The organism is Methylotenera sp., from assembly GCF_029946165.1.
Classification (GTDB): Bacteria; Pseudomonadota; Gammaproteobacteria; order Burkholderiales; family Methylophilaceae; genus Methylotenera.
Genome location: NZ_JAQSDZ010000001.1, coordinates 346,027 through 403,697, shown reverse-complemented (window position 1 = coordinate 403,697; position 57,671 = coordinate 346,027). Strand labels below are relative to the sequence as shown.

General features: G+C 41.8%; 57 protein-coding genes (2 of these 57 only partly in view). 39 read left to right on the top strand and 18 right to left on the bottom strand.

The genetic code is table 11. The annotated features are described in order from the left end of the window. The 7 genes from PSV17_RS01775 to cheZ all read left to right on the top strand — a co-directional run. Positions 1-723 carry the 3' portion of an argininosuccinate synthase gene (locus tag PSV17_RS01775; protein WP_300478991.1) on the top strand. The gene continues 498 nt to the left of window position 1, outside the view, so 723 of the gene's 1,221 nt are visible here — the last part of the coding sequence; the start codon falls outside the window, past its left edge; it ends in the stop codon at positions 721-723. A 423-nt stretch (positions 724-1,146) separates the two neighbouring features. Continuing rightward, the gene (fae, locus tag PSV17_RS01770) at positions 1,147-1,836 is read left to right on the top strand and encodes a formaldehyde-activating enzyme (RefSeq protein WP_300478989.1); all 690 of its coding nucleotides are present in this window, start codon (positions 1,147-1,149) and stop codon (positions 1,834-1,836) included. Positions 1,837-1,940: 104 nt separating this feature from the next. Beyond that, positions 1,941-2,834, top strand: coding sequence for a CheR family methyltransferase (locus PSV17_RS01765; RefSeq protein WP_300478987.1), 894 nt, complete (start codon positions 1,941-1,943; stop codon positions 2,832-2,834). Next, the gene (gene cheD / locus PSV17_RS01760) at positions 2,831-3,439 is read left to right on the top strand and encodes a chemoreceptor glutamine deamidase CheD (RefSeq protein WP_300478984.1); all 609 of its coding nucleotides are present in this window, start codon (positions 2,831-2,833) and stop codon (positions 3,437-3,439) included. Before PSV17_RS01765 ends, cheD begins: the two co-directional genes overlap by 4 nt. A 43-nt stretch (positions 3,440-3,482) precedes the next feature. Beyond that, positions 3,483-4,553 (top strand): chemotaxis response regulator protein-glutamate methylesterase, encoded by a 1,071-nt coding sequence (locus PSV17_RS01755; protein ID WP_300478981.1) that lies wholly within the window; start codon positions 3,483-3,485, stop codon positions 4,551-4,553. A 182-nt stretch (positions 4,554-4,735) separates the two neighbouring features. Further along, entirely contained in the window at positions 4,736-5,134 is a 399-nt protein-coding gene (gene cheY, locus PSV17_RS01750; RefSeq protein WP_013147600.1) for a chemotaxis response regulator CheY, read from the top strand. A gap of 2 nt (positions 5,135-5,136) precedes the next feature. Further along, positions 5,137-5,805 (top strand): protein phosphatase CheZ, encoded by a 669-nt coding sequence (cheZ, locus tag PSV17_RS01745; protein WP_300478978.1) that lies wholly within the window; start codon positions 5,137-5,139, stop codon positions 5,803-5,805. A 57-nt stretch (positions 5,806-5,862) separates the two neighbouring features. Here cheZ and PSV17_RS01740 read toward each other — a convergent pair whose 3' ends face one another. From PSV17_RS01740 to PSV17_RS01730, 3 genes are all read right to left on the bottom strand, one after another. After that, positions 5,863-6,285 carry a DUF779 domain-containing protein gene (locus PSV17_RS01740; RefSeq protein WP_300478976.1) on the bottom strand — a complete coding sequence of 141 codons (423 nt, stop codon included), beginning with the start codon at positions 6,283-6,285 and terminating at the stop codon, positions 5,863-5,865. Between the two features lie 133 nt (positions 6,286-6,418). Then, positions 6,419-7,939, bottom strand: coding sequence for an aldehyde dehydrogenase family protein (locus PSV17_RS01735; RefSeq protein WP_300478974.1), 1,521 nt, complete (start codon positions 7,937-7,939; stop codon positions 6,419-6,421). A gap of 245 nt (positions 7,940-8,184) precedes the next feature. Continuing rightward, complete coding sequence (locus PSV17_RS01730; protein ID WP_300478972.1) at positions 8,185-8,787, bottom strand: cysteine hydrolase family protein; 603 nt, start codon at positions 8,785-8,787, stop codon at positions 8,185-8,187. Positions 8,788-9,043: 256 nt separating this feature from the next. Between PSV17_RS01730 and PSV17_RS01725 the strand changes: the two genes are divergently transcribed. Next, complete coding sequence (locus PSV17_RS01725; RefSeq protein WP_300478969.1) at positions 9,044-10,294, top strand: adenylate/guanylate cyclase domain-containing protein; 1,251 nt, start codon at positions 9,044-9,046, stop codon at positions 10,292-10,294. 17 nt (positions 10,295-10,311) lie between these two features. On the opposite strand, the gene PSV17_RS01720 is transcribed toward PSV17_RS01725, so the two are convergent. From PSV17_RS01720 to PSV17_RS01690, 7 genes are all read right to left on the bottom strand, one after another. Next, complete coding sequence (locus tag PSV17_RS01720) at positions 10,312-10,980, bottom strand: hypothetical protein (protein ID WP_300478967.1); 669 nt, start codon at positions 10,978-10,980, stop codon at positions 10,312-10,314. Positions 10,981-10,983: 3 nt separating this feature from the next. Further along, positions 10,984-11,919: a rhodanese-related sulfurtransferase gene (locus PSV17_RS01715; RefSeq protein WP_300478965.1), complete on the bottom strand. Its 936-nt coding sequence runs from the start codon at positions 11,917-11,919 to the stop codon at positions 10,984-10,986. A 67-nt stretch (positions 11,920-11,986) separates the two neighbouring features. Then, positions 11,987-12,790: a formylmethanofuran dehydrogenase subunit C gene (locus tag PSV17_RS01710; protein WP_300478963.1), complete on the bottom strand. Its 804-nt coding sequence runs from the start codon at positions 12,788-12,790 to the stop codon at positions 11,987-11,989. Beyond that, the gene (fhcD, locus tag PSV17_RS01705; RefSeq protein ID WP_300478960.1) at positions 12,787-13,695 is read right to left on the bottom strand and encodes a formylmethanofuran--tetrahydromethanopterin N-formyltransferase; all 909 of its coding nucleotides are present in this window, start codon (positions 13,693-13,695) and stop codon (positions 12,787-12,789) included. The genes PSV17_RS01710 and fhcD overlap by 4 nt, the downstream gene beginning before the upstream one ends. A gap of 34 nt (positions 13,696-13,729) precedes the next feature. Further along, the gene (locus PSV17_RS01700) at positions 13,730-14,389 is read right to left on the bottom strand and encodes a pyridoxamine 5'-phosphate oxidase family protein (RefSeq protein WP_300478958.1); all 660 of its coding nucleotides are present in this window, start codon (positions 14,387-14,389) and stop codon (positions 13,730-13,732) included. A gap of 20 nt (positions 14,390-14,409) precedes the next feature. Continuing rightward, a complete protein-coding gene (locus tag PSV17_RS01695) occupies positions 14,410-16,086 on the bottom strand; it encodes a formylmethanofuran dehydrogenase subunit A (protein WP_300478955.1) in 1,677 nt (558 codons plus the stop codon). Continuing rightward, positions 16,083-17,306: a formylmethanofuran dehydrogenase gene (locus PSV17_RS01690; protein WP_300478952.1), complete on the bottom strand. Its 1,224-nt coding sequence runs from the start codon at positions 17,304-17,306 to the stop codon at positions 16,083-16,085. The genes PSV17_RS01695 and PSV17_RS01690 overlap by 4 nt, the downstream gene beginning before the upstream one ends. A gap of 236 nt (positions 17,307-17,542) precedes the next feature. Between PSV17_RS01690 and ndk the strand changes: the two genes are divergently transcribed. The 12 genes from ndk to PSV17_RS01630 all read left to right on the top strand — a co-directional run bounded on the left by ndk (position 17,543) and on the right by PSV17_RS01630 (position 29,793). After that, a complete protein-coding gene (gene ndk, locus PSV17_RS01685; RefSeq protein WP_300478950.1) occupies positions 17,543-17,950 on the top strand; it encodes a nucleoside-diphosphate kinase in 408 nt (135 codons plus the stop codon). Positions 17,951-18,087: 137 nt separating this feature from the next. Beyond that, positions 18,088-19,191, top strand: coding sequence for a 23S rRNA (adenine(2503)-C(2))-methyltransferase RlmN (gene rlmN, locus PSV17_RS01680; protein WP_300478948.1), 1,104 nt, complete (start codon positions 18,088-18,090; stop codon positions 19,189-19,191). A gap of 8 nt (positions 19,192-19,199) precedes the next feature. Next, a complete protein-coding gene (gene pilW / locus PSV17_RS01675; RefSeq protein WP_300478946.1) occupies positions 19,200-19,961 on the top strand; it encodes a type IV pilus biogenesis/stability protein PilW in 762 nt (253 codons plus the stop codon). 1 nt (position 19,962) lies between these two features. Further along, positions 19,963-21,075, top strand: a complete 1,113-nt coding sequence (locus PSV17_RS01670; RefSeq protein WP_300478944.1) for a RodZ domain-containing protein — start codon at positions 19,963-19,965, stop codon at positions 21,073-21,075. Positions 21,076-21,078: 3 nt separating this feature from the next. Next, positions 21,079-22,395: a flavodoxin-dependent (E)-4-hydroxy-3-methylbut-2-enyl-diphosphate synthase gene (ispG, locus tag PSV17_RS01665; RefSeq protein ID WP_300478942.1), complete on the top strand. Its 1,317-nt coding sequence runs from the start codon at positions 21,079-21,081 to the stop codon at positions 22,393-22,395. Between the two features lie 60 nt (positions 22,396-22,455). Further along, positions 22,456-23,742 (top strand): histidine--tRNA ligase, encoded by a 1,287-nt coding sequence (gene hisS / locus PSV17_RS01660; RefSeq protein ID WP_300478939.1) that lies wholly within the window; start codon positions 22,456-22,458, stop codon positions 23,740-23,742. A 70-nt stretch (positions 23,743-23,812) separates the two neighbouring features. Next, positions 23,813-24,697, top strand: coding sequence for an ABC transporter ATP-binding protein (locus PSV17_RS01655; protein WP_300478937.1), 885 nt, complete (start codon positions 23,813-23,815; stop codon positions 24,695-24,697). Next, positions 24,694-25,497, top strand: a complete 804-nt coding sequence (locus tag PSV17_RS01650) for an ATP-binding cassette domain-containing protein (RefSeq protein ID WP_300478935.1) — start codon at positions 24,694-24,696, stop codon at positions 25,495-25,497. Before PSV17_RS01655 ends, PSV17_RS01650 begins: the two co-directional genes overlap by 4 nt. A gap of 44 nt (positions 25,498-25,541) precedes the next feature. After that, complete coding sequence (locus PSV17_RS01645; protein WP_300478933.1) at positions 25,542-26,165, top strand: tetratricopeptide repeat protein; 624 nt, start codon at positions 25,542-25,544, stop codon at positions 26,163-26,165. Positions 26,166-26,255: 90 nt separating this feature from the next. Continuing rightward, complete coding sequence (gene bamB / locus PSV17_RS01640; protein WP_300478931.1) at positions 26,256-27,446, top strand: outer membrane protein assembly factor BamB; 1,191 nt, start codon at positions 26,256-26,258, stop codon at positions 27,444-27,446. An 86-nt stretch (positions 27,447-27,532) separates the two neighbouring features. After that, entirely contained in the window at positions 27,533-28,987 is a 1,455-nt protein-coding gene (gene der, locus PSV17_RS01635) for a ribosome biogenesis GTPase Der (RefSeq protein WP_300478929.1), read from the top strand. Between the two features lie 344 nt (positions 28,988-29,331). Further along, complete coding sequence (locus tag PSV17_RS01630) at positions 29,332-29,793, top strand: ferritin-like domain-containing protein (protein ID WP_300478927.1); 462 nt, start codon at positions 29,332-29,334, stop codon at positions 29,791-29,793. A gap of 11 nt (positions 29,794-29,804) precedes the next feature. On the opposite strand, the gene PSV17_RS01625 is transcribed toward PSV17_RS01630, so the two are convergent. Beyond that, on the bottom strand, positions 29,805-30,137 hold the full coding sequence (locus tag PSV17_RS01625; RefSeq protein ID WP_300478925.1) for a hypothetical protein: 333 nt from the start codon (positions 30,135-30,137) through the stop codon (positions 29,805-29,807). Between the two features lie 42 nt (positions 30,138-30,179). Further along, positions 30,180-30,989, bottom strand: a complete 810-nt coding sequence (locus PSV17_RS01620) for an outer membrane protein assembly factor BamD (RefSeq protein WP_300478924.1) — start codon at positions 30,987-30,989, stop codon at positions 30,180-30,182. 40 nt (positions 30,990-31,029) lie between these two features. Between PSV17_RS01620 and rluD the strand changes: the two genes are divergently transcribed. Together rluD and pgeF are read left to right on the top strand one after the other, a co-directional pair. Further along, positions 31,030-32,121, top strand: coding sequence for a 23S rRNA pseudouridine(1911/1915/1917) synthase RluD (gene rluD, locus PSV17_RS01615; RefSeq protein WP_300478923.1), 1,092 nt, complete (start codon positions 31,030-31,032; stop codon positions 32,119-32,121). Positions 32,122-32,126: 5 nt separating this feature from the next. Continuing rightward, the gene (gene pgeF / locus PSV17_RS01610) at positions 32,127-32,900 is read left to right on the top strand and encodes a peptidoglycan editing factor PgeF (RefSeq protein ID WP_300478920.1); all 774 of its coding nucleotides are present in this window, start codon (positions 32,127-32,129) and stop codon (positions 32,898-32,900) included. On the opposite strand, the gene ygiD is transcribed toward pgeF, so the two are convergent. Beyond that, positions 32,897-33,688 (bottom strand): 4,5-DOPA dioxygenase extradiol, encoded by a 792-nt coding sequence (ygiD, locus tag PSV17_RS01605; protein ID WP_300478918.1) that lies wholly within the window; start codon positions 33,686-33,688, stop codon positions 32,897-32,899. The genes pgeF and ygiD overlap by 4 nt on opposite strands. Before the next feature lie 163 nt (positions 33,689-33,851). On the opposite strand from ygiD, the gene PSV17_RS01600 reads away from it, so the two are divergent. Then, entirely contained in the window at positions 33,852-34,757 is a 906-nt protein-coding gene (locus tag PSV17_RS01600) for a ZIP family metal transporter (RefSeq protein ID WP_300478916.1), read from the top strand. On the opposite strand, the gene PSV17_RS01595 is transcribed toward PSV17_RS01600, so the two are convergent. Further along, the gene (locus PSV17_RS01595; protein WP_300478914.1) at positions 34,701-34,943 is read right to left on the bottom strand and encodes a hypothetical protein; all 243 of its coding nucleotides are present in this window, start codon (positions 34,941-34,943) and stop codon (positions 34,701-34,703) included. The genes PSV17_RS01600 and PSV17_RS01595 overlap by 57 nt on opposite strands. 93 nt (positions 34,944-35,036) lie before the next feature. On the opposite strand from PSV17_RS01595, the gene rimO reads away from it, so the two are divergent. Both rimO and PSV17_RS01585 read left to right on the top strand, forming a co-directional pair. After that, positions 35,037-36,374 (top strand): 30S ribosomal protein S12 methylthiotransferase RimO, encoded by a 1,338-nt coding sequence (gene rimO / locus PSV17_RS01590; protein WP_300478912.1) that lies wholly within the window; start codon positions 35,037-35,039, stop codon positions 36,372-36,374. A 49-nt stretch (positions 36,375-36,423) separates the two neighbouring features. Then, complete coding sequence (locus tag PSV17_RS01585; protein ID WP_300478911.1) at positions 36,424-36,945, top strand: hypothetical protein; 522 nt, start codon at positions 36,424-36,426, stop codon at positions 36,943-36,945. 376 nt (positions 36,946-37,321) lie between these two features. Here PSV17_RS01585 and PSV17_RS01580 read toward each other — a convergent pair whose 3' ends face one another. Then, on the bottom strand, positions 37,322-37,714 hold the full coding sequence (locus PSV17_RS01580; RefSeq protein ID WP_300478908.1) for a helix-turn-helix domain-containing protein: 393 nt from the start codon (positions 37,712-37,714) through the stop codon (positions 37,322-37,324). A 223-nt stretch (positions 37,715-37,937) separates the two neighbouring features. Here PSV17_RS01580 and PSV17_RS01575 point away from each other — a divergent pair, with 223 nt between their 5' ends. Further along, positions 37,938-38,486, top strand: a complete 549-nt coding sequence (locus tag PSV17_RS01575; RefSeq protein ID WP_300478907.1) for a flavodoxin family protein — start codon at positions 37,938-37,940, stop codon at positions 38,484-38,486. Between the two features lie 9 nt (positions 38,487-38,495). Here the strand turns inward: PSV17_RS01575 and PSV17_RS01570 are convergent, their stop codons facing one another. Beyond that, positions 38,496-38,837, bottom strand: a complete 342-nt coding sequence (locus tag PSV17_RS01570; protein ID WP_300478906.1) for a hypothetical protein — start codon at positions 38,835-38,837, stop codon at positions 38,496-38,498. Between the two features lie 104 nt (positions 38,838-38,941). Beyond that, on the bottom strand, positions 38,942-39,562 hold the full coding sequence (locus PSV17_RS01565; protein WP_300478904.1) for a TetR family transcriptional regulator: 621 nt from the start codon (positions 39,560-39,562) through the stop codon (positions 38,942-38,944). Positions 39,563-39,875: 313 nt separating this feature from the next. On the opposite strand from PSV17_RS01565, the gene PSV17_RS01560 reads away from it, so the two are divergent. From PSV17_RS01560 to PSV17_RS01550, 3 genes are all read left to right on the top strand, one after another. Continuing rightward, positions 39,876-41,096, top strand: coding sequence for an efflux RND transporter periplasmic adaptor subunit (locus PSV17_RS01560; protein ID WP_300478902.1), 1,221 nt, complete (start codon positions 39,876-39,878; stop codon positions 41,094-41,096). A 126-nt stretch (positions 41,097-41,222) separates the two neighbouring features. Then, the gene (locus PSV17_RS01555; protein ID WP_300478900.1) at positions 41,223-44,348 is read left to right on the top strand and encodes a multidrug efflux RND transporter permease subunit; all 3,126 of its coding nucleotides are present in this window, start codon (positions 41,223-41,225) and stop codon (positions 44,346-44,348) included. After that, positions 44,348-45,787: an efflux transporter outer membrane subunit gene (locus PSV17_RS01550; RefSeq protein WP_300478898.1), complete on the top strand. Its 1,440-nt coding sequence runs from the start codon at positions 44,348-44,350 to the stop codon at positions 45,785-45,787. Before PSV17_RS01555 ends, PSV17_RS01550 begins: the two co-directional genes overlap by 1 nt. A gap of 52 nt (positions 45,788-45,839) precedes the next feature. On the opposite strand, the gene PSV17_RS01545 is transcribed toward PSV17_RS01550, so the two are convergent. Further along, on the bottom strand, positions 45,840-47,558 hold the full coding sequence (locus PSV17_RS01545; RefSeq protein ID WP_300478896.1) for a hypothetical protein: 1,719 nt from the start codon (positions 47,556-47,558) through the stop codon (positions 45,840-45,842). A gap of 220 nt (positions 47,559-47,778) precedes the next feature. Between PSV17_RS01545 and gltX the strand changes: the two genes are divergently transcribed. The 10 genes from gltX to PSV17_RS01495 form a co-directional block, all read left to right on the top strand. Then, positions 47,779-49,188: a glutamate--tRNA ligase gene (gene gltX, locus PSV17_RS01540; protein WP_300478894.1), complete on the top strand. Its 1,410-nt coding sequence runs from the start codon at positions 47,779-47,781 to the stop codon at positions 49,186-49,188. Positions 49,189-49,391: 203 nt separating this feature from the next. After that, complete coding sequence (hfq, locus tag PSV17_RS01535) at positions 49,392-49,628, top strand: RNA chaperone Hfq (protein ID WP_300478893.1); 237 nt, start codon at positions 49,392-49,394, stop codon at positions 49,626-49,628. A 30-nt stretch (positions 49,629-49,658) separates the two neighbouring features. Beyond that, the gene (gene hflX / locus PSV17_RS01530; RefSeq protein WP_300479050.1) at positions 49,659-50,786 is read left to right on the top strand and encodes a GTPase HflX; all 1,128 of its coding nucleotides are present in this window, start codon (positions 49,659-49,661) and stop codon (positions 50,784-50,786) included. A 102-nt stretch (positions 50,787-50,888) separates the two neighbouring features. Next, positions 50,889-52,061 (top strand): FtsH protease activity modulator HflK, encoded by a 1,173-nt coding sequence (gene hflK, locus PSV17_RS01525; RefSeq protein WP_300478891.1) that lies wholly within the window; start codon positions 50,889-50,891, stop codon positions 52,059-52,061. Between the two features lie 9 nt (positions 52,062-52,070). Further along, positions 52,071-52,943 (top strand): protease modulator HflC, encoded by an 873-nt coding sequence (hflC, locus tag PSV17_RS01520; protein ID WP_300478888.1) that lies wholly within the window; start codon positions 52,071-52,073, stop codon positions 52,941-52,943. 11 nt (positions 52,944-52,954) lie between these two features. Then, positions 52,955-53,140 carry a DUF2065 domain-containing protein gene (locus tag PSV17_RS01515; RefSeq protein ID WP_300478885.1) on the top strand — a complete coding sequence of 62 codons (186 nt, stop codon included), beginning with the start codon at positions 52,955-52,957 and terminating at the stop codon, positions 53,138-53,140. Between the two features lie 76 nt (positions 53,141-53,216). Continuing rightward, positions 53,217-54,380 carry an ATP phosphoribosyltransferase regulatory subunit gene (locus tag PSV17_RS01510; RefSeq protein ID WP_300478884.1) on the top strand — a complete coding sequence of 388 codons (1,164 nt, stop codon included), beginning with the start codon at positions 53,217-53,219 and terminating at the stop codon, positions 54,378-54,380. Positions 54,381-54,463: 83 nt separating this feature from the next. Continuing rightward, complete coding sequence (locus tag PSV17_RS01505; RefSeq protein ID WP_300478882.1) at positions 54,464-55,810, top strand: adenylosuccinate synthase; 1,347 nt, start codon at positions 54,464-54,466, stop codon at positions 55,808-55,810. 18 nt (positions 55,811-55,828) lie between these two features. Further along, on the top strand, positions 55,829-56,380 hold the full coding sequence (locus PSV17_RS01500) for a flavoprotein (RefSeq protein ID WP_300478879.1): 552 nt from the start codon (positions 55,829-55,831) through the stop codon (positions 56,378-56,380). Further along, positions 56,364-57,671 carry the 5' portion of a DUF6513 domain-containing protein gene (locus tag PSV17_RS01495; RefSeq protein ID WP_300478876.1) on the top strand. Its footprint extends 135 nt past the window's final position, so 1,308 of the gene's 1,443 nt are visible here — the first part of the coding sequence; the start codon lies at positions 56,364-56,366; its stop codon lies beyond the right edge, outside the window. Before PSV17_RS01500 ends, PSV17_RS01495 begins: the two co-directional genes overlap by 17 nt.

Sequence of the window (57,671 nt, the reverse complement as noted above, 5' to 3'; positions counted from 1 at the left end):
CCAGTCGATATGAAACATAAACAAGGTGGCAGCCCATATTCTATGGATGCTAACTTGCTACATATTTCATACGAAGGTCGTCATTTAGAAAATCCTGCGGCAGAAGCTGAAGAGTCAATGTGGCGTTGGAGTGTTAGCCCTGAAAAAGCGCCAGATGCTGCGGAATACCTAGATATTGAATATGTGAATGGCGACCCTGTTAGCTTGAATGGTCAAGCAATGAAGGCGCACGAGCTTTTGGCGCATCTTAATACCATTGGCGGCAAACACGGTATCGGTCGTTTAGATTTAGTGGAAAATCGCTACGTGGGCATGAAATCACGTGGTTGTTATGAAACGCCAGGCGGCACCATCATGCTTAAAGCGCACCGTGCGATTGAAAGCATTACCTTAGACCGTGAAGTTGCGCACTTAAAAGATGATTTAATGCCGCGCTACGCCAGCATGATTTACAACGGCTATTGGTGGAGTCCAGAGCGCGTTGCACTGCAAACCTTAATTGATCACACACAAAGTACCGTGAATGGTTGGGTACGCATTAAACTTTACAAAGGCAATGTGATTGTCGTTGGACGTGATAGTAAAACTAACTCATTGTTTGATTCTACAATTGCTACCTTTGAGGATGACAAAGGCGCATATGACCAAAAAGATGCGGGCGGCTTTATTAAGCTGAATGCACTAAGGTTACGGATAGCAGCTAATCTTAAAAATAGACAGTAGTTGAAAGGGGCAGAATATGCCCTTTTTTAATACCATCACGCTAAAGTTTAAACCTATTTTAGATGGCTAACTTTACAAATATTGTCACCAATGAGCTAGATAAAAATCAGGCTTTCGATGAGATGGTTTGCCATTCTTAGATATGGTTAGTTTTTCATTATTTGGTTTAGTTGAACTTACTTAAAGTGTTCTTATGAGAGGCATTAGATTTAAACGGTTTTTACCTGTTTATTCCAAAGATACGATTCATTAACATATCGTCATAATGGAGGATGTAATCATCTCAATTTATTTGATTAACTAGATATAACGAATTTGGGCATATTGCAATAATGCAGTAGCTTAATTTAGAGAAGTAATTGGCAACGCCTTTCTGCGATGCCGTATTTGAGCAGTAATAATTTTATATTCAGGAGAATAAAAATGGCTGTAATTGATCGTGTTTTAATTGGTGAAGCGTTAGTGATTGAAGATCGTCCAGATGGTAGTGGTTTAGATCTTAAAAATGTAGCACATATTGATTTGATTATTGGCCCACGTGGTAGCCCAGCAGAAGATGCTTTCTGTCGCACATTAACCGACCAAAAAGAAGGCGTAAACGGCTTATTAGCTATTGTTGCGCCAAATCTTATGGTGAAACCAAACACTGTTATGTTTAACAAAGTTACATTAAGAAACACTAAACAATCTTTACAAATGTTTGGCCCAGCTCAACGTGGCATTTCAATGGCGGTGATGGATTGCGTAGCTGATGGCACGATTCCAGTAGAAGAAGCTGATGATGTGTTTATCTGTATTGGTGTATTTATTGACCAATCTGCTGACATGGACGATCGCATTCAGGATTGGAATTATGAAGCGACCAAAATGGCGATTAAGAATGCCGTAAACCGTGAACCAAAAGCCGCTGAATTATTAAAAATTTATCAAGACACATCTCATCCATTTGCTGCAAAAAGTAAAGAAGAGCGCAATAGACGTGCGGCTGATGCTTTAAGCACAAAAGCAATTGAGCAAATGAAAAATCGTAATCCAAATATTGCCAAAGAACCTGAAGTTGATATCGCTGATGTTGCGCTAAATGAGATGCGTGACCGTAAGTCATCTACTTAAGTAGTTGTAAGTTAGCCATTAACAACCCCTGCTCAATGTATAGCAAGTGATTGTCACTTGCTATACAGCGGTTAGGTTTGCTCCAACTTTAACGAAAGTCTTTGATGTTTAAAGAGAAATCGACTACAGACGTGCAGAATGATCGAGAATTTGACTTTACTAATAATGATTTTAGTCGAGTTCGCAAACTCATTTATCAGCATGCAGGCATCTCACTTTCAGAAGCTAAGTCAGACATGGTTTATAGCCGTATAGGTCGTAGATTGCGCACAGTTGGTTTTGATTCATTTAAAACATATCTTGATAATCTTGAAAATGAAAACAACCCAGAAGAATGGGAAGCTTTCACTAATGCACTCACAACAAACCTCACTTCATTTTTTCGTGAAGAACATCACTTCCCCATACTGGCTGAACATTTAGTTAGCCTTAAAAAGCCAATCCGAATCTGGTGCTCTGCTGCTTCTACAGGCGAAGAACCTTATACCATTGCAATGACAGCATGCGAAGCATTTGGCACTATGAAGCCGCCTGTAGAGATTATTGCAACGGATATTGATACTAATGTGCTTGCTACTGCTTCACGTGGCGTTTATCCATACGAGCGAGTAAGCAAACTGTCGGACGAACGTCGCAAACAGTTTTTTCAAAAAGGTACAGGCGCGCAAGAGGGTTCAGTGCGCGTGCGCAATGAACTACGTAGTTTGATTACTTTCGAGCAATTGAATTTGCTAGATGAACAATGGACTTTAGGTGAGCCATTTGATGCCATTTTTTGCAGAAATGTGATGATTTATTTTGATAAACCTACACAAACCAAAATTTTGAGTCATTTCGTACCATTGATGAAGCCACACGCAATCTTGTTTGCAGGGCATTCAGAGAACTTTCTTTACGTATCTAACGATTTCCATCTGCGTGGAAAGACTGTGTATGAATTAAGCGATGCGAAAACAATTAAACGTACTCCAAATCAGGCAAAAGAAAGAATTGTATGAGTATGCTTCAAGAGGAGGTTTCTACCACACTCTATTTCGATCGTACTTTTGACTGTAACGCCGCGAAAATATCTCCCGGTGAGTATTACTATACTGACCAAGACATGGTGATTGTCACAGTATTGGGATCGTGTGTCTCAGCCTGCATAAGAGACAGCGTCACTGGTATTGGCGGCATGAATCACTTTATGCTGCCTGATAGCGCTGCAGCCGATAAAGACAGCCCCGTGTCAGAGTCTATGCGCTATGGCACCTACGCTATGGAGGTGTTGATTAATCAATTGTTGCGTAATGGCGCGCGTAGAGAGAACTTAGAAGCGAAGATTTTTGGCGGAGGAAATGTTCTAAAAAGCTTCACCACTATGAATGTGGGTGACCGCAACGCAATCTTCGTGCGTAAATTTTTAAAAGAAGAACGTATTCGAGTGATTAGCGAAGACTTATTAGATATTTATCCAAGAAAAGTTTATTACTTTCCAAAAACTGGCAGAGTGCTAGTCAAAAAGCTTAAAAATATGCATAACGATACTTTAGTCCAACGTGAAGAGGCTTACGCAAGCAAGCTGAAAGTGGCTGATGTAGGCGGTGAAATTGATTTATTTTGATAATTCAATTAAATAAAAACTCTCAGAAAAAAGAGAAAAAAATATGAAAATTAGAGTTCTTGTTATTGATGACTCAGCATTAATTCGTAGTCTATTAACTGAGATTATCAATAGTCAGCGGGACATGATAGTCGTGGGCGCCGCACCTGATCCAATAATTGCGCGTGAAATGATTAAACAGTTAAATCCCGATGTCCTTACTTTGGATGTAGAAATGCCAAAGATGGATGGCTTAGACTTTTTAGAGAAATTAATGCGTCTGCGTCCAATGCCCGTAGTTATGGTGTCTACATTAACTGAACGTGGTTCAGAAATCACCATGCGCGCACTTGAGCTTGGCGCAATAGATTTCGTGACTAAGCCTAAAATGTCAATTACTGAAGGCATGCTCGAATATACCGAAATTATTGCGGACAAGATTCGTGCGGCATCTCAAGCAAGGGTCGCGACTTTGCAACGACATGCCACAAGTCAAACTAGTGGAACCGCGCCTGCGCCCTTGCGTAATCCATTAATCAGTAGCGAGAAGCTTTTGATTATAGGCGCCTCTACAGGTGGAACCGAGGCTATTAAATCATTCCTTTTGCAAATGCCATCAGACTGCCCTGGCATTCTAATTACACAGCATATGCCTGCTGGCTTTACTAAATCATTCGCAAATCGCCTAGATTCACTATGCCAGATTTCGGTTCAAGAAGCGGCAGGCGGTGAGCGTATTTTGCCGGGTCACGCCTATATTGCACCTGGTGATAAACACTTGTTATTGGCTAGAAGTGGCGCCAATTATGTCACGCAGCTAAGTGATGAAGCGCCAGTCAACCGACATAAGCCTTCAGTCGATGTCTTATTCGACTCAGCAGCAGAATTTGCAGGTAAGAACGTGATTGGCGTGATCTTAACTGGCATGGGGAAAGATGGTGCGGCGGGTATGGCAAAAATGAAAGCAGCTGGCGCCTACAACTATGCTCAAAATGAAGAAAGCTGTGTAGTATATGGCATGCCTAAAGAAGCAGTTGCGTATGGCGGTGTAGATGAAGTAGCACATTTGAATGATTTACCCAAATTAGTGCTCAATTATCTTATTGCTAATAGCTCACGCGCGTTACGTGTGTAATGTGAAAAAATGAGCTGATGTAATAAGTTATGAGGATAAAGGTCAGTTTAATGCCGCTATTCTTGAATAAAACTTAAGTTAAAGTAAGTAATAATGAATGAAAAATAGAATCAGAATAAGTCATTTATGAATTTGAGGCTGATTTCGAATTCTATGAACGACTATTTTTAATGGAGTAATGCATGGCCAACCTAAATACAAAGTTTCTTGTGGTGGATGATTTTTCAACCATGCGCAGGATCGTTAGAAATTTATTGAAAGAACTTGGTTATACCAATGTAGATGAAGCTGAAGACGGAGCTGTCGGGCTTAGTAAGCTTAAAGGTGGTGGATTCGAGTTTGTGGTATCGGATTGGAATATGCCAAACATGGATGGCTTGACCATGTTGCAACAGATTAGAGCAGACCCTGAATTGAAACATTTGCCAGTGTTAATGGTGACTGCAGAAGCTAAAAAAGAAAACATTATTGCGGCCGCACAGGCGGGTGCCAATGGCTATGTGGTTAAACCCTTTACAGCAGCAACATTGGATGAGAAGTTATCTAAAATATTTGAGAAGCTTGAAAAAGCAGGGGCTTAGTGATGAACAGCGAGTCTTTACAGCAGCAAGCAACGCATGTTGAATCCATGCCAGTTGCTAACCAAAGTGACGAGATGCTTAATCGAATTGGCCATGTGACTAGATTGTTGCATGACAGTTTGCAAGGTTTGGGTCTAGAGAAAATTCTTGAGCAAGTCGCACAAGACATTCCAGATGCTCGTGACCGCTTAGCTTATGTATCTCGCATGACTGAACAAGCCGCAGAGCGTGTTTTAAATGCCACTGATTTAGCTACGCCGCTACAAGCTGAATTAGCAAGCGGGGCATTAACGTTAGAGCAACACTTGAAAGCCTTATTAGCAAAGCCTTCATTAAAAAGCGAATATAATGAAATCGCGGATGAAACCCTCGAATTTCTGACGTTGACAGCTAAAAATACCGCTGAAACTAAAGCTTTGTTGATGGATATTATGATGGCTCAGGATTTTCAAGATTTGACAGGCCAAGTCATCAAGAAAATCACAGGGCTAGCTCAAGATTTAGAAAAACAGTTAGTCCAAGTGCTCATAGATTTTTCACCAACGACGGCTAAAAAAGAGGTCGATGACAAAGCAACATTATTGAATGGTCCGCAGATTGATCCTACCGCAGTAGATGTTGTGGCAAGCCAAGAGCAGGTCGACGATTTATTAGATAGCTTAGGATTTTAATTGAGTGATTAATAAGGAGTCTGTTTAGCCTTACTTATCAAGGCTAAAGATTCTTTATTAAAGCCCAACTCTTTTGACGGGCGGCAAACTAGCTAGTTCCTCTTCAGAATACAATCGACCACTGGTAATAAAGGCGAAACCTGTGCCGCAGTCTAGTGAAAATGATCCACTAGAATTAGGCGTCGCATCCAAAATCGTATGCATATTTTCCGCAAAAGTAAAATGACTATTGCCCATATAAAATGTTGCGTCTTGCCATTCCCCCAAAATAACATCTGATGCACTAGGGTTAAACTCGTTAACTGGCATACAAATTGGACCACTTCCTTCGCAACATCCGCCCGATTGTAGAAATGCGATTGGGCCAAACTCAGCTGTGAGTCTATGAATCAGTGCTAACGCACTTGGTGTGGCTGAAACGCGACTGTTTTTCTCGGCTTCATTCACAGTTGCTGGACGTTCCGCAGTTTGTGTATCCATATTTTAAAGCTCCAAATCTTAATTGACCATTTCCTCAGTTAGCAAAAAATAAAGGGCGAGTAAACTCGCCCTTTATTGTACTGAAATTACTAGCGATTAAACTAGTAGACTATTAGTCTGTTTGAATAGTTTACTAAAAGAATCCTAATTTATTAGGATTGTAGCTCACTAATAAGCACTTAGTTTGTTGGTAATGGTCCAGCATCATTTTATGGTTTTCACGACCAATACCAGACTCTTTGTAACCGCCAAATGCTGCATGTGCAGGGTAGGCGTGGTAGCAATTTGTCCAGACACGACCAGCTTTAATACCACGGCCCATTCTATAAGCAACAGTACCATTGCGAGTCCACACACCAGCACCCAGACCGAAGATTGTATCGTTAGCAATCGCTAACGCTTCTGCTTCATCTTTAAAGGTAGTAACTGCTAACACTGGGCCAAAAATTTCCTCTTGGAACACGCGCATTTTGTTGTGACCTTTAAGTAAAGTTGGCTCAATGTAATAGCCACCTTCTAAATCACCTTTTAATACATTGCGGTTACCACCAATGAGTACTTCAGCACCTTCTTGTTTGCCAATATCAATGTAATTCATGATTTTGTTCATTTGGTCTTCTGATGCTTGTGCGCCAAGCATAGTACTTGAATCTAATGGACTACCTTGTTTAATGGCTTTTACACGTTCAAGCACGCGTGCAATAAATTTATCGTAAATGGATTCTTGAATGATTGCGCGTGAAGGGCATGTACAAACTTCACCTTGGTTAAAGGCGAACAATACCAAACCTTCAATGGCTTTATCAAAGAACGCATCATCTTCATCCATAATATCGGCAAAGAAGATATTAGGTGATTTGCCACCTAACTCTAATGTTGCAGGGATTAAGTTACTCGCTGCAGCGGTTGCAATTGCACGGCCTGTAGCGGTAGAGCCAGTAAAGCCAATCTTGGCAATACGTTTGCTATTGGCTAATGGCGCACCAACTTCACGACCATAACCATTCACAATGTTTACAGTGCCTGGAGGTAATAAATCGCCAATCACTTCCATCAAGATTAAAATACTGACGGGTGTAAATTCCGCTGGTTTTAATATAATACAATTACCTGCAGCTAAAGCTGGAGCCAGCTTCCAGGCCGCCATTAGAATCGGGAAATTCCATGGAATAATTTGACCTACAACGCCTAATGGTTCATGAAAGTGATAAGCAACCGTGTCGTTGTCCACTTCACTAATGCCACCCTCTTGCGCACGAATTGCACCAGCAAAATAGCGGAAATGATCAGCAGTTAATGGAATGTCAGCATTCATTGTTTCGCGAATTGGTTTGCCATTGTCAATAGTTTCAGCAGTGGCAATTAATTCAAGATTGGCTTCTATGCGATCAGCAATTTTGAGTAAAATGTTTGAGCGTTCAGTCGTCGATTTTGTACCCCATGCGTCTGCTGCTGCGTGTGCAGCATCTAAAGCCAGCTCAATATCTTCAGCGCTAGAGCGTGCAACTTGTGTGTAGTTTTTCCCAGTAATAGGCGTAATGACGTCAAAATATTGACCTTTTACAGGTGCTACCCATTTGCCGCCAATGTAATTATCGTACTTTGCTTTATAAGGGATTGTAACGCCCATACCTTTTAATAAATCTAAACTCATGCCGACTCCTCTAGTTTTGCTGTAGTTAATATAGTATTTCTATCTGAAAAACCGCATTGCTTGGTTGCTATTTTTATTATGTCTAAAAGTTAACTTAATCCACGAAGAACCCTTGTAAATAAAGGGTTTGAAAGATCAGTGCGAACTAAACAATAAACCTTAGAGGCTAGCAAATCAAGCTAAATGTTACTAATTGGTAAACATTTTTATATGTCTTATATATTATATAAATTATATTAATGAAGTTATTTTCTTAATCCATTAATATCATCTACTACCACAGCATATAAGTCTCGTGATGAGGCAAGTGCGCCAAGATGTACTTCTTCAGCAGTTAATACTTTGCCATTTGTACTAACTAGTGGTCGGGTTGCAGTCGCACTGGCAACAATTGTTGATGCGTAACCTAAATTAAATGCACCGTGCGCAGTTGAGTTCACACACATATGTGTCATGAAACCAGCCAATACGATATTTTTAATGCCAAGAGATTTAAGCTCGGCATCTAAAGTGGTGTGGATAAATGCATTAGGGTAGTTTTTAACAATCACTTTTTCCCCAGCTATTGGTGCAACTTCAGAAGCTATTGCCCCAATATCAGCGGAAATGTCGTAAGGGGAACCTACCCCAGCATCATGTTGAATATGTATGACTGGTATTTTAAGCTCGCGTGCGATTTTTAATAATTTTTGTGCTTCAAGAATAGCGGGCTCTACATTTGTAAGTTGCATTAACCCACGTCGATAGGTGTTTTGAATGTCAATTAAAATCAGAGCTGAAACTTTTAGGTCGGCCGGTTGATTTTCCATGTTATTAATATCGCGTAAAGTTTGTGACGCTGTGACCATAATAGACTCCATTAGGAAAGTAGATTCATTGGTTAAATGACTTGCAGAAATGCTAAAAGTGCCCAATTGTGCATAATTCTATGTGCGGTTATGAAGGCCACCATAATTTAACTTGGAATTTGGTGTTGACCGCTAAGCTACGGAAATCTCGCAGTATTGATACGCTAGTCTAGAAAAAGACTTCATCTTAAGCTATAGTACTTGAGCTGCAGTATATTGGTATACTCTAGTTAAAAATAGAAAAACACCTCCAAATATGACGGATATTTTAGTTGCTGCCCCATCTGTATTAACGCGAGAGTTTTGGCGCAGATTTTCCACGCCTACGCCTGAATCACTGGGCCGATCGATTATGTCGTTATTGGTGATTGCAGAGAGTATTGTTTGTATTTTCTGGATATTTACCTTATCAAGCCTAGGTGAAGGTTACGCTATTATTGCAGCAGTGCCGTATTTTTACCTTGTTATCTCATACGTTAGCCTGTTCTTATTCTATCGACTCAAGCGCTTCGAATACTTTACGTTTACACAATTGGTCATGCTGTTAGTTATGCCTTTTGTCATGCAATGGGCAATTGGTGGCTTTGCTGCTTCCAGTGGTGTGGCAATATGGGCGATATTGTCACCAGTAGGCGCTTTAATGATTTTGGGTACGCGCCAATCCACCCCTTGGTTTTTATTATTTATAGGGTTAGCTTTTATTTCGTGGAAGCTAAATCATTATTTCGCGGGCAACGCTATGCCAATTCCGACCACGTTAAAAGATGCATTTTTTCTGATGAATATTACTGGTACGGCTTCAATCTTGTATGGGGTTCTGCGTTATTTTCAGGCTCAAAAAGAGCGCGCTATGATTTCATTAGAGTTAGAGCAAGCACGGTCAGAAAAACTACTGCTCAATATTCTTCCGGTTGCTATTGCTGAGCGTCTAAAAGCTAATGATATGCGCATTGCTGACCATTATGAATCTGTGACCGTCATGTTCGCTGATTTAGTTAACTTCACGCAGATTTCAGAAAAAATGCCGGCTTTGCAATTAATTGACTTGTTATCACAAGTATTTCTAAAATTTGACCAGTTGGCAGAAAAATATCAAGTCGAAAAAATTAAGACGATCGGCGATGCATATATGGTTATTTCTGGCGCGCCTATCATGCATACAGATCATGTGAATCGGATTGCAGAAATGGCATTTGACATGAAGGTTGCGCTACAGGAAGTAGCAGTTAAAACAGGCATCGATTTGAATATGCGCATTGGAGTTCATACTGGCCCAGTGGTTGCAGGGGTGATTGGCAGCACGAAATTTAGTTATGATTTATGGGGTGATACCGTCAATTTGGCCAGCAGAATGGAAAGTACTTGTAAAACTAACTGCATACAAGTAACGCGTGAAACACAAGCGTTGTTAAAAGACGCTTATGAATTTTCAGAACAGATGACTGTAGATGTGAAAGGCAAGGGATTGGTAGAAACTTATGTACTACTTGCGCGAAAGTCCAATTAATCTTTGCTTAAGCAGCGTTAATTATACGTAGACTCATCATTCAGTAACATGTTGGCTGCATTTGGGTTGCCAGTCCAAAAATTATAAAACTCCCTTACTACCAATAAAAACAATTGTTTAGCTTCTACCATCTTAAAAAGCGGTAAAGTTAAATCAGCCGCGGTACGATAAGATTTATGGTTCTTTATTGGCGCATCACGTAAGCGAATTACCATCACTTTAGCAAGTTTGATACGTGTATCTACCAGTGATTTATCTGCACCCTGATCGCGCATGGCTTGCGTATAAGCTTTTAACGGCCAACTTTCAGCAGTATCAAAACTTTCTGAGTTCAAACTATCGATCAATATTTTTAATGAGGTTGTGAGTGGTTTCCATTGAATTCCGGAAACATCAAAACCATAGTTTAAATTAAAGGCAGCAATCGCCTTAATGTCATTCATCCAAAATGGATAAAATTCACGAGCGGTATTAAGATTGGTATGCCAATCTTCTTCAGGCGTTGCTTTCAACACGTTATCCACCACCTTGCTGTAGATTACCGATTCAAGAGATTTACCAGCAAGCGATTCAGCCAGTTGGTCTAAAAATAAAGAGTGCTTATACAGCACATTGGTAGTTGCACCCTTAGCCTGTAAAAGCTTTAAATATGCGCGGATGGCTTCTTTCTCATGAGATTTGTTCATTTCTTAGTTATTTTTCTGCTTTTCACCTATATGCATTTGGCCTCGTTGTTTGGCGAGAATCACTTGTTTTTGTCGCTCAGTTAAACTTGCTTTTTTTTCTTCAGTTAACTTGTCGTAACAATAAGGGCAAGAGATGCCAGCCGTGTATTGAGTACTTTGCATTTCGGCAGGTGATAGTGGATGGCGGCAAGCGTAACATTGGTCAAACTCACCGACTTCCAAATTGTGCTTAACGGCTACACGTTGGTCAAAAACAAAGCATTCGCCTTCCCACATACTTTCAGCTTCTGGCACGGTTTCTAGGTATTTTAGAATGCCACCTTGCAGGTGAAAAACCTCTTCAAAACCTTGATCTATCATATATGAAGAGGCTTTTTCGCAACGAATACCGCCTGTACAAAACATAGCGACTTTTTTATGTTTGGTTTTGTCAAAATGTTCAGTAACGTATTCTGGGAATTCACGGAAAGTCGTGGTTTTAGGGTCAATTGCACCTTTGAACGTACCGATATCAACCTCGTAATCGTTGCGTGTATCAATCAGAATCACATCTGGGTCGGAAATCAGCGCATTCCAATCTTCAGGTTTAACGTAAGTGCCAACTTTCTTCGTTGGACTAACGCCAGGCACACCAAGCGTAACAATTTCCTTTTTGAGTTTAACCTTCATACGGTAAAACGGATGTTCGCTAGCAAATGATTCTTTGTGCTCTAAATCGGCAAAGCGATTGTCAAATATTGCATCTGAACGCAAAAAATCCAGCAAGTTGTGTATGTCTTGTGGCAAGCCAGCAATCGTGCCATTAATGCCTTCTTCAGCAAGAAGTAGCGTACCTTTTATGTTGTTGCTGATACAGGCTTCTAGAATTGGCGCTTGCAAAGATTTGTAATTGGGTAAACTGACAAACTTATAAAGCGCGGCGGTTAAATACTTAGACATTTTTTTGATAATGAACTGTAATAAAACGGTATTTTATCATCAGACCGTAAAATTATTTAAATGTGCATTAAGACGAGTGAGAAACTAATAAAATCTCACCATTGCCACTACAGGCTGCGTCACCTACAAAGCGCTGTACGCGCTTTGTTTCAATATTAGAAAATTGTGTGTTGAATGGTTTGAAAGATTTAAACATTAGGTTTAAAAATGGCAAAGTATGGCTGCCGCAGTCTTGTATAGTTGCATGCAATTTTGGCAGTTTGGTCAGTAATAATGTGCCGCGCTTCATGTTAAAGCAGGCATATTCTCCAACGTTGCCAAGTATCCCAATGGTGCCCGCAATCATACGGCTGGCACAGTAGTCGCCGACATTGCCTTCAATGAGAATTAAGCCGCGACGCATTTGGTCGCCCACGCGGTCGCCAGCATTGCCTTTAATAATGACAGTGCCGCCGCGCATACCTTTGCGTAAGCCTGAAGAAGCGCCACCAAGAAAGTCACCTGTGTTACCGTCAATTTTGAGTAAGCCGCTAACCATATTGCATGCAGCAAAAGCTTGCGCATTGCCTGTGCAATGGATGGTGCCATTTTTTAAACCAAAGCCTAAATAGGCGCCAGCATCACCTTCTAAAGTGATACTTCCTAAGGTCATGTTTTTGCCGACATTATCAAAAAACTGACTGCTATTTTTGAATACAATGTTTTCAGTATCATCGCCACTCATCTCAAATAAATCAGAAACGCGTTGACCATGTAATGCGATTGCCCCTATTTGGTTAATGTTTAAACCTTTTAATAGGTCAGGCGTTAACTGAGAACAGTCAAGTGAGTGCGTTAATGGCTGTTTAAGTGTGAAGGTAAGTTGGGTCATAAGGAGTTGCCACCCATAATTTCGTGCAATTTAAAATGATGAGGGCCTAGTTTCCCACCGTAATTACCTGCTGATATACGTTTCACGCCGCTTGTTTCACCTAAATCGCAAATGGCTTGTATGCCAACGCGCATGGACTCTGCAATGTCATCAAAACCAATGCCATCAATCACTATTTCCATCACGCTTTCGATTTCGGGCGATAATTCTGTATTAGTTGCACCTTTTAGTGTTGGGCAGAATGCATCGTTGGTGGAGGCAAACATGGTTTTATATTTGCTACCCACTTTAGAGCCTGAGCGAACAACGCCGCCAGGGAAAGGCATAATCACGTTAGGGATTTTTTTCATTGCAGTGATGGCGGCTTCTGCCGCGGCAAGCGCTGCTGGCTGTGATGTGGCTAAAATCAAGAAGTTGCCGCCGCCAATTGCGCGCACCATGCCAGTAGTTTCTTCGCATAAAAATTCGCCATCCATCACTGGCACGCGCCAGTAGCGTTTGGCTGAAATCAACTTAGATGTTTGGAAACCATCGCCAAAAAAGCGTAAGTTTTTACCTAGATTAATTTTTTCATCGCTATCGATGCCAGAAAACGCCGCAGCAGTAGGGCAGGTGAGTATACATTGTCCCATACGGGTTTCAAGCTGCTGCATTAATACTTTGCTGCCCATGGCAAACATCAAAATGCTCACGCCTGGTCTGCCATCTGGCGTTTCTTCTTCGGTCATTTCACGTTCAATACCAGCTTCTACCCCGCAACCAATCACTGAGGTTGCAAAGCCTGTCATGGCATTTGCGGCGTGATATGCCCATTTTAGATTTTGAGCCGTAATGATAACGCGCGTGCCGCGCATATTAAATGCTTCAGCAAAGGTTTCATCTATTTGTACACCGTTAATAATCATGAGTTATCTATTAAATAATTAAGCGTCTAATTGGTTAAGCATCAGGCGCGCCTGAAATAATTTTACCCACCCATTCTTCAATGGGAATAATGCCAATTTCTTTGGCTTTTTTAGCATCGGATTCAGGCAAAATATCTTGTACTAAATCTAGTTGTTTCCAGCCTGCTAATGGTGTTTCGCAATGCTCGCGTGGGACATAACGTGAGTCGCGCACGATTTCCATTTTTGGAATATATCTTGGACAGTTCTGCCAAAATTCAGACAGTTTTACAGTAACAACAAAATCTGCTTCTTTGTAATGTGCCATTAAAACAGGGTCTTTTGAAATACTTGCAGTGCCTTGCACGCGCAGGCGATTAGGCGTTTCAAAAGAAATAAATAGTAAGCCGACATTTTGGTTGGTAGTGATATTTCCCATCGAGAAAAACATGCCGTTACCATCGTAACTTGGGAATATCAAAGTCGTATCATCAAGCACTTTTACTAAGCCTGCATCGCCACCTTTGTATGATGTGGTTGGGCGACCTTGATGGTCGATTGTAGATAAAAAGAACATATTGACGCTAGAGATAAAGCCTTTAGCACCATCATCAAACTCAGTTCTGCAAACCAGCTCTTCTACACGGTCAGCCATGCCTCGTGTGCCAAACTCATCTTGCAGTTTGCGATGTTGTTCTCCGTACAGTCTACTCATTTTGGTTTCTCGTTTTAAAATTAGTGAGAGGCTTTTTTATTTTCATGGACAATAATGCTACCACGTCCATCATTCGTTATTTCATCATCATTCATCTTAAAACTATCCAATTGCATGGTGTGATACTTATCAAAATAATCTTTTAAATCTTTTTCTACGGCAATGTCGAAAGCCGGTTTGGCGGTATGTGTTGCACCCCAAACGACTTTAGCCACTTTGCCGTCTTTTACGACTAACTCACCATCTTTGAATACATAATCAGGTTTAGCGAACATCGCTTCACGGTCGGCTTGATCTGTGTAAATCGTAATATCTGCACCTGCACCAACGCCTAAATGTCCGCGGTCGTTTAAACCAATGAGGTTGGCTGCACCTGCACGCGTCATAATGGCAATGTCGTATAAGCTGTATTCGCGATCCAGCGAAGTTAAGTTGCTCATGGCTTGTGCGTCTAAATTCAGTTTGGCAAAGGCTTCGTTCCTAAAGGTTTTATCCATTAATAAACGAATCAAATGTGGATAACTGGTAAATGGTGCGCCGTTTGGATGGTCAGTGGTTAAGAAAATGCGCCAAGGGTCTTCAACCGATAAAAATATTTCTAGTCCAATTGCCCATTGCAAAGCGTTGACGTAGTTTTGGTCTTTGTATCTAAACGGCACCACGCCACAACCTGCATCACATTCAATATCCATAATGACGGATTTTTTTGGATTGGCATGTTTTGCATTCAACTGCTGCATCATATTATCACCTGATGCGGTGACCGTTTGGCCAAATAGAATCTGACCAACATCGGCAGTAATATGTTTGTTTTTATTCAAGGCTTCGGAGATTTGCGCAGCGGCGGATGAAAACTTTTTATCGCCTTCTGTGCCATAGCTGTGAAACTGTATATGCGTGAGATGCATAGGCAAGCCATCAGATGCGCTCATGGTATCTAGCGTAGTTTGAAAGTTACCTGCTGCTCCTAAATTATTGCAATGTACATGCAAAGGTTTGGCAATGCCAAGCTGATGCACAGCGGTGCTTAGGCTTTTTAATATTTCACGTGGGGTAACTTGGTAGTGGCTATTGTTTTCGTCTAAATCTAATCTGCGTTGATTGAACTTGAATGCGTTAATGCCGCCTGGGTTCACCACTTTAATGCCGATTGATTGCGTAGCATTGAGTATCCATGCCACATAGTCATTAATGGCTTTTTGATCTTTTTTTGCCGTGAGCATGCGCAAAAAGTAATCATCATTACCTAGCATGGCATAACCGCCTTTATCTATCATTGGCGTATCGGCCATTTCTAGATGAGTTTGGCGTGCATTCACAGGCATGAGCGCTGGTTCAAAAGCCGCTGTGTAACCCATTTCTATATAACGGAAACCCGTATCGGTTGCGCTAGGCGTAGCATTATGGCTACAACTCGGCGAACAAACATGCGCTTCAGGCTCGGTGTATTTTTTAGTTTCTTGATACTCTGGCAGCATCATTCGAGCAATATTGACTTTGCCGCCACCAATATGGCTATGCATATCAATTGCGCCCGCCATCACTACTTTGCCAGTTAAGTCGTAAGTTTGTGTGATTTTTTCAGTAGAGCTAGGTTTGGCAATAATGCGACCATTTTTGATATAAATATCTTGAACCACACCATCTTTACCCGAGGTTGGGTCATAAATTCTGCCGTTTTTAAGAAGTGTAATCATGCTAGTTTCGCCTCGATTTGGCTGATGACGTCACTTAAACTAGGAAGCTCACTATTGCGTAATTTTTTAAGCGGCATAGCCACGGAGCTATCCATTCTAAACATCGTGCCTGTGTGGTGAGCGCCCGGAATACCTGCTGGAATAAACACATCTGGCTGCTTTTCAAACTGCATATCAGGATGACCTATAACAATGATTGGTGCATCGCAAGCCGGTGGCTGATGCGCATTGAACGTGCTCACCCATAATAATGCATCGCTACTGTTTAATTGTTGTTTTGTAGAAAAGTGATAAGCGTCATACTCAGCATGACCATTCACGAAGCGATTTCTAGTGGGGTAGCCTGATAACCAAGTACTCGTGTGATTGACGCTAGAGTCGCCATCACCAGAGTTAAGTGGTAAACCCGCAACACGATTCGTTTCATTTAATTTAGAAATAAGTTGAGTTATGCTTTGAACGGTGAGTTCCGCCTGCGGAAACTTTAAGGAGCTTGCCGACCAAACCACTACGCCATATTTTGCAGCTTTTAATTTTTCTAAAATTTGTTTAAGTGACGCGATTGTTACGCCGCCAATTAAGTCATTATCAGCTTTTTTATTCAGAGGATTCTTGGCATTCATGAGCGCATTCAGTGCGTTCATGATTTCCGGTAATTTAACAGATTCTTCAGCAAGGCCTAAATACATGATTTCAGGTTTAGGTTTGTTGAATAAAGTGTCAGTATTCAAAACTAATTTCTCAAAAAAACGCGGGCAGCTACTTACAATATCAGTACCAATCGCCAAAATTACATCGGCACGATTTTTGACTTCAGTCAGCGTTGTTGTTTGCCAGCCACTATTTTGCATCGCCAAAGTGTTCCGCACAGTGCCTTCGGAATGCATATGATCTAGTGTGGCGCTAGCTTTCTCTGCCAAGCGCATCATTGAGCGCATGCCTTGCACCTCAGTGCCTAAGCCTGCAAATAAAGGATGCTTTGCCTTGCGTAGAATGTCAGCCGCCGCTTGAGTCGCAGTGTTTAAATCGGTAGATTTTCCAGCCACGCTAGGTTTAGAACTGCTTTCAGCAAAAGCTTTCTCGAAAAAGCTAACCCCTTTAACGCAAGCATTTTTGATGCTTAGAGGAGATGTTGAATTTAATTCCAAATCATCGCAGAGCAAACCACAGGCGGGGCAGCAAAACATTATTGGTAACGTTGTATTGATTGATGGTTTCATTAGTTATCATTTTGCCACATTGTTACAAAATTGAAACAACAATTAAGCAGGTAAATGCAGATTTGTTTTTAAAGTTGAGGGATTGTCATGTCCTGCATTGCATTAGTATGCGATTTCCAAAGTATTTGCAATTTTTAAGGATTTGTATGTTCGAATGATTAAAATGATGGTTTATTAAAATCGCTAAAAATGGTATTTTATCGTTCTTTTCAATAAGTTAATTTAATGGAGTTGTTATGGCTGTTCAACGTACGCTTTCTATCATCAAACCTGATGCAGTGGCAAAAAATGTAATCGGTAAAATACTTACGCGTTTTGAAAACGCAGGTTTAAAAGTTGTTGAAGCCAAAATGGCGCAATTGACTCAAGCTGAGGCTGAAGGCTTTTATGCTGTTCACGCTGCGCGTCCATTCTTTGCTGATTTAGTAAAATTCATGATTTCAGGCCCAGTGATGATTCAAGCGCTTGAAGGCGAAAATGCTGTTCAAGTTAACCGTGATTTAATGGGCGCTACTAACCCAAAAGAAGCGGCTGCCGGTACGATTCGTGCTGATTTCGCTGAAAGCATTGATGCTAACGCGGTACACGGTTCAGATTCAGCAGAGAATGCTGCAATCGAAATCGCCTATTTCTTCGGTAAATAATTCAATCTTCGTCATTATGCTGCGTTGCGAATAAAAAATAATTCCTTACATACTTCATGTATGCCGCGTCATTATTTTTTATTCACGCCTTGCCTAATTTAGAAGCTTGAATTATTTGATGTAAAGGTAAAACAATTTTGGTCAACTTGCTCAATTTCAATCAGCCACAGCTGGCGCAATGGTTCGCGGAACAAGGCGAAAAGCCTTTTCGTGCCAAGCAGTTAATGCGTTGGATGCATCATTTTGGTGTGCATGATTTTGAGCAGATGACTGATATTGCCAAAGTATTACGCGAGAAGTTGGTTTTAGAAGCCGAAATTACTTTACCAACGGTGCAGTTAGAGCAAGTATCTAATGACGGTACGCGTAAGTGGTTGATTGGTGCTGACACTGCTAATAGCATTGAAACCGTGTTTATCCCTGAGGATGATCGCGGTACTTTGTGTATTTCAAGCCAAGTTGGTTGCGCGTTGGAATGCACATTTTGTAGTACAGGCCGTCAAGGATTTAACCGAAATTTAAGTGTTTCAGAGATTATTGGCCAGCTAGCCATTGCTAACCAGTCGCTGAGACAAGAAAGTGGATACGATTTGCTTTCTGCAAATGATCGTATCATTAGTAATGTAGTAATGATGGGCATGGGCGAGCCGCTAGCAAACTACGATAACGTAGTCACTGCCATGCAAATTATGTTGGATGATAATGCCTATGGCTTAAGCCGCCGCCGCGTGACGCTGTCAACCAGCGGCATGGTGCCAGCGATGGATAGGTTAAAAGAAGATTGTCCTGTGGCATTAGCCGTTTCCTTGCATGCACCTAACGATGCGCTACGCGATGTGATTGTGCCTATCAATAAAAAATATCCGCTTAAAGAGTTAATGGCTGCGTGTAATCGTTATTTAGAAAAAGCGCCGCGCGATTTCGTTACGTTTGAATATGTGATGCTGGATGGCGTGAATGATACGGTTGAACATGCGCATCAGTTACTGGATTTAGTAAGAAACGTATCATGCAAATTCAATTTAATCCCATTTAATCCGTTTCCGAACAGTGGCTACGATACATCTAAAGCTAGCCATATTCGAGTGTTTCGCGATATTCTCATGCAAGCAGGTTATGTGGTGACGGTACGCAAAACGCGTGGTGAGGATATTGATGCCGCATGTGGTCAGCTGGCGGGTAAGGTATTAGATAAAACTAAACGTACGGCAAATAGAATTCCAATTGTAATTGCTGAATGAGGCCAGAGATGAAATTAGGTGTTTTAAAATTATTGTTTACGTTATTGGCGATTGGTTTGTTTGGTGCTGGGTGTGCCAATCAGCAACAGCAAGATAAAGACACTGAAAATACAAAATCTCGCGCACGCGCTCATGCTGATTTGGGTTCAGTTTATTTTCAGCAAAAACAATTAGAAATTGCTTTAGAAGAATTCAATGTTGCTATTAAAATTGATCCTACTTTTGCTCCAGCTTACAATGGGTTAGGTTTAGTGAACGCCGAACTTGGCAAAGATGATGTAGCTGATGCGAATTTTAAAAAGGCAATTCAGTTAGAGCCATTGAATTCCGAAGCGCATAATAATTATGGTAGTTTTTTATGTGCTAGAAATAGAGTGGATGAATCCATTGCACAGTTTTTAGCGGCGCTTAAAAACCCGCTCTATGCCACGCCTGCTATGGCTTATACCAATGCAGCTATTTGCTCTGTGCGTAAAAATAATCTAGTAAGCGCAGAGAATTATCTACAACAAGCTTTGCAAATTGAGCCACTTTCGCAAGTGGCGGCCTACCAACTAGCCTCATTACAATTTAAACGTAATGATGCAATTGCGGCAAAGAAAACTTTACAAACTGTGATGTTAAGCAGACCAGGACCGGAAGTGTTGTGGTTGGGCATTCAGATTGAGCGCATTGTTGGTGGCAAGGATGCTGAAGCTAGTTACGCTTTACAATTAAGACGCCAGTATCCAAATTCTATGCAAGCTAAGTTATTAGAGAGTGGAAAATAACATGGCGGACGAAGCTGTAGCAAACTTTACAGAGGTGGAGATGATAGGTTTTGCGCCATTAGGCGAGGTGTTTTTTGACGCTAGGAATGCAAAAAATCTATCATTAAAAGACGTATCAAATAATTTGCGTTTTAGTATTAAGCAAATTGAGGCTTTAGAAAATAATAATTTTTCTAGTTTACCTCCAGCAGCGATTACACGTGGTTTTATACGTAACTATGCACGTTATTTAGAGTTAGATGCCGAGCCTTTGTTAGCGAGCTATCGTGTACGTATGCCAGACGTTACCCCGGGCACCTTAATTGTAAAAACCTCTATGAACCAAGTGATGCCAGGTAAGGGTGGTTCTTCTTCTCTACTAAAGTATTTATTGCTGTTTAGTTTAGTGTTACTTGCTACTGCCACTATGTTTTACTATATTAATTATATGCAGAAGCCAATGAATAAGGTGGCGGAAGATCTTGTTAACACCCCGATAGAAGCAATGGTGCCAGAGGTTGCTATGCTGCCAGAAGTTGCCTTGCCAGAAGCGGAGCGTGTAACACAAACTGATACCGTTGACGCGGAAGCTGCCGAGAATGTGCCTGCCGAAGTAAATGGCGATGTAACAGCAATCCCCAGTCAGGTTATGCCCAATCAAGCTACCGCGAGTGCCGCTGTTACTAGACCTGAACAAACACAACAGTCGAGTGGCTCGATGGTTACCACACAAAATCTTCAGATGCCAAAAGAGGCGGCTGTAGACTTCAATACGTTTAAAGAAAATGCCGCAAAAACAACGCCGCCCACAGCGAGTGCTAAAGCAAGTGCTACGGATGCGAAAGCGCCCGAACTAGCTAATAATGGTCTAAAGCCAAATAGCGTAACTGCCGCAGTAGTTAAAAGCGTGAATATTGCGGTGACAGAACAAACATGGGTACGCATCACCGATAAGCATGGCGAAGTCGTCTATGAAAAAATGTTAAAAGCGAATAGCGAAGATGGCTTCAACGGCTTGCCTCCTTTTAAAATGCTGATTGGCAATGCAAAGGCAACCAAGCTTACATTTTCAGGTCAGAATGTTGATTTGAGCGATAAAACTAAAAGTAATGTTGCTCGCCTAACCTTGGAGTAACCATTGAGTCTTTCTTTACTTAAATCCGCACGTAATACTCTGCAAGTCATGATTGGTCATGTGCCTGTGGGTGGTGGTTTGGCTGGCACTGTCGCTAGCCCGGTTGTTGTACAAAGTATGACGAATACTGATACTGCTGATGCGCAGGCAACCATTAAGCAAGTATTTGAGTTATGGCAAGCGGGCAGTGAAGTTGTGCGGATCACCGTTAACTCGCCAGAAGCCGCTGCGCAAGTGGGTAATATTCGTCGTGGTTTGGATGCCTTAGGCTGCAATGTGCCGCTGGTGGGTGACTTCCATTATAACGGTCATAAATTACTCGCGGCTTATCCTGATTGTGCTGAATCATTAGCCAAATACCGTATTAACCCAGGTAATGTGGGTAAAGGCTCTAAGCGTGATGAGCAGTTTGCCTCCATGATTGAAGCTGCAGTACATTATAAAAAAGCGGTGCGCATTGGCGTTAATTGGGGTAGTTTAGACCAAGCTAAAATGGCGCAAATGATGGATGATAATGCTAAGTTAGCTGAGCCATTATCCTCAGAAGCCTTAATGCGTGAGGCATTGATACAGTCCGCGCTTGAAAGTGCCGCACAGGCCGTTGAGTTGGGTTTGTCGCCTAATCAAATCATCATTTCTTGCAAAGTGAGCAATGTGCAAGATCTAGTGAAAGTTTATGCTGAACTGGCAACACGTAGCGATTATCCCTTGCATTTGGGTTTGACTGAAGCTGGCATGGGTTCAAAAGGAATTGTTGCATCCACCGCTGCGCTGGCCTTGCTTTTACAGCAAGGTATAGGCAATACCATCCGCGTTTCACTTACGCCAGAACCTAACGAATCCCGTACAAAAGAAGTGATTGTCGCGCAAGAAATTTTGCAAACGATGGGCATACGCTCATTCACTCCATTAGTGACTGCCTGCCCAGGCTGCGGCCGTACGACTTCAACGTATTTCCAAGAACTTGCCATGCAAATTCAAAGCTATTTGCGTAATCAAATGCCTGTATGGCGCGGCCTATATGCTGGAGTTGAAAACATGAGCGTGGCTGTAATGGGCTGCGTGGTGAATGGTCCGGGTGAATCCAAGTTAGCCAATATCGGAATTAGTTTGCCAGGTACAGGTGAAACGCCAGTTGCACCCGTGTTTGTGGACGGCGAAAAAACCGTTACACTCAAAGGCGATAACATCGCTCAAGAGTTTCAAGCGATTGTCGAGGATTATGTACAAACGCATTATGCTGCAGGTGGCAAGCTGCACGTTAATCTGCCTAAAGTAAAAGCCACACAAAAAACAATCTCTATTCAAGCTATTAACTAAATAGCTACCCTTAAAAAGTCATTGAAGTAGTGAACTATGGTTGATCAATCAACAAAAAACATGCAAACAAAAACTAAAGCCACAAAATTCCAAAGTATTAAAGGTTTTTACGACATATTGCCTGAAGCTACACCGTTGTGGTTTAAGCTTGAGGACGCAGCACGCCGTGTATTAGGCAAATACGGCTATAAAAACATTCGCATGCCCTTGGTAGAATCTACCGAGTTGTTTGTGCGTTCAGTAGGTGAGCATACGGATATTGTTGAAAAAGAAATGTACGCTTGGGAAGATGCGCTTAATGGCGACAAGCTGACATTGCGTCCAGAAGGAACGGCAGGCTGTGTTCGTGCTGTTGTGGAAAGCAATTTAACCTACAACGGGCCAGTTAGGCTTTGGTATAGCGGCGCGATGTTTAGACATGAGAATGTACAAAAAGGTCGTCAGCGTCAGTTTCACCAAATTGGTGTGGAAGCTTTTGGTTTTGATAGCCCGCAAGTAGATGCTGAGCAAATTGTATTGCTAGCGAGACTTTGGCGCGAGCTAGGGATCGCTGATGTTGAGTTACAAATCAATAGCATAGGCGATGCGCATGAGCGTTTGGAATATCGCAAAGTGCTCATTGCGTATTTTGAGCAACATGCTGATTTGCTAGATGAAGACGCGAAACGTCGTTTACATACAAACCCGTTACGCATCTTAGATACCAAAAACCCACGTATGCAAGCCATGTGCGAAGCTGCACCAAAGCTGATTGATTCTTTAGGTGATGAAACCCGTGCGCATTTTGATGGTCTGTGTAAACTATTGGATGCAGCTGGCGTGGCTTACATAGTGAATGCGCGATTAGTGCGCGGTTTGGATTATTACAATCGCACTGTTTTTGAGTGGGTGACTACAAAATTAGGCGCGCAAGGTACGATTGCTGGTGGTGGGCGTTATGATGCTTTAGTCGAACGATTGGGCGGCGACGCAACACCAGCTTGCGGCTTTGGTATTGGCTTAGAGCGTGTATTTTTGCTAATGCAAGAGTACGGAATTACCGCCGATGATGCACCAGATGTGTATTTAGTTAATGTAGGTGAACAAGCAGAACAAGTCGCATTTAGCATCGCCGAACAGTTACGCAATACCAATATTCAAGTGATACTGCATGCTAGTGGCGGTAGTTTTAAATCGCAAATGAAAAAAGCAGATCGAAGCCAAGCTAAGTTTGCGTTAATCATTGGTGATGAGGAAGTGGCAAACAAGCAAGTAACACTAAAACCTATGCTCGCCACAATAAAAGGTGAACAGCAACAATGTAGTATTGAGCAAGCTATTGAACATTTAACTGCGGCACTTGGTTAGGTGTTGCAATTGCCAAGTGCTTTGATAAGCTATAAATAACCCCCATTGGTATTCAACATTGAGCGAAAAAATGACCGCTGAAATGAAAGAAGCTAGTCCATTATTGCAATTGCAGCATGTGAGCATTTCAGCGAGAAAAATGCCAACGCGCTTATTGGTTAACGATGTAAGTTTTAGCATCTCTGCGGGAAAAACAACTTGCGTAGTAGGTGAGTCTGGCAGTGGCAAAAGCTTAACGGCTTTGTCTGTGATGGGTTTGTTGTCTAAACAATTGCAATTAAGCTCTGGCAAAGTCATCTTTAGCGATGCTCTATTGAATAACAATTCAGGCGAACAAGATTTAATTAAGCTTGATGAAGCAAGCTTACGAAAAATTCGAGGCGCAAAAATCGCTATGATTTTTCAAGAGCCTATGACTTCATTGAACCCAGTGCTCACAGTAGGCTATCAAATAGGTGAAAGCTTAACGACCCATTTAGGCTTAAAGGGCGACATTTTAAAAGCTAAAGTTGCCAGTCTATTAACCATGGTTGGCATACCTCCAAGTCGCGCGAACAGTTATCCTGACGAGCTTTCTGGTGGTCAGCGCCAACGTGTGATGATTGCGATGAGTATTGCTTGCGAGCCCCGCTTATTAATTGCCGATGAGCCAACTACGGCGCTAGATGTTACAGTGCAAGCGCAGATACTTAAATTGCTTGATGAGCTAAAAACGCGCATGAATATGGGAATGCTATTTATTACGCATGATTTTGGTGTGGTAGCGGATATTGCGGATAATGTTGTGGTGATGTTTAGAGGCGAGATTGTTGAATCTGGCACTAAAGATGAAGTACTAGGTAATCCGCAACATCCATATACCAAAGCGTTGCTAGATTGCGTGCCAGATGCAGAAGGTAAAAAGCCACTTAAGCCGATTGATTATGCTTGGTTAAACGAGGGTAAAGCCGCATGAGCAATATCATTCTGCAAGCTAACAACTTAGTGAAAACCTATACGCAGCGTAGCGGCAAGTTTGGCTTTGGCACAACCTTGGTAAAGGCTTTAGATGATGTAAGCGTGAGCTTAGTAGAAGGTAAAACCCTCGCTGTTGTCGGTGAATCTGGTAGCGGTAAATCCACGTTGGCACGTTGTCTGTTACAATTGCAACCCTTAGATAGTGGTGAAGTGCTTTTTGCTGGCCAAGATTTGGCCAAATTAAGTGGTGGCGACTTACGTTCGGTGCGTAAAAATTTGCAAATGGTGTTTCAAGATCCATTTGCCTCGCTCAACCCGCGCATGCGTGTGGGTGAGATTGTAGGTGAAGGTTTACTGATTCATCAGCTTGGTAACTCTGCAGAACAGCAAGAAAAAGTGATTGCGATGCTCAAACGCGTGGGCTTGACCGAAGCTGATATGCAGAAATATCCGCATGAGTTTTCAGGCGGGCAAAGGCAGCGTGTTGGAATTGCGCGAGCCTTAGTATTACAGCCGAAGGTAGTGGTGTGTGATGAGCCTGTGTCAGCGTTAGATGTTTCAATACAAGCGCAGATACTGTTGCTGCTAAAAGAGTTACAAGCAGAAATGGCATTGAGTTATGTATTTATCAGTCATGATTTGCGTGTAGTGCGCCATATTGCTGATGATATTGTCGTGATGAATGGCGGTAAAGTGGTGGAACAGGGTAAGGTTGAAGATATTTATCAACATCCCCAGCATGAATATACGCAGAATCTGTTGGCGGCCATCCCTGGTAAAAAGGCAGTCAATGCTTAAAGTTTGATTCAATTAATTGGTTTTAGAGAATATTAGGAAAAGCAATGGCATACGATTTAGAAGAGCAAGAGCAGATTGATGAGCTAAAAGCTTGGTGGAAACAAAACGGCAAGATGATTAGTACGCTAGTGATTGGCGCACTAGTCGCTTATTCCGCTTATCAGGGTTGGAATTATTACCAAAATAAACAAGCAGTTGAGGCTTCAACACAGTATCAAGAGCTCTCAATTACTGATGAAAAAGACTTGAAATCTATACAGGCTAAATCAGCCGTATTGATGGATAAGTTTGCTGGAACACCTTATGCAGGTCGTGCAGCCTTGTTTGCTGCTAAAGCCAATTATGAAGCAAATGATGCTAAAAGTGCAAAAGCTCAATTAGACTGGGCTATTAAAAATGCAAAAGAAACCTCTATTAGCGCTTTAGCTAGCTTGCAGTTAGCTAACATTTTGGCTGAAGAAAAAGATTTTGAGGGTGCTTTAAAGCTCTTAAATGCGCCACATGATACTGGATTTGATGGCTTATTTGCGGATCTTAAAGGTGATGTTTTGGTGAGTTTAGGTAAGAGTTCAGAAGCTAAAACCGCCTATCAAGAAGCGTTAGCTAAATTGGATCAACATGGTAAATTCCGCGCGTTGACTCAGCAAAAACTGGAAGCGCTAGGTTAAATTAGCCTAAAGTATCTAAAGCACGTTCTCTAAAGTATCTAAAGCACGTTCTTAAGTAACAGGCGCATATAAATAAGCTGGAGCATTGCATTGTCTTTATATCAATTTAAAAAAGCATCACTAAACCTGTTGGCCTTAACAAGCCTATTGCTGGTTACCTCATGCAGCACAATCTCAGACCTTAAAACGGATGTGTCTGACAGAATTTTTGGCCGAGAAGCTGCTGATGCGCCCGATCCTTTAGTGGAGATAAAAGAAACAGCGAAAACCCAACTTTTATGGCAAGCTAAAATCGGACCGACTGAAGACTTTCAATTTTCGCCAGTAGTTGAAGCTGGTTATGCTTACGCGGCAAGTGCCAATGGTGAAGTTATTAAATTCGATGCTACAAATGGTAAACAAGTCTGGCGTGTAAATGCTGGTGAAAAGTTATCAGGTGGTGTTGGTGTAGGCGGCAGTTTAGTATTAGTCGGCACTCAAAAAGGTGTGGTTTACGCTTATGATATTGAAGGCAAGCTGCAATGGAAGTCTAAACTCAGCAGCGAAATATTAAGTGCACCAAAGTATTTTGATGGCGTTGTAATCGCTCGCACGGGTGATAGCCGTATTTACGGCATTAACGCCAATGATGGTAGCCGAAAATGGGTTTATGATCGGACAAGTCCAGCACTTACCTTACGTAGTAGTGCAGGTGTAGTAGTAGATGGCGGTGCTGTATACGCAGGTTTTGGTGGTGGTAAACTCATTGCGATACGTGCCGATAACGGCAAACTATTATGGGAAGCTTCGGTCGCTCAACCTAAAGGCGTTACAGAGATCGAACGTATTGCAGATATTACAAGCTTACCAGTCGTAGATGGGCCGCTCGTATATGCTGTTGCATATCAAGGTAAAATTGCTGCGATTGATAGGACATCTGGCCGAGTAGTTTGGAACCGTGATATATCCAGCTTATCTGGTATTAATGCAGAAGATGGTCGTATATTTGTTTCACACGCCATGGGCTCGGTTTATTCACTAGATTACAGTACAGGCAAGACTTTTTGGCGACAAGCTGCACTTAAGAATCGCAGATTATCTGCGCCATTGCCCATGGGTAGTTTAGTTGCAGTGGGAGATGTTGAAGGTTATGTTCACTTTTTAAGCCGTGATGATGGTGCCATAGCCTCAAGAATTAAGACTAATAATAGTCAGATTATGCCAATAATGGCTTCAATCAATAGCACTACCGTGTTAGCACAAACACATGATGGCGGCATTTATGCAATTCAGATTAAATGAATGCCGCATTAGCATTGATGAAATAGAAAAGTTAAAGGCCTTAGCCAATGCGCTATCTGGCTCAAAGTAATTATTAGAAGGCTCGTATGTTACCTACCGTTGTTTTGGTTGGTCGACCCAATGTCGGCAAATCTACCTTATTTAATCGACTGACAAAGAGTCGTGACGCATTAGTCGCAGACTTGCCAGGGCTTACGCGCGACCGTCACTATGGTCGCGGCATCGGTGCTAGTCAGCCATATTTAGTGGTAGACACTGGTGGTTTTGAGCCAAATACAGATAGCGGCATTCTCAAAGCCATGGCAGTTCAAACATTATTGGCGATTGATGAAGCTGACGTGATTATCTTTTTGGTCGATGGTCGCCAAGGTGCAACACCGCAGGATATGGAGATTGCTAATCGTCTTCGCAGAAGCAAATGCCCAGTGTTACTCGCAGTGAATAAAACTGAGGGTATGAACAAGGCGGTTGTCAGTGCGGAATTTCATGAACTAGGCTTGGGTGATCCATTGTCAATTTCATCTGCGCATGGCGAAGGTGTGAAAGATATTATTGACTTGGCACTGGAGAGTTTCCATGAAGAGGAAGAAGAGCCAGAGTTAGATCAAACTGGCGACAGAATTCCTAAAGTGGCAATTGTCGGTCGTCCTAACGTAGGTAAGTCTACGCTTGTGAATGCCTTGCTTGGTGAAGACCGTGTGATTGCATTTGATGAGCCTGGTACAACGCGCGATTCAATATCGATTGATTTAGAAAAAAATGGTAAACACTACACCTTGATTGATACCGCGGGTGTGCGTAAGCGTGGTCGCGTTTTAGAAGCGATTGAAAAATTCTCCGTGATTAAAACCATTCAGTCTATTGAAGAGGCTAATGTGGTTATTTTGGTCGTGGACGCGCAAGAGGGTATTACCGAGCAAGATGCCCACGTTGCTGCATATATCTTGGATGCTGGTCGTGCATTAGTCGTCGCTATTAATAAATGGGATGGCTTAAAAGAAGAAGAGCGCGATTGGGTTAAACGAGAAATTGACCGTAAATTAATGTTCTTAGACTTTGCTGAGTTTCACTATATTTCTGCGTTACGCAAAAAAGGTCTACCAGAGCTATTTAAATCTGTGGATATTGCCTTTAAAGCTGCGTTTGCTAAGCTTGCAACCCCACAGCTCACACGAGTGTTAATTGATGCTTTACAACAGCACCAGCCGCCGATTAGTAAAGGTATACGACCTAAGTTGCGTTATGCGCATCAAGGTGGCAGCAATCCACCTATCGTGGTGGTGCATGGTAATCATGTGGATGGCGTAAAAGACGCTTATACAAGATTCTTAGAAAAGACTTTTCGTAGGACATTCCAGCTTTCAGGCACGCCATTACGTGTGCAGTACAAGCAAGGCAGCAATCCATTTGCTGAGGACGAAGATAAACGTAAACCTGGTGAAGGTATCGTCAGTATGCGACGCCGTAAAACTGCACATCGTGCTGAATTAAAGGCAAAGAAAGAAGTAGAAGATAAAGATAGAAGCGCAAAAAAACGATAATAAAATTGGTTAACATCCTTCAGTTAACCTACAACTCGAGAGAAAGTTTTAGGGACGCACTGATTATTGACGGCATTTTATTAGCTTTATTTTCGTTTCACTTTTTTGTGAATATTCGGACTCATTACTTGGCACTTAAACATGACATACCTTCGACAAAGTCATTTCGATTTAATTAATCTAAATTACTTAGAGTCATAAGTATAATCAATAGTTAGTTGCTTCATTTATTTGATTGATACTAAGCCTGCGAACCATTCGCAGTTCTGCAAGCTGTTGTAACTTGCGATACACTGTTAACCTTAGCGCATTAAAACTCAAAATCCCAGATTTAGGAGAAAAAAATGACCACAGACCACGATGTCTCTACCCCAGTCACCCAAGCATTAAATACAATCTTAGAGTTAGAACTAGCTGGTGTAGTGCGTTATACACACTATGCCTTAATGGTGTTTGGATATAACCGTATACCGATTGTTTCCTGGTTACGTAGTCAAGCTGCAGAGTCACTGGTTCATGCTGACAAAGCAGGCGAGTTAATCACCCATTTAGGCGCTCATCCTTCGCTTTCAATTGGACCATTACTAGAAACGCATAATCATGACATTGGTGATATTCTGCGAGAATCTCTCGCTCACGAAACCATTGCACTCAATGCTTATAAAACTTTATTGAAACTAGTTGAGGGTGAATCTGTGATGCTAGAAGAATATGCGCGTGAAATGATATACCAAGAAGAGTTACACCTAGGTGAAGTTGATAAAATGCTGAGAAAACCAGGAGAGATTGCAAAATTTCAGAGCTAAATTTTTATTAGCTATAGCTTTGTATTGTTTTCAAGAGATTCGTTCTCTGTGGGGAGTTCATAAGGGTCAGCTACGTAAGCTGGCCCTTTCATTAATATGACTAGTATGCAGCCAATAGTTAGAGCACCAATAAAAAACCAAATGCTAAATAGCACGCCTAGACATTGAAAAACAATTTTTAATTGCTCTGCATTTAATACATCATTCCATAAATACAGGCTTAATATCACGGCACAAGGCACAAAGGCGGTTATTAAAAATATTCTAGGTATTTTTTTAAGCAAAATCCATTCTAAGCCAGAGGGTGACCGAACGGATTCAGGCAATTTTTTAAAGTAATCCATGCCTTTTTGTTGTACATATTCTTAAAAAGTTCATTAAGAATATTATTTTGTGTACATGCTTTCCCAAAACTTCCACCATACGCGTTCGTCTGTAGGTGCTCCCTTACCTAATAGTGCACTCTTTGGGTAGTTTGTTTCTAAAATGCGCATGGTATCCTTTTTAAGGTCATCTAAGCCCATTAAATCATAAGCGCTAACCATAGTGACTAAAGCCTGCTCAACACCTGGAGTTTGTGGGTAGTATTCCAACACATATTTACAACGATTAATTGCGGCTAAATAAGCTTGGCGTTTCATGTAGTAATTAGCTACATCTAATTCATGCTCTGATAAACTATTTGAAAGGTAAACCATGCGTTGCGTTGCATCTTTTGCATATTTGCTATTTGGATAACGTGTGACTAAATCTTTAAAGGTCACAAAAGAATCACGTAATGAACGTGGATCACGATCGCTAATTTGTTGTTTGGTGAGTTTTTCAATAACGCCACGTTCGTTAAATACCGCTAAACCTTTTAGATAGTAAGCATAGTCAACGTTAGGATGATTAGGATGTAGTTTAATGAAGCGATCAGCGGCTGCAACAGATAAGACTGGGTCTTGTTTTTTAAAGTGAGCATATGCTATTTCAAGCTGTGCTTGGGCTGCGAAGCGTCCATTGGGATAGCGAGATTCTAGCTTGCCAAAATAGAGAATGGCTTTATCATAGTCTTTATCGCGCATTTTCTCGGAACCCATTTGGTAAATACGTTCCGCAGTTAAGCCTTTTGTATCATCCAACTCTGTTGGGGCACCAAATATAGCGCAACCATTGATTAACAAGGCGAACATTAAAATTAAGATATACTTCATGCCGAAACCTATTTTAAGAAATTAGTAATAATTATAACCGATGACAGACGCTACTCCACAACCTCTTAATAATACTCTTACACTAACTATTTCAAATGATTTAGGCGGATTACGCTTAGATGTTGCTTTGCAACGCATGTTGCCTGAACATTCACGTTCACGTTTACAAACTTGGATTAAAGAAGGCTTGGTCACTGTAGACAATTTACCAAGCACCTCTAAGACCAAAGTGTGGGGCGGCGAGCAGGTGATTGTGCAAGTACAAGCAAAACCAGAAAACTACGCTTATGTGGCAGAAGATATTCCGCTGGACATCGTTTTCGAAGATGATCATATCATAATCATTAATAAGCCTGCCGGTATGGTAGTGCATCCTGCCGCGGGAAATTGGGGCGGAACGCTACTCAATGCACTTTTATTTCATGCGCCTGAATTAAAAGATGTGCCGCGCGCTGGTATTGTGCACAGGCTAGACAAAGACACTAGCGGCATATTAGTGGTAGCAAAAACCTTAGCTGCACAAACTAATTTAGTTCGCCAGTTGCAGGCGCGTACAGTGAAGCGTGAATATCGCGCTATTGTCTGGGGGCAGTTATGGCGTAACGGCGTGGTAGATCAAGCCATTGGTCGTGACCCGCGTTCACGTACAAAAATGGCGCTTAATCGCATGGGTAAGCCAGCCATTACGCGTTATGAAATATTAGAACGTTTTTCAGTGCAAACTTATTTGCGTTGTAATTTGGAAACAGGCCGTACCCATCAGATTCGCGTACACATGCAGTCGTTAAAAGCGCCTATCGTGGGTGACCCTGTGTATGGCTTCCGTGGGATTATTCCTATCCGCGTGATGACACAAACTTTACGTGATGAAGTCAGTCAATTCAACAGACAAGCCTTACATGCGATTAAGCTTGGTTTAATGCACCCAGCTACTAATGAGTTTATGGAATGGCAAATTGAGCTGGCCGATGATATGAAAGCTTTGCTAGAAGCCATGCGTCATGAAGATCCACGTAACGACGATGAAGAAGAGTTTGAGTTTAGTTCTGAGCCTTATCTTTCTGATGAAGATTATGAGGACGATGAAGACTTTGATGAAGATGATGATTTGGAACTCGAAGACGAAGAGTAAATGCTATGTCTGATTTGCATTTTCCTGATTTAAATTTCATAGTCCCAAACTGGCCTGCACCAGCCAATGTTAAGGCATTGCAAACAACTCGCTTAGGTGGCGTTAGCTTGGCCCCTTATGCGAGTTTGAATTTAGGTGCGCATGTTGGTGATGATGCGATCGCCGTTGCCAAAAATCGTCAATTATTAAGTCCATATTTACCTAGTGAGCCAGTGTGGGTGAATCAAGTGCACGGCGTTGAAGTAATTGACGCTGCACAAAGCACTTGTTTGCAAAATGCTGATGCGGCGTTTACCACTCAAGCGAACGTGGTTTGCGTCACGATGACGGCAGACTGTTTGCCTGTATTGTTGTGTGACAAGGCTGGAACGGTGGTTGCAGCTGTACATGCAGGTTGGCGCGGTTTGTGTGATGGTGTTATTGAAGCGGCAGTTAATAAACTTCCCGTTGAAAAAAGCGAGATTTTAGCTTGGCTTGGCCCTGCGATTGGCCCCGATGCTTTTGAAGTGGGCGAAGAAGTCAGGCAGCAATTTATGCAGCATGATTCTCATGCTGAGCAAGCATTCAAGCCGCACGGCGACCATAAAGAAAACCAAAAGTGGCTTTGCAATATGTATTTAATCGCGCAGCAACGCTTAAAAAATGTGGGCGTTACGCAAATTTACGGCGGTAGCGTTAATGAGGATTTCTGCACTTATACCGATGAAGCGCGCTTTTTCTCATTCAGGCGAGATAATGTGACTGGTCGCATGGCTAGTTTGATTTGGCTAGATAATTAACTGCTGTAAATTACGCTACGCATACTCAAAGCACCTAAATCAAAACTTTCTGTTAAGAATTGCATATTGTCGTTGGCATGCTTAACTGCGGCAATGTACAACAAAGGCAAGTAATGCTCATCTGTAGGCACTGCAAATCTTGCTGAGTCGCCTGCGAGAGCTATATCTATTAATGCGGTCTCTTCTTCTGATTCCAGCGCTTTTTTAATGTAATCATCAAATGCAATAGTCCATTCAGCCGTTTTGCCTTGCATGTCGAGTTTGCCCAAATTATGCACGATGTTGCCGCTAGCTATAATCATTACGCCTTGTTCACGTAGGCTAGCTAATTGCTTGGCCAGCTTGAAATGTTGCGCAAAGTTTAGATTCATATCTAAACTAAGCTGAAAAACTGGCACGTCAGCTTCAGGGAAAAGAGATTGTAGAACTGTCCAAGCGCCATGATCTAAACCCCAATCTAATGTACTGGTTATTTGATTGGCAGGAAATAAATCGCAGAGCATTTTTGCGTATTTAGGCGAGCCTGGCGCAGGGTATTGCTGAGCGAATAGCTCTGCTGGGAAACCGCCAAAATCATGGATGGTTTGTGGATTTTCTACTGCACAAACTTGTGTGCCGCGCGTTTGCCAATGTGCGGAAATGCATAGTATTGCGTTTGGTTTAGGCAAGCGCTTACCCAAAGCTAGCCAAGCCTCACGATATGGATTGTCTGTTATCGCATTCATGGGGTTGCCGTGCCCAATAAAGATGGCTGGCATGCGCGTGATATTTTCAGCGGTTTTCATCATGTAAATTTAATTGTGCTAATTGATTGATATATCGCATTATGTTGGGGTGATTAAGGTTTTAACAAGCAATCAAATACGACTAAGACTTTGCTTGTATATATTCAGTATAATGCACACTTCGTTAGTTTGTTTAGATCACCTTTTAAGCCTTATTTAAAACTCTATGTTAAACCTCGCTATTAATTCTGCACCGTTATCTGTACTAAGCTGGATTGTTCTATCCAGTTTATTGGGCGGAATATTAAGCGTTTGTTTGGCTGCATTGTTTGCACTCAACGTTCGCATTTCATGGGTGCCTATGTTGGTGAGCTATGCGATTGGCGCTATGTTAGGTGCAGTATTTTTAGAGATTTTGCCGCATGCATTTAGTATTGCAGGTAGCGTGGAAACAGTTTCAGCAACGCTATTATTTGGCTTATTGTTATTTTTTGTATTAGAGAAATTGGTCATTTGGCGCCATTGTCACGGCGACCATTGCGAAGTACATGCGGTACATACCGAAGAGAATTGCCCAGTCACACACCCAGAAAAAGAAGGCGGCGCCAAATATCGCGCTGTTAATGCACAACAACCAACTATTTTACTTAGCGATGTACACAGCCATTCTCATTCACACGATGGCGGCAGAAGCGGCTTAATGATTATGATAGGCGATACTTTTCATAATTTTATTGATGGTATTTTGATAGCTGCCGCATTTACAGCGGATATTAAGCTTGGGGTAGTAACAGCATTGGCGATTATCGCGCATGAAATTCCGCAAGAAGTGGGTGATTTCCTAATATTGCTACATTCAGGCTACACAAAAAAACAGGCTTTAATTTTCAACTTGGTTTCAAGCGTGGCGACGATGGTCGGCGGGTTGATTGCTTACTTTGCGTTGCAATATGTGCAAAGCTGGATTCCTGTTATTTTAGCTTTAGCGGCATCAAGTTTGCTTTACGTGGCAGTGGCAGATTTAATTCCAGGTTTGCACAAACGCACAGAATTAAAAGCCACCATTGCGCAAGTATTACTGATTTCGATTGGTGTCAGCACTATCTTGCTTGCTCACTTCTTCCTCGAGTAAAAATTCTTGTTGTAAAGACTGTTGATGTTTTTTGAAGCGTCTATGGTTAACACCCAATATCCAAAGTAGTAAAGCGCAAGGTAATAAGCCATAAAATACAAAGGTAAGTAGTCCAGCCGTTAACGTTTTTTCGGAAGCCGCCATTAATGTGACGACATAAAGCCAAGCAATTGCAATAATGTACATATAAATTTTTAAAAAATTAAAACATCGTCACTATATGTCTAGACGTTTTAATTTTAGTTTCACCCTATTTAAATTAGAAATGTGAGTTTTATAATGAGTTTATCAAATCCAAAAGTTGGCTTCGTCTCTCTCGGTTGCCCTAAAGCGGGCTCAGATGCAGAGCGTATTCTCACCCAATTGCGTGCAGAAGGCTATGAAATTTCTGGCAGTTATGAAGATGCCGATTTAGTGGTAGTTAATACCTGCGGCTTTATTGATAGCGCGGTAGAAGAATCGCTAGATGCTATTGGCGAAGCGATTGCCAAAAATGGCAAGGTGATTGTGACTGGCTGCTTAGGCGCGAAAAAAGGCGTGGTGGAAGCTGCGCACCCAAGCGTGCTAGCTGTTACCGGGCCGCATGCATTAGAAGAAGTGATGACAGCCGTGCATGCTAATTTGCCAAAATTGCACGAGCCATTTATCGATTTAGTCCCACCACAAGGTATCCGCCTAACACCAAGCCATTATGCATATTTAAAGATTTCAGAAGGCTGTAACCACCGTTGTAGCTTCTGTATTATTCCAAGCATGCGCGGTGATTTAGTCAGCCGCCCAATTGGCGAAGTGTTAAACGAGGCTGAAAACTTAGTCAAAGCTGGGGTGAGTGAGATTTTAGTCATCTCACAAGATACTTCTGCTTATGGCGTAGATGTTAAATATCGCCCAGGTTTTTGGAACGGCCGCCCCGTAAAAACACGCATGACAGAGCTCTGCCAAAGTTTGAGCGACTTGGGCGTTTGGACGCGCTTGCACTATGTTTACCCATATCCGCACGTGGACGAAGTGATTCCTTTAATGGCAGATGGCTTGATTCTGCCTTATTTGGATGTGCCATTTCAGCATGCCAGTCCACGTATTTTAAAAGCTATGAAACGCCCAGCACATGCGGAGAATAACCTTGCTCGCATTAAAGCATGGCGCGAAATCTGTCCGGATATTACTGTGCGTAGTACCTTCATTGCAGGCTTCCCAGGTGAAACGGAAGATGACTTTCAAATGTTGCTAGACTTCTTAGAAGAAGCGCAATTGGATAGAGTAGGCTGTTTTGCGTATTCCGCAGTGGATGGCGCAAAAGCCAATGAGCTGCCAGACCAAGTGCCAGAAGAAGTTAAGCAAGAGCGCTTAAGCCGCTTTATGGCCGTGCAAGAGCGCATTAGCGCGGCTAAATTACACAACAAAATCGGCAGTATTCAAACTGTATTAGTCGATGAAATTGTGCAAGATTCTGAAGGGAATGTTGAAGCGATAGGGCGTACTAAAGCCGACGCGCCAGAGATTGATGGTGTGGTGTATATGGAAGACGCTGATGGTTTAACACCAGGTGATTTCGTTGAAGTTGAGATTTATAGTGCGGATGGTCATGATTTGAGGGGTGGGCCACCACGCGGGTAGAACTTAACACTGGAATGAATTAACTCTTAAAATTTATGGAATTGGACAAATGATGCGGTTACAGTATTTTTTAATTGCAGTTATCTCGCTATTGCCTCAAATTGCTTTTTCTCAAATTTATAAATGTGTAAATTCACAAAATAAAATCATATATTCAGAAGCCCCTTGCTCTTCCAGTATGAAAGGCGGAGAGGTTATTGTTGAACCGAATGTCATCGATAACTCTGGGTTGAGAAGGCAAATAACTACACAAAAAATAACTCAAAAAAATGTGACTACTCAAAATTCTAACGAAGTTAATAGCGAGTCAATAGCTAGCCGAATGTCAGCATATGAGAAAGAGATTAGGTTTCGAGAGTTAAATATAGACATGCATAATCAGCAAAGTGCCGCTGAAAGAAGATGGGATGCAGAAAATGAGCATAGATATTTAACCAACAGTCGTGGGAACTCTTTATCTTATGGTGATGAGTTAAAGAGAAGAAATCTAAAAGTTGATCTTGATAGTTACGATAGATCAAAACGCAATGAGGCTTTGCATTTATTAACCGAGATATATGCGAAGTATTAATAACCCGCCGTAACTTCTATTCAAACTCAGATTAAACTAAAATTTTTGATTCAGCATTCTTAATCTAGGTTCTGCTTGTTTATTCATAATGCTATTCGCCTCTAGGCGAGTTACTTTATTTTGCTTGCCCAAAATAAAGTAACCAAACAAAAAGCACCCCCTACCGCTTGTCACCTGCGCTGCTCAGCTTCATGGGCGGCAAGCGGAAACTCGCTAACGCTCAAACAGCCGCTTGCCGAAAACTCCCATAAAGCTTGCGCTGCTCGGCGCGGTAGTAGGGGATTGAAGGTCAAAACCATGCTGTTTGGGTAATTGTATATATGCTCTGCGAGCTAATATCCACTAGGTTTCTGGGCAAATATTTGAGTCTAACTTTTTATTTCAAATTCAATTGATCGTAATCTTGTTGCGCCGCCAGCACTTCTTGAATGTTAGTTTCAGACCAAGTTTTAACTGCGTAAAGCAAGACTTTAAGCGTATGTCCCAACGGCGTGAGGGCATATTCAACTTTTGGCGGTACGGTTGCATATACTTTTCTGCTGACTAAGCCATCTCGTTCTAATCCGCGCAGTGTTTGTGTGAGCATCTTTTGGGATATTCCTCCAATTTCCCGCTGTAAATTGCTAAAGCGTTTGGTTTCACCTTCTAGCAATATCATGACGAGCACTGTCCACTTATCCGCAATTCTATTAAGTATCAGGCGTGTTGGGCAGTCGGCATTAAATGCGCATGCATGATGTTCACTGACTAAATTCTCGAATCCGTCCATGTTTAACCTCAATCTCTATAGTATACAAAAGGTGCCTATATGTGTTTTTGGTGCCTACTTACTTTAAGTGACTATTGTGATTATACTTTGCTTCGTTAATTAAGAAACCGTTAATTAAAAATCGTTAAATAACAATATAGTCATTTGTTGGCTAACAGACAGACATCGAAGTGATGTAAATGAAATTATCAGACTTAATGAACCTAAACTAGGAGAATCAATAATGAGCGATGTAGTAGTGATTTACCACAGTGGTTATGGACACACAAAAAAACAGGCAGAAGCAGTGGCTGAAGGCGCTAAAGCTGATTTGATTACTATCGATGCTAATGGCGATATTGCTGAACCCGATTGGGTTAAGCTAGATGCTGCTAAAGCGATTATTATGGGCTCACCCACATATATGGGTTCGGTGAGTTGGCAATTTAAAAAGTTTGCAGATACCAGCTCTAAAAGGTGGTTTACCCAAGTTTGGAAAAATAAGATTTATGCAGGATTTACTAATTCTGCGTCAATGAACGGCGATAAGTTTTCTACTATTCAATATTTATTCACACTTGCAATGCAGCATTCTGGTGTTTGGGTTGGAACAGGCTTAATGCCAGCAAATACTAAGGCGTCTAAGCATGGCGATGTTAACTTTTTAGGTGGTTTTGCTGGTGCATTAATGACTTCGCCAAGTGATTCTTCTCCAGATGAAGTTAATCAGGGCGATTTGGAAACCGCTAAATTGTTGGGAATACGTGTAGCTGAATTTGCAGCAAAAGCTTAATTGCGAAATTTAAGCGAATAAGTCTTGATGAATTGGAGCAGGGCGCTGACTATCGGCGCGCTCTTCTAAAAAGTCAAAGGTAAGTGGGCAGCGTGTAGGTTTTTTAGATGCTTTGCGCCGTTTTGGTGTAGTTGCTTCTAAGTCGATGAATGGTGTTTGGCTGAGGCGTATATAACCTGAACTTACGAGTTTCTGTGTAGTAATTTCAAACAAGCTTAATGGATTGTCGATGTTTTGCAATGTAACTAGGTTTTGCAAAGAGGCTGGCGATTGACTAACTTTTATTACGTTATACATCACAAATCTAGCGGAAGTTTGCTTACCGTAAATTTCGCCAATTTGTACTTTCACATCGCCTCCAAGCTTACAAGTAGCCTCAGTGATTTGGCTCTATATTATCTGTCTGATTGATAATATAGTCATGCTTAACGATTAACAAGTGATTTGCTGTTTTTTTACTGTTTTCTGCGTAAATTGATATGTGATTTGATGAGGTCTTTTGCTTGATGCCTAAACATGGACCCATCCGCGTCTTTGACCCACATATGCAATAAACCGCCAAAAAATAAGTGAGTATCAAGCGCAAGCGCAAGCGGTGTGTGTTTACACGCGAGTAGATCTTGTTTTCCTGCGCGTTCGTAGGCGAGTTGGATTTTGCCTGTAATACTAGAGCAGTTATTGAGGATTTGTTGCAGAACTAAAGAGAACTCGTCGACATATTCGCACTTAATCATCATGATTTCATATGTTTGACGCATTTCGATGTTGTTATTGAGGTCGTCTATGGTTAGACAAAGGCTATTTTCGATTTGTGTGAGAGGGTCTTCATCGCTAGCTAGGGTCAGAGAGTCGTCCATGCGATCGATGAGGGGCAGAAACACTTGATCACGGATAGCATGAAAAATTTCAGTTTTGTTTTTAAAATGCCAATATACAGCGCCACGTGTGACTTCTGCATGCGTAGCAATGTGTTCTAGAGTTGATCGGCTTACACCGCGAGCTAAGAATACAGCGCGCGCAGAGTTAATAATACGTTTTCTTGTGAGTTCTGCATCTTCTTTAGTTTTTCTAACCATTTAAATTTCTCGCTATTTAAGTAGTTTACTTAATACAATTTAGTTAACCCAAATCATTTGTTAAATATTTGTAAAATATATATACATACATTCTTGTTTGTATATAATATACATACAAACAAGAATGTAAGCAAGTGAAATTTTATACTCAATGATAGAAATGCTATATTAATCATTGGTATAGATGAAATTGGCTAAACAGTTAAACTAAATGAAATAATGAGCGGTGATTTAATTCCGCCATCAATTTAGTTAAACAGTCAATTAGCAAGCAATAAATAAACACAAATCAATTCAATCAGTGGAGCCAATAATGTTATTCAACGTCGCGAAGCAACACCCTCAAATACATTTATTAAAAACAAAATCATTTTCAGGGAAAGTTAAGCTTACTGCAATCGTATTGATGGTTGGCTTAGCTTTAAATGGTTGTGGTAAGAAAAATGATCCAGCTGCGCCAACTGCTGGCGGAATGCCAGCCATGCCTGTTAGTGTGATTGAGTTAAAGACAACTAGCGTGCCCATTAGTGCTGAAGCTGTAGCTCAAACGGAAGGTGCAAAAGAAGTGGAAATACGCCCTCGCATTGGTGGTATTTTACTTAAGAAGCTATTTGAGGAAGGTTCTGTTATTAAAGCAGGTCAGGCTATGTTTTTGATAGACCCTGTGCCTTTTCAAATTGCGCTTTCAAATGCTAAGGCTCAGTTAGCTCAACAGCAAGCACTTGTCGAGCAAACTCAGCGAGAAGCAACTCGTTTAGATGGTTTACTTGCGTCACAGTCTATTAGTAAACGTGAGGCTGATAATGCGGGTTCTGACAATACGGTTGCACGTGCAGCTTTATCGCAAGCCGAGGCAGGTGTTCGCGAGGCGGAATTAAACTTATCTTATACAACAGTGACTTCACCATTGTCTGGGATTGCTGGGCGCTTTGAGTTTTCAGAAGGGGCATTGGTGAGTGCCAATACAAGTCTATTAACCAAAGTGAGCCAAATAAGCCCAATTTGGGTACGTTTTAGTTTGTCAGATAGTGAATTGGCGCAATTGGGCGGACATTTATCGCCATCTACCGTAAAAGAAGTAGCGCTTATTATGCCAAATGGTAAGGAGTTCCCGGCAAAAGGTAAATTGAACTTTGCTGCAAGTGGAATAGATCCTCAACTTGGTACACAACAATTACGCGCAACATTTGAAAATCCTGATAAAAGTTTATTACCAGGACAGTTTGTACGCGTACGTGTAACTACAGGGCACAAAGATGGCGTGTTTGTGGTGCCGCAAACTTCAGTGTTAACTAATGACCAAGGCAAATTTGTTTACGTGGCGAATGATAAAAATGAAGCCACTATTAAACCGATTGTTGTGGGTAACTGGGTAGGTTCAGACTGGGTAGTATTAAGCGGTCTAGAAACTGGTGAAAAAGTGATTGTTGATAATGTCATTAAATTGCGTCCTGGTGCTGCTATTGCTCCACATCCTGCGGGCGAAGCGCCTGCAGCGCCAGCAGAACAGCCTAAAGCAGCAGCTGCAAAATAAGTCAAAATGATACTTAAATGAATAATACTTATTCTTAAAGCTGAATATCATAATGCTTCAACTAGAGCACTAAAGTATTTAGCCAAGAATGAACCAAGATTAAACCAAGTTTAAACGAGAGTTAATATGACCAAATTTTTTATCACCCGGCCTATTTTTGCCAGCGTTTTGTCTATCATCATCGTACTGGCAGGCTTAGCAGCGGCAATGAAGTTGCCAGTGGCGCAATATCCACAAATTGCACCTCCCACAGTGCTAATTACTGCCACTTACCCCGGTGCAAGTGCTGATACATTATCTAAAACAGTGGCTGCACCAATTGAAGAGCAATTAAGTGGTGTCGAAGGCTTGCTGTATTTTAATTCTAGCGCCGACTCCAGCGGTACTTTAACCATTACTGCTACGTTTGAAGTAGGTACAGATATTAATCAGGCGACATTCAACGTGAGTAATCGCGTGAATATTGCCTTACCGCGTTTGCCAGATGAAGTACGTAGAACGGGTTTAGTGGTGCAAAAACGCTCTAACGACATTTTATTAGTGGTGATGTTGACCGATAAACAAAAGAAATATGATCCACTTTATTTAAGTAACTACGCTACGCTTAATGTTTTAGATGAACTTAAGCGTATTAAAGGCGTTGGCGATGCTAACATTTTTGGTGCGCAAGATTACTCTATGCGTATTTGGTTAAAGCCTGATCGTATGGCGCAACTAGGTGTGACAACGACTGATATTGCCAATGCTATTCAAGTACAAAATGCCCAATACGCAGCGGGTAAAATTGGTCAGGAACCATCCCCTTCTACCCAGCAATTGGTTTATACGGTTACGGCTAAAGGTCGTTTGATAGATCCTAACGAATTTGGCGATATTATCATCCGTGCAGATGGCCCACGCGGCGTGCTATACCTTAAAGATGTGGCACGTATCGAGTTAGGTTCACAAACATATAACGTACGTACTGCTTTGGATGGTTTACCAGGTGTGGGAATTCCAATTTTCTTACAGACGGGTGCTAATGCGCTTGATACAGCAGAATCTATTAAAGAGAGAATGGCCGAGCTTAAACAACGCTTTCCAGCAGGGGTGGATTGGGAAGTTCCTTACGATACCAGTGACTTTGTTAAGTCTTCAATCATTGAAGTTGTAAAAACTTTAGGTGAGGCGATGGTGTTGGTTGTGCTAGTTGTGTTTCTGTTTTTACAAAGCTGGCGTGCGACTTTAATTCCACTTATTGCAGTGCCTATTTCGTTGATTGGTACATTTGCAGGCTTGTGGATGTTCGGTTTTTCTATCAACACCCTAACTTTGTTTGCGATGGTACTTTCCATCGGGATTGTGGTGGATGATGCGATTGTGGTGCTGGAAAACGTTGAGCGGCTAATGTCAGAGGAAAAACTGTCGCCGATTTCTGCAGCCATTAAATCTATGGAGCAAGTATCGGGTGCCGTGATTGCGATTGTTCTGGTTCTTTGTGCAGTATTCGTACCAGTGGCTTTCTTAGGTGGTATTGCAGGAGAAATGTATCGTCAATTTGCGGTGACTGTTGCAGTAGCGGTGGTGATTTCTGGCCTTGTAGCGCTGACATTAACTCCTGCATTATGTGCAATATTACTCAAATCGGTACATGAAGAATCAGCCTTCTTTAAACCGTTTAATCGTGGTTTTTCAAAATTAACTAACTTTTATGCAAAAACAGTGGATTTAACCTTGCATCATAAGTTTATTGGCTCACTGGTTTTTGGTGCAATTATACTTGTGGTGATTGTTTTACTTAGAACGGTTCCTGGTAGTTTTGTACCTGCTGAAGATCAGGGCTACGTTGTGACTGCGGTGATTATGCCTGACGGTGCAACCTTGAGTCGAACCACTAAAACTACTCAAGCGGTACGTACCGAGATTGCAAAAGATCCAGCAGTAGCGCATGAATTTGCGGTATATGGCTTTGACTTAATCGGTGGCGGCAATAAAACCAGTGCAGCAACCATGTTTGTTCGATTGACTGATTGGGCTGATCGCCAAACCACTGCAGAAGGCATCGTTGGCAAATTGTTTGGTATCGGAATGCAGCAACCTGATGGTATGGCGATTGCTTTTAATCCACCAGCGATTCGTGGATTAGGTAGTTCAGGTGGTTTTGAGGTATACGTACAAAGCCGCAGTGATACTGACCCAATGCACTTATCAACGGTAGTGAATAGCTTTGTCGATGCATTAAAAGCGGAAAAAGAGCTGGCTGGTATTAATACCTTCTTCCGTCCAACTGTGCCGCAATTATTTGTTGAGGTGGATGAAGCTAAAGCGATTTCACAAGGTGTACCAGTCGCTGATATTTACGCCACATTGCAAAGTACCATGGGCTCCTTATACGTGAATGACTTTAATAAGTCTGGTCGTACTTACCGAGTCCAGTTACAGGCTGAGGCGGAATATCGCATGAAGGCTGAAGACTTAGGCAAAGTGTATGTTCGCTCCAATGCTGGCAAAATGATACCGCTCTCGGCTTTAAGTAAAGTCAGCAACATTGTGGGTGCTGAGCAACTAGAACGCTACAACGGCTTACTTTCAGCTAAAGTTTTAGGGGGTGGTGCGCCAGGTATTAGTTCTGGTGAAGCGATTAAGATGGTAGAGGAAGTCGCTGCAAAAAACTTACCAGATGGTTACCAAATCGCTTGGACAGGACAAGCATACCAAGAAAAACGAACAGGTTCCGCAGCAATTATGGCGTTTGGATTTGCCATTATTATGGTGTTCTTGATTCTTGCTGCTCAGTTTGAAACTTGGGCATTACCATTGGCTGTGATTATGGCTGTGCCATTTGCTTTAGCGGGCGCATTGTTAGCGGTGTTGTTACGCGGCATGCCAAATGATATTTACTTTCAAATTGGTTTGATTACGCTAGTTGGCCTAGCGGCGAAAAATGCAATTTTGATTGTGGAGTTTGCGAGCCAGAAAATGGAAGCTGGTATGCCTGTAGCGCAAGCTGCGCTTGAGGCTGCGAGAATGCGGTTTAGACCCATTGTCATGACATCGATGGCGTTCGTACTAGGCATCGTACCGTTGGTATTTGCTTCTGGTGCGGGTGCTGCGGCGCGACGTTCAATGGGTACTGGCGTATTCGGCGGTATGATATTGGCAACATTTGTCGCAACAATATTCATCCCATTGTTCTTTACTTGGTTATCTGGCAAGCATGTACGTCATCACGGCCATGTTGAAACAGACCTAAATAAGCTGGAGACAGTGTGATGCAAAATTTAATTTTGGATAAGAAAAACCTTTTTAAAATGAAACTTATTTGTTTACTAGTGCCCATGGCTTTGCTTTCTGCTTGTAAATCGGTAGGGCCAGATTATGAGCGTCCACAATTGGCATTGCCTAGCCAGTACTCAGAGCAGGCGGATCAGGCTCAAAGCAAAGTCTCCACGACTTGGTGGACTGCTTATCAAGATCAGCTTTTGAATGAGTTAGTAAGCAAAGCTTTACAAAGTAATACGGATATTAAACTTGCAGTTGCCCGCATAGAAGAGGCCGATGCTTTGGCGAGGGAAATTGGCGCTGCCACACTCCCACAAGTGGATTTGAATGCGGGCGCAAATCGATCCCGCGTCAGTGAGCTGGGCGGAAATCCTGTGTTGGTGAATCCTCGCAATAATTTCAAAGCACAGCTTGGTACCTCATTCGAGATTGATTTTTGGGGGAAAATACGTCGAGCGAAAGAGTCAGCCCGTGCGCAAATACTCTCAACTCGCTATGCTAAAGATACGGTTGCCCTTTCATTATCAGGTTTAGTTGCAAATAATTATTTAACGCTGCGTAGTTTAGATACACAAATCACGCTTACTCAAGAGAACTTGAAAAGTCGTGAATCTAGTTTAGGCTTGACTCAACGCCGTTTAGAAGGTGGCGTTGCCTCAGCTTTAGACGTTTATCAGGCCGAGGTTGCGAGTGCAAACCTTAGTGCTCAATTGGCAGAATTAAGTCGACAAAGGGCATTGATTTTGCATCAATTAGCGATACTGACTGGTGATTTAGGTCTCAATGTCGCGAGTGCTGACATTCAATCCTTACCAATTCCACCTACGCCGCCAGCTGGCCTGCCTTCTAGTCTATTAGAAGCTAGGCCAGATGTGGCTCAAGCTGAGCAGCAAATGATTGCTGCAAATGCTAATATTGGTGTGGCTAAGGCAGCTTTATATCCAACTATCTCACTCACCGCTGGTTTAGGGGGCGAGTCTTTGGAGTTAGGCGATATTTTAAAGTCAGCGTCACGAATTTGGACTGGTGGGTTAGGTTTATATTTGCCGATATTTGACTCAGGTAAACTTAATTCTCGCGTGGATCAGGCAAGTGCGAAGCAAAAGCAAGCTTTAGCGAGCTATCAAGGCGCAATACAAACTGCCTTTAAAGAAGTGAACGATGCCTTAGTAGATTTACGTCAAAATACTGAACGTGAAGACGCGCTTAATAGAGGCCGAGTCGCAGCGAAAAAGGCGTTAGACGTATCTGAGAATCGCTATAAATCAGGTTACTCCGCTTACTTAGATGTGTTGGATGCACAACGTGTCTATAACGACTCAGCATTAACGTATGTGCAAAGTCGTCAGGCTAGATTAGCGGCTACCGTAAGCTTATTTAAAGCACTAGGTGGTGGTTGGCAAGCTGAAGTGCAGAATCAGGCTAAATAACTAAATATCAGTGAATCATTTAGAATGGCAGTTTAACTCTGAAATTAAAGAGTTAAGCTGCCATTTTCCTTTCAATGACTTGCGTGTAAATAACACGTAACCAGTTTTCATGATGTTCCAAGGCTTCGGTAAACTTGACTAATATTTCAGTACCAGAAATATTGATTTTATAAGTATCATTTTTGTTGTAATGCAGCTTTGGTATTATTAAGGACTCAAGCTGCATTGAGTCATGCTGAGGAGTTGTAAATTCTCTGGGTAGATATAAACAGGTAAAACCAGCATCGCTCACAACACTATTAAAGTTCTCCTGTTTGTTTAGTTCAATTGGTTTAATCGCTACTAAACTATTTTCATCGGAGCTTTTAGCATTGCTGGCATCAGCGCTCACGTTGTGCGCTACTAAACAAACAGCATTAGTACTTAACAACTCAATGCCAATATGTAGCTCGTTTCCAACGATATTCTTTATGCTGCGAATCAAACCAATATAGGTGGTGTCTTTTTGGTCACTCAATGTCACGCCTATTAACATGCCTAAACTCACTTCACTTGCGAGCTTTTTGATATACATCCCGAACCCTTTAGGGGATTCGTCAATGACTTTGGATGAGGTTTCACCTAAGTCTAAGTAAATAACTTCAGGGTTATTAAGATTTGGACTCAAAGACTGTAAAGCAAATAGCTCATCAAATGACTTATTGCCTTGATAAGATTTTCCACGGCGTTGAATACGCAATGATTCATTTTGTCTGATGTCATAGCAAGTGTCTTCAAAGCCGTAAGTAGTAATGGCGTATTTAGATGTTTTCACGCGCTCAACTGATCTGCGTTGACGTTTAAATTCACTACGCGACCATTCGTTTTTTATAACTTCTAACGTTAGCGCAGCATACTGGTTGCTAATAATATCTTTCATTTCTTGCTGTTTAGGTACGATTTTGTATTCAATCAGTGAAAGGCCTAATTCAATCTTTAGATTTACACTATCAAAGCACCAATAACGATAACTCGGTAAAGGTTTGGAATCTCTAATGTGTTTGGCAGCTACATCACTCAAAGTATCCATATAGAATTGATGTTTATTTTCATCGTATGAGCTTTGGATATGAATATCAGGCGTCCAACGGGCTAGCATTTGGCTTACCAACTCAATTTGTTTACGCTGAAAGCTTAAGCTTTCTAAGCTGCCGAGCATGCAAGCTTGAATATAGGCGGAAGCTAATGTGGTGATTTCTTGTTCAGGATAAGGTCGTACATATTCCTCAAGCAAAATCTGTTTTTCAGCTACTAAATAAAGTTTAGATAATTGCAACCAAACATTGGCTGGGGCGCTTTGATAATTGTAAAAGCGCCATTTAATCATTTGTGTTGCATTCTTCATGGCGCGCGCCAACATTACAGTTAATGATTGCGGTTGGAGGGGTGCTAAATTATCAATGAGAGTGTTGTATATTAGATAAATTTGGCGATGATATAAAAATACTGAATTGGCAATACGTTCTTCCATATCCATACTCAAATGTTCGATATTGATATAGTGGGATGTGATTCTCTCGACAATAATGTGTATTTTTTCGTCAATGACAAATAGAGCTTCTAAATTTTGCTCATCTTTAAAAACATCTTTTTTAAAATCAGCATTGAATTGTAGTGTTGCGAATTCAATGGCCGACAAATCATCCATACCATCGACTTCTTTGCCCCAAGCAAAGGCTACTTCGACCTTAGGCTGTGGAGAACTATTAAATATTTTTTTAAAAAATTTCATTTTAATATGTCTTTATATACTTAGATTAAAGATTCAATATGAATATATTTTATTAACAGCAAGTTGTGTGCCAGAATTTATTAATTCTTTAACTTTGATTTACTGGCTTAGAAAGTATAAGTTTGCGAATTGTAGAAGATATAAACCTGATTACTTAAGAGCTAACTACCATCGCATGATAAAATAATCGTTTTATTATTAATGTAAACTATTGTTAAATATGACTGTTCGTACTCGTTTTGCTCCTAGCCCCACTGGTTTTTTACACATTGGGGGTGCTCGTACTGCCTTATTTTCGTGGGCTTTCGCTAAGAAACATGGCGGAGATTTTATTCTGCGTATTGAAGATACCGATGTGGCACGTAGCACGCCAGAGGCTGTCCAAGCAATACTAGATGGTATGCACTGGTTAGGGTTGGATTATGACGAAGGCCCTTTTTATCAAATGCAACGTATGGATCGCTATAAAGAAGTGATTCAGACCATGTTAGATGCGGGCAGTGCCTATTATTGCTACTCTAGTCGTGAAGAGCTTGATGCCTTGCGTGAGCAACAAATGGCCAATAAACAAAAGCCACGATATGATGGAAAGTGGCGTCCAGAAGCTGGAAAGGTCTTACCTACACCGCCAGCAGATGTTGCACCGACTATTCGCTTTAAAAACCCTGTGGACGGAACAGTCGCTTGGGATGATATGGTGAAAGGGCGTATTGAAATCGCTAATGCTGAGCTGGATGATTTAATTATCGCACGTGCTGACGGTACGCCTACTTACAACTTCTGTGTGGTGGTTGATGATAGTGACATGGGCATTACCCAAGTAATTCGTGGTGATGACCATGTGAACAATACGCCGCGCCAAATCAATATGCTCAATGCACTGGCAGAGATAGATGCAAAAATCGTGGTGCCACAATATGCGCATTTATCAATGATTTTAGGTAATGATGGGCAAAAGCTTTCTAAGCGCCACGGTGCTGTGAGCGTGATGCAATATGACGATGACGGATATTTACCAGAAGCGGTAATTAACTACTTAGCCCGTTTGGGTTGGAGTCACGGTGACGAAGAAGTTTTCAGTAAACAACAGTTCGCTGAGTGGTTTGATTTAGAGCATATCACTCCATCTGCCGCGCAATTCAATACTGAGAAATTGAATTGGTTGAATGCTCATTATATCAAGCAGGCTGATAACGCATATTTGGCTAAGGATATTACTAAGCGCTTGGCTAAACTCGGCATTACAGTAAGTGAGCAACCAGCTTTATCTGCAGTGCTGGATTTATATAAAGAGCGTGCAAATACCTTAAATGAGTTGGCCGCCAGTATCGCGTATTTTTATCAGAACCCTGTGATTGATCAAGCCGCCGCTGAAAAGCATTTAACCGCTGAAATAAAGCCTATTTTAGCTAATCTAGTAAACGCATTAAGTGGCATCGATTGGCAAGCAGAGGCGATTCATCATGAGATTGAAGCCGCTGTGACTAGTAACGCGCTAAAATTTCCTAAAGTGGCGATGCCTCTGCGTGTCATGCTCACTGGTATTGCACAATCACCAAGTATCGATCAAGTAATGGCGCTGTTAGGTAAGGATGAAGTTTTGGCTAGAATTGAAGCAGCGCTTAAATAGCGCCTTAAATTTCATATGAAAATTGGTAATAGCTATTGAAATTTCAGCCTATCACCTCATATTCAATAAGTGGTTTAGAAATTTCGAATATTTTGATAGAAAAATAGAACGAATTTACATGAACTGAATCACAACAAGGGTAACATCAGTAATACAGCTGGTGCTACGTAGTTTTTATTTAACTCCAAGCAATAGGAGACATCATGATTCAAAAAGGGCAAATGTTACAAGACCCATTTCTTAACGCTTTACGCAAAGAACATGTCGCTGTATCCATCTATCTCGTTAACGGCATCAAATTACAAGGTCAAGTTGATTCCTTCGATCAATACGTGATTTTGCTTAAAAATACTGTCACTCAAATGGTGTATAAGCACGCTATTTCAACCATCGTGCCAGCGCGCATGGTGAATGTTACCTTGCCAGAAGATGAAGCTTAATCAGGACTGGTAAATTAACCGTTGAAAGATCTGTTTGAAAGACCGAGTGGCGGCGATGCCGCCATTATGGTGAGTGTTGATTTTGGCGATAATGATTACGAAGAAAGCTTAAACGAACTTCGTCAACTCAGCATTAGCGCGGGCTTGTCTGTACGCGGCACAATTGAAGGTAAGCGCGCTACACCAGATGCCAAGCTTTTTATTGGAAGTGGTAAAGCAAATGAGTTGGCGCAGATGATGCAGGCCAGTGAATCTAATATTGCAGTGTTTAATCATGATTTATCTCCCTCGCAACAGCGTAATTTGGAACGCTTGCTGAAAGCCCGCGTGGTAGATAGAACTGGTTTAATTCTAGATATATTCAGTCAGCGTGCGCAAAGTCACGAAGGTAAATTACAAGTTGAATTGGCGCAGTTAGAACATTTGTCTACGCGCTTAGTGCGAGGTTGGACACACTTGGAGCGTCAAAAAGGTGGTATTGGTGTTCGTGGCGGTCCTGGCGAAACGCAGTTGGAGTTAGATCGTCGTATGTTGCGTATACGCGTTAAGCAGTTGCGTGAAAAGCTCATTAAGCTTAAAGCACAAAGGGGTATGCAACGCAGAGCGCGTAAGCGTTCTAATGTGATGACCGTTTCGTTGGTTGGTTATACCAACGCGGGTAAATCTACAGTGTTTAATCGCTTAACCAAGGCAGATATTTACGTTGCTGACCAATTATTTGCCACACTTGATACCACCACACACAAAATTTTTATCGCAGAAGCTGGTTCTGTCGTACTTTCCGACACAGTTGGATTTATTAAGCATTTGCCACATGCTTTGGTTGAGGCATTTGGGGCAACCTTGGAAGAGGCCGCTCAAGCAGACTTGTTGTTGCATATCGTCGATACTGCAAGTACAAACCGCGACGAGCAAATTGCCCAAGTTAATAAAGTGTTGCTGGAAATCGGTGCAGCCAATGTGCCGCAGATTTTAGTACACAATCAAATTGACAGAGTCGGTCTACCGCCCTCTATCAGCCGAGACGAATATGGTAGAATCACATCCATACATGCATCGGCTATAACAGGTGAAGGAATGGATTTGTTAAGATTGGCCATGGCGGAACATAGCCAATATTTGCAGAAACTAAGCACTGAAGAGAGCGCTTATGCCTAGTCGTCAATTTATGGCGTTGAGTTGAATGCAACTCGAAATGCCTTATGTGGTGAATTTTAGCTTTAAATATATTTGTATGATTAAGTTTCTTTGGAGTTTTAAATGATTAAATTTCCCGGATGGTGGCAACGCAATAATGAAGGTCCACCAGATTTAGATCAAGTGATGCGTGATTTAAGCCGCAAGATAAATAATATGTTCGGCAAAGGCGGTGGTAATCAACCTGTAAATGCGAATGGTGGAAACATAAACTTTCCTATCCTGCCAATTATCGCTGTTATAGTCTTGATATGGCTTGCTACTGGATTTTATATGGTGGATTCAGGTTCAAAAGGCGTGGTTCAGCGTTTTGGTGAAATGACTGATGAGGCTACAGAGCCTGGTCCACGCTGGCATTTACCGTACCCTATTGAAAAAGCGACTGTAGTGAATATGGAAGAAGTGCGTCGCTTAGAAGTGGGTTATAGAACGGTTGGCGAAGGTGGCGGTGGAAAAACCAAACAGCCTCACGAAGCTTTAATGCTGACCGAAGATGAAAACATTATTGATTTGCAATTTGCAGTGCAATACAACCTCAATAACGCTAAATACTATTTGTTTAATAATCGCAATACAGATGATGCGGTGATGTCAGCTGCTGAATCAGCGATTCGCGAAGTAGTGGGTAAAAATAAGCTAGATGATTTATTACAAAAAGGTTTGGCTGATACTTCTCAGCGTATGCAGACAATATTAGACAGCTATAAAACTGGCGTCCATATTATTAGTGTCTCTTTACAAAGTGCACAGCCGCCTGAGCAAGTTCAAGAAGCTTTTGAAGACGTGAACCGTGCAAACCAAGATAATCAGCGCCAAGTGAACGAAGGCCAAGCGTACGCGAATGACGTGATTCCTAAATCACGTGGTAAAGCATCAAGACTATTAGCGGAAGCTGCTGGTTATAAACTTAAAATTGAAAGTGAAGCTCGCGGTAATGCTAGCCGTTTTGAGCAAATCTTAACGCAATATAATAACGCGCCAGATGTAACGCGCCAACGCTTGTATTTAGACGCGCAGGAGCAAATTTTATCTAGCGTGAGCAAAGTTGTGATTGATCAAAAGGCTGGCAGTATGATGTACTTACCGTTAGATAAATTAATGGGCAGTAACGCTGCTGCTGCACCTCAACAATCTCAATCCTTACAATCACTCAATACACCAGCCGCTTCTGTAGCTGATCCGTCGGTAGATCGCTCGCGAGATGCTTTTCGCAGCCGTGACAGAGAAAGTAGATAGGCGAATATGATGAAAAATATAAAAAATATTTTAGCGTTAGCATTGGTAGGCTTGGTTTTCTTATCAACTTCAGCGTATACGGTAGATCAAGCTGAGTTTGTAGTAGTGAAGCGTTTGGGCGAAATTGTTTCTGTAAAAAAATCCCCAGGTCTTTACTTTAAAATGCCTTTTATAGAGGATTTAAAGAGATTTGATAACCGTATTGTGACTTTAGATTGGGAAGAGCCAGCCAGATTTGTTACAAGTGAAAATAAATATATGTTGGTCGATTCATTTGTAAAATGGCGCATCATCGACCCAGCAAAATATTATGTTTCAATTAAAGAAGGTGGCGAATCTGCCGCAGAAAATCGTCTTTCAAACGTGGTAAATGCTGGTTTACGAGCTGAATTTGGTAAACGCACAGTGCATGACGTGATTGCTGGTGAACGTAGTGCAGTGATGGATAGTTTACGTAAAAGTGCCGACTTAGAAGCGCGTCAAATGGGTATCGAAGTGGTAGATGTGCGCTTAAAACGTGTGGACTACTCTGAAGATATTAGTAAGTCAGTGTTTGATCGTATGATTGCTGAGCGTAAACGTATTGCCAATCAATTACGTTCCGAAGGTTCTGCAGCTTCCGAAAAAATTCGTGCAGATGCGGACAAGCAGAGCGAAGTGATTATCGCCGAAGCTTATCGCGATGCACAAAAAACTAAAGGTGAGGGCGATGCCTCTGCAACGGCAATTTATAATCAAGCTTATGGTAAAAATCCTGAGTTCTATGCATTTTACCGCAGTACTGAGGCATATAAAAACAGCTTCAAAACTAAGAGCGATGTGATGGTGCTAGATCCTGGTTCTGACTTTTTCAAATACATGCGTAGCCCAGCTAAGAAATAAACAACTTAACTATGGGTAACACATTGCTAATGGCATTAGGCCTAATGTTAATATTAGAAGGCCTATTGCCATTATTGTTGCCACAAGCCTGGCGAGATACTTTTAAACGCTTGATAGAGCTCAAAGATGGTCAATTACGTTTTGTTGGGTTAATGTCAGTAATTGGCGGTTTAGTATTATTTTGGTTAAGTAAATGATGATTGATTAAATTAAATATTGAAGTCGTTTGTAAGTGCGTTGTAACGACCTTAATAAAAAAAGTGATGATAAAAAATGCGTAATTGGTTACTCCCAGAATATATCGAAGATGTTTTACCTGCTGAAGCAGCTCGAATTGAGACATTGCGTCGCTCTTTGTTAGATTTATTTAAAGTGCATGGCTATCAATACGTTATTCCTCCGATGTTGGAATACATGGAATCATTGATTACAGGCGTAGGCCACGATTTAGATCTAGCGACTTTTAAAGTGGTTGACCAATTAACAGGCCGTTTGATGGGCGTGCGAGCCGATATGACGCCGCAGGCTGCGCGAATTGATGCGCACTTATTAAATCACCAAGGTATTACCCGTTTGTGTTACGCAGGAAGTGTTCTGCGTACTAAGCCAGATGGCTTAGCGCAGACGCGTGAACCGTTACAGTTAGGTGCCGAGCTATATGGTCATGCTGGCATTGCTAGCGATATCGAAATTCAGCGTTTACTTATTAAAGCCATGCAAGGAATTGGTATTGACCAATTACATATAGATTTTAGCCATGTGAATATATTCGGTAGTTTGATTGAAGCGAGCCAAATTGCGCCACAATTAGAGCAAGAGTTGTATGCTGCCTTGCAAAGCAAAGATCAATCAAGCGTTGCCGAGCTCGCACAAGATTTGGATAAAACTACTCGAGAAGCTTTATTGCATTTAACTGAGTTAAATGGTGATCAATCTATTTTGGGTAAAGCAGAAAAAGTGTTACCTAATACCCCAGCAGTTAAAGAGGCTCTGGCAAGTTTAAATCAGGTGAGTGCTGCGCTAGAAAATTTAAATGTAACTGTTAGTTTCGATTTAAGTGAGCTACGTGGCTATCACTACCATAGTGGAATTGTGTTTGCTGCATATGCAAAAGGCTATAAAGGCCCATTAGCGCTAGGCGGACGATATGATGAGGTTGGTCAAGCCTTTGGTCGCGCACGTCCTGCAACAGGCTTTAGCTTAGATTTACGCGGGGTAGTTACCGCCTTGCAACCAGCTAAGCCAAACATGGCGATATTTGCACCAGCGAATGATGATGCCAGTTTATCTGTTAAAATTGACAGCTTGAGAGCTGAAGGGCAAATCGTGATTCAAGAGTTGTCAGGTTTTGAGTCAATTCTTGAGGAACTTAATTGCGATAGAAAGCTTGTACATTATAGCTCTGGCTGGCATGTTGTGGCTTTAGATAAAGTTTAAATTAGACAAGATTAAGCAGACAATCAGACAGCATTACCTCAAATATAAATAAATATTCAAACTAAAATTATAAAGTAAACGTTATGGCAAACAATGTAGCAAAAAATCTTTCAGCAAAAAATGTCGTCGTTATAGGCACTCAATGGGGTGATGAAGGTAAAGGCAAAATCGTTGATTGGTTGACTGACCATGCGCAAGGCGTCGTGCGCTTCCAAGGCGGCCACAATGCGGGACATACATTGGTCGTAGGGCAGGGCGATGCTCAACGCATTTACAAACTTAATCTTGTGCCTTCTGGTATCGTACGATCAGGCATTAATTGCTATATCGGTAATGGCGTTGTTTTAGATGCAGGTCATTTGCTAGGTGAAATCGCCGCACTTGAAAAAGATGGTTTAGAAGTTAAAAGCCGCCTAAAAGTCAGCACTGGCTGCCCATTAATTTTAAGTCATCACGTCGCAGTGGACGTTGCGCGTGAAGCTAAACGTAGCGCAGATAAAAAAATTGGTACGACAGGCAAAGGCATAGGCCCAACTTACGAAGATAAAGTGGCACGTCGCGCTTTACGCGTTTATGACTTGTTCTACCCAGAGCGTTTTTCAGAAAAACTAAAAGAAGTGATGGATTATCACAACTTCGTACTGACTAATTACCTAGGCGCGAAAGCGGTTGATTTTAATCAACAATATGATGCAAGCATGCAGCATGCAATCGCCTTAAAACCAATGATTAGTGACATTTCTGCTGATTTATATGCCGCTAATGCACGTGGTGAAAATCTATTGTTTGAAGGTGCGCAAGGTACCTTGCTTGATATTGACCACGGCACTTATCCGTATGTGACTTCAAGCAACTGCATCGCTGGTCAAGCTTCAGCAGGCACAGGCGTTGGTGCCAATATGTTGCATTATGTGTTAGGTATCACTAAGGCTTACACAACACGCGTTGGCGGCGGCCCTTTCCCAAGTGAGTTGGATATTGATACGGCAGGCGCACCTGGCACACAAATGTCAGTCAAAGGCCAAGAAATTGGCACGGTAACTAAACGTAAACGTCGTTGCGGTTGGTTTGATGCTGCGGCTTTACGTCGTTCAGCGATGATTAACGGTCTAACAGGTTTGTGTATTACTAAGTTAGATGTATTAGATGGCATTAAAGAACTTAATATTTGTACGGGTTATGAGTTGGATGGCAAGAAAATTGACTTACTTCCAATCGGTGCGGATGACGTTGCAGGTTGCAAACCGATTTATGAAACTGTGCCAGGTTGGACAGAAAACACCTTTGGCGTAAAAACATGGGATGGTTTGCCGAAAAACGCGCAAAACTACTTAAAACGTCTAGAAGCGCTATGTGGCGTGCCAGTTGCGATTGTTTCTACAGGTCCAGAGCGTGATGAAACCATTGTAGTTGAGCATCCGTTCGCTTAATACTAGGCAACTTAAGCAATGGAGAACTCAGAAACACAGCGCTTAGCATGGGCTATTACAGGTTCTGGGCATTATTTGCGCGAATCTTTAGCTGTGCTGGCAACACTAGAAAATGTTGATATTTTTCTAAGCAAAGCAGCTTCTGAAATCATTAAGCAATACGGCTTTCAAGCGCAATTAGATGCCACTGGCCATAGAGTTTATCAAGATAAAACAGCAAGCAGCGTGCCTGTTGAGTTGTTTTATGAAGGCAAATATCACACGCTGGTGATTGCTCCTGTCACTTCAAACACGATTGCTAAAATGGCCTATGGATTTTCAGATTCGTTGGTGACTAATCTATATGCGCAAGCTGGTAAAACACGTGTCCCGAGTATTATTTTTGCGTGTGATACTGCGCCAGAGCTTGAGTCTGAAGCGCCGCGTGACAATGTGGTTAAAGTTTATCCGCGTAAAATTGATTTAGACAACGTCGCAAAATTGGCTGATTTTGAAGCAACACAAGTGGTGGCTGACATTGCTGCGCTTACACATGCAATTCATGTGCGCTTAAATGAAATCTGTAAATAAAGATAGCAAGTCCGCAGAAAATTTACTGTTTCTAACAGGTAAATTGGCTGAAAAAAGCCTGCATAAAATATTAGCTGAAGTCCAAAGTAATCCTAAAACCCCGCCCTTCAAATATCGCATTCAACAAATTGGTGTTTCAGTCGCCGCGCTCATGACGCCTGAATTAATTGCTCGCAGACTTAAAGAAACCGGTGATGCGGACAAAGTGATTTTGCCTGGATTATGTTTAGGTGATATTAGCCAGTTGGAGGCGCAGTATGGCGTACCTGTTGAACGTGGCCCTAATGATTTAAAAGATTTGCCGCAGTATTTTGGTCATGCAGGAGTCACGCCAGATTTGAGCCAATATGACGTGCAGATTTTTGCGGAAATAGTAGATGCGCCGTTCTTAAGTGTGGATGGCATCATTAGAAAAGCCCAGCAATATCGGTCGCAAGGTGCGAATGTGATTGATTTGGGTTGTTTGCCAGCGGTGCCATTTTTACACTTAGCAGACACCGTAAAAGCGCTAAAATCCCTAGATTTTAAAGTCAGTGTCGACTCTCTCAATACCGAGGATTTACTTACTGCAGGACACGCAAGTGCAGATTTCTTGCTTAGTCTCACAGAAAATACTCTATGGGTTGCAGAGGAAGTGGCTTCTACGCCAATACTCATTCCAGCCAAACCACACAGCTTGCCTTCGCTCTATCGGGCGATTGAGGCTTGCTTGAAAATGGGTAAGCCATTTATTGCCGATGCGATTTTAGATCCGATTCACTTTGGCTTAACCAATTCAATTGTACGTTACCAAAAGCTTCGTAAAAAGTATCCTGATATTCAAATTATGATGGGTATTGGTAACCTGACAGAGCTCACCGACGCTGATACGACAGGTATTAACGCGCTGTTATTTGGCATGATTAGTGAGTTGAATATTAATGCCGTATTGGCTACTTCGGTAAGTGCGCACGCAGTCAATGCTGTTGCCGAAGCCGATATTGCTAGGCGTATGATGCATGCGGCAAAAAATGATGATAGGTTGCCGCGTGGCTACACTAATGGCTTGCTTGGTTTGCATGATAGACGCCCATTTACCTATACTGCTGATGAAGTGAAAGAAATTGCGGGTATGATTAAAGACCCGAGCTTTCGTATACAAGTCACTGAAAACGGCATGCATATTTATAACCGGGACGGGGTGCATGAGAGCAATGATCCCTTCGCGTTATATCAGCATCTAAAGGTGGATAATGATGCCTCACATGCATTTTATTTAGGGGTAGAGTTGGCGCGAGCGCAAATTGCATGG

What these genes read in the sequence shown, in the direction of transcription:
- fae (WP_300478989.1), top strand. Translation starts at nt 1,147, where the DNA reads ATGGCTGTAATTGATCGTGTTTTAATTGGTGAAGCGTTAGTGATTGAA.
- PSV17_RS01585 (WP_300478911.1), top strand. Translation starts at nt 36,424, where the DNA reads ATGATGCGGTTACAGTATTTTTTAATTGCAGTTATCTCGCTATTGCCT.
- PSV17_RS01730 (WP_300478972.1), bottom strand. Translation starts at nt 8,787, where the DNA reads ATGGTCACAGCGTCACAAACTTTACGCGATATTAATAACATGGAAAAT.
- ygiD (WP_300478918.1), bottom strand. Translation starts at nt 33,688, where the DNA reads ATGATGAAAACCGCTGAAAATATCACGCGCATGCCAGCCATCTTTATT.
- PSV17_RS01630 (WP_300478927.1), top strand. Translation starts at nt 29,332, where the DNA reads ATGACCACAGACCACGATGTCTCTACCCCAGTCACCCAAGCATTAAAT.
- gltX (WP_300478894.1), top strand. Translation starts at nt 47,779, where the DNA reads ATGACTGTTCGTACTCGTTTTGCTCCTAGCCCCACTGGTTTTTTACAC.
- der (WP_300478929.1), top strand. Translation starts at nt 27,533, where the DNA reads ATGTTACCTACCGTTGTTTTGGTTGGTCGACCCAATGTCGGCAAATCT.
- PSV17_RS01620 (WP_300478924.1), bottom strand. Translation starts at nt 30,989, where the DNA reads ATGAAGTATATCTTAATTTTAATGTTCGCCTTGTTAATCAATGGTTGC.
- PSV17_RS01740 (WP_300478976.1), bottom strand. Translation starts at nt 6,285, where the DNA reads ATGGATACACAAACTGCGGAACGTCCAGCAACTGTGAATGAAGCCGAG.
- PSV17_RS01645 (WP_300478933.1), top strand. Translation starts at nt 25,542, where the DNA reads ATGGCATACGATTTAGAAGAGCAAGAGCAGATTGATGAGCTAAAAGCT.
- hisS (WP_300478939.1), top strand. Translation starts at nt 22,456, where the DNA reads ATGCAAACAAAAACTAAAGCCACAAAATTCCAAAGTATTAAAGGTTTT.
- PSV17_RS01655 (WP_300478937.1), top strand. Translation starts at nt 23,813, where the DNA reads ATGACCGCTGAAATGAAAGAAGCTAGTCCATTATTGCAATTGCAGCAT.
- PSV17_RS01550 (WP_300478898.1), top strand. Translation starts at nt 44,348, where the DNA reads ATGCAAAATTTAATTTTGGATAAGAAAAACCTTTTTAAAATGAAACTT.
- PSV17_RS01625 (WP_300478925.1), bottom strand. Translation starts at nt 30,137, where the DNA reads ATGGATTACTTTAAAAAATTGCCTGAATCCGTTCGGTCACCCTCTGGC.
- PSV17_RS01510 (WP_300478884.1), top strand. Translation starts at nt 53,217, where the DNA reads ATGCGTAATTGGTTACTCCCAGAATATATCGAAGATGTTTTACCTGCT.
- PSV17_RS01575 (WP_300478907.1), top strand. Translation starts at nt 37,938, where the DNA reads ATGAGCGATGTAGTAGTGATTTACCACAGTGGTTATGGACACACAAAA.
- PSV17_RS01710 (WP_300478963.1), bottom strand. Translation starts at nt 12,790, where the DNA reads ATGACCCAACTTACCTTCACACTTAAACAGCCATTAACGCACTCACTT.
- fhcD (WP_300478960.1), bottom strand. Translation starts at nt 13,695, where the DNA reads ATGATTATTAACGGTGTACAAATAGATGAAACCTTTGCTGAAGCATTT.
- PSV17_RS01700 (WP_300478958.1), bottom strand. Translation starts at nt 14,389, where the DNA reads ATGAGTAGACTGTACGGAGAACAACATCGCAAACTGCAAGATGAGTTT.
- PSV17_RS01555 (WP_300478900.1), top strand. Translation starts at nt 41,223, where the DNA reads ATGACCAAATTTTTTATCACCCGGCCTATTTTTGCCAGCGTTTTGTCT.
- rluD (WP_300478923.1), top strand. Translation starts at nt 31,030, where the DNA reads ATGACAGACGCTACTCCACAACCTCTTAATAATACTCTTACACTAACT.
- cheY (WP_013147600.1), top strand. Translation starts at nt 4,736, where the DNA reads ATGGCCAACCTAAATACAAAGTTTCTTGTGGTGGATGATTTTTCAACC.
- PSV17_RS01715 (WP_300478965.1), bottom strand. Translation starts at nt 11,919, where the DNA reads ATGTCTAAGTATTTAACCGCCGCGCTTTATAAGTTTGTCAGTTTACCC.
- PSV17_RS01505 (WP_300478882.1), top strand. Translation starts at nt 54,464, where the DNA reads ATGGCAAACAATGTAGCAAAAAATCTTTCAGCAAAAAATGTCGTCGTT.
- PSV17_RS01720 (WP_300478967.1), bottom strand. Translation starts at nt 10,980, where the DNA reads ATGAACAAATCTCATGAGAAAGAAGCCATCCGCGCATATTTAAAGCTT.
- pgeF (WP_300478920.1), top strand. Translation starts at nt 32,127, where the DNA reads ATGTCTGATTTGCATTTTCCTGATTTAAATTTCATAGTCCCAAACTGG.
- PSV17_RS01695 (WP_300478955.1), bottom strand. Translation starts at nt 16,086, where the DNA reads ATGATTACACTTCTTAAAAACGGCAGAATTTATGACCCAACCTCGGGT.
- PSV17_RS01500 (WP_300478879.1), top strand. Translation starts at nt 55,829, where the DNA reads ATGGAGAACTCAGAAACACAGCGCTTAGCATGGGCTATTACAGGTTCT.
- PSV17_RS01595 (WP_300478914.1), bottom strand. Translation starts at nt 34,943, where the DNA reads ATGTACATTATTGCAATTGCTTGGCTTTATGTCGTCACATTAATGGCG.
- PSV17_RS01560 (WP_300478902.1), top strand. Translation starts at nt 39,876, where the DNA reads ATGTTATTCAACGTCGCGAAGCAACACCCTCAAATACATTTATTAAAA.
- PSV17_RS01735 (WP_300478974.1), bottom strand. Translation starts at nt 7,939, where the DNA reads ATGAGTTTAGATTTATTAAAAGGTATGGGCGTTACAATCCCTTATAAA.
- PSV17_RS01765 (WP_300478987.1), top strand. Translation starts at nt 1,941, where the DNA reads ATGTTTAAAGAGAAATCGACTACAGACGTGCAGAATGATCGAGAATTT.
- pilW (WP_300478946.1), top strand. Translation starts at nt 19,200, where the DNA reads ATGAAATTAGGTGTTTTAAAATTATTGTTTACGTTATTGGCGATTGGT.
- PSV17_RS01565 (WP_300478904.1), bottom strand. Translation starts at nt 39,562, where the DNA reads ATGGTTAGAAAAACTAAAGAAGATGCAGAACTCACAAGAAAACGTATT.
- PSV17_RS01670 (WP_300478944.1), top strand. Translation starts at nt 19,963, where the DNA reads ATGGCGGACGAAGCTGTAGCAAACTTTACAGAGGTGGAGATGATAGGT.
- PSV17_RS01725 (WP_300478969.1), top strand. Translation starts at nt 9,044, where the DNA reads ATGACGGATATTTTAGTTGCTGCCCCATCTGTATTAACGCGAGAGTTT.
- PSV17_RS01690 (WP_300478952.1), bottom strand. Translation starts at nt 17,306, where the DNA reads ATGAAACCATCAATCAATACAACGTTACCAATAATGTTTTGCTGCCCC.
- PSV17_RS01755 (WP_300478981.1), top strand. Translation starts at nt 3,483, where the DNA reads ATGAAAATTAGAGTTCTTGTTATTGATGACTCAGCATTAATTCGTAGT.
- ndk (WP_300478950.1), top strand. Translation starts at nt 17,543, where the DNA reads ATGGCTGTTCAACGTACGCTTTCTATCATCAAACCTGATGCAGTGGCA.
- hfq (WP_300478893.1), top strand. Translation starts at nt 49,392, where the DNA reads ATGATTCAAAAAGGGCAAATGTTACAAGACCCATTTCTTAACGCTTTA.
- PSV17_RS01515 (WP_300478885.1), top strand. Translation starts at nt 52,955, where the DNA reads ATGGGTAACACATTGCTAATGGCATTAGGCCTAATGTTAATATTAGAA.
- PSV17_RS01545 (WP_300478896.1), bottom strand. Translation starts at nt 47,558, where the DNA reads ATGAAATTTTTTAAAAAAATATTTAATAGTTCTCCACAGCCTAAGGTC.
- hflK (WP_300478891.1), top strand. Translation starts at nt 50,889, where the DNA reads ATGATTAAATTTCCCGGATGGTGGCAACGCAATAATGAAGGTCCACCA.
- PSV17_RS01580 (WP_300478908.1), bottom strand. Translation starts at nt 37,714, where the DNA reads ATGGACGGATTCGAGAATTTAGTCAGTGAACATCATGCATGCGCATTT.
- PSV17_RS01600 (WP_300478916.1), top strand. Translation starts at nt 33,852, where the DNA reads ATGTTAAACCTCGCTATTAATTCTGCACCGTTATCTGTACTAAGCTGG.
- rimO (WP_300478912.1), top strand. Translation starts at nt 35,037, where the DNA reads ATGAGTTTATCAAATCCAAAAGTTGGCTTCGTCTCTCTCGGTTGCCCT.
- cheZ (WP_300478978.1), top strand. Translation starts at nt 5,137, where the DNA reads ATGAACAGCGAGTCTTTACAGCAGCAAGCAACGCATGTTGAATCCATG.
- cheD (WP_300478984.1), top strand. Translation starts at nt 2,831, where the DNA reads ATGAGTATGCTTCAAGAGGAGGTTTCTACCACACTCTATTTCGATCGT.
- hflC (WP_300478888.1), top strand. Translation starts at nt 52,071, where the DNA reads ATGAAAAATATAAAAAATATTTTAGCGTTAGCATTGGTAGGCTTGGTT.
- PSV17_RS01650 (WP_300478935.1), top strand. Translation starts at nt 24,694, where the DNA reads ATGAGCAATATCATTCTGCAAGCTAACAACTTAGTGAAAACCTATACG.